The organism is Pseudomonas sp. GW460-LB5 (assembly GCF_059423245.1).
Genome location: NZ_JBWKXT010000035.1, coordinates 1 through 55,778 on the forward strand (window position 1 = coordinate 1; position 55,778 = coordinate 55,778).

General features: G+C 62.4%; 57 protein-coding genes (1 of these 57 running past the window's edge). 37 read left to right on the forward strand and 20 right to left on the reverse strand.

Going from position 1 to position 55,778, the window contains the following annotated elements; genetic code table 11:
- A partial coding sequence (locus AC07XM_RS19920) for a sensor histidine kinase (RefSeq protein ID WP_146026075.1) occupies window positions 1-144 on the forward strand: 144 nt, incomplete at its 5' end.
- A 164-nt stretch (window positions 145-308) separates the two neighbouring features.
- Here the strand turns inward: AC07XM_RS19920 and AC07XM_RS19925 are convergent.
- From AC07XM_RS19925 to AC07XM_RS19935, 3 genes are all read right to left on the reverse strand, one after another.
- A complete protein-coding gene (locus tag AC07XM_RS19925; protein WP_023047148.1) occupies window positions 309-668 on the reverse strand; it encodes a cupin domain-containing protein in 360 nt (119 codons plus the stop codon).
- Entirely contained in the window at window positions 665-1,258 is a 594-nt protein-coding gene (locus AC07XM_RS19930) for a GNAT family N-acetyltransferase (RefSeq protein ID WP_023047147.1), read from the reverse strand. Before AC07XM_RS19930 ends, AC07XM_RS19925 begins: the two co-directional genes overlap by 4 nt.
- 481 nt (window positions 1,259-1,739) lie before the next feature.
- Window positions 1,740-3,329: an NCS1 family nucleobase:cation symporter-1 gene (locus AC07XM_RS19935; protein ID WP_371262310.1), complete on the reverse strand. Its 1,590-nt coding sequence runs from the start codon at window positions 3,327-3,329 to the stop codon at window positions 1,740-1,742.
- 226 nt (window positions 3,330-3,555) lie between these two features.
- Between AC07XM_RS19935 and AC07XM_RS19940 the strand changes: the two genes are divergently transcribed.
- The 7 genes from AC07XM_RS19940 (at window position 3,556) to AC07XM_RS19970 (ending at window position 8,132) form a co-directional block, all read left to right on the forward strand.
- Complete coding sequence (locus AC07XM_RS19940) at window positions 3,556-4,590, forward strand: L,D-transpeptidase (protein WP_016485764.1); 1,035 nt, start codon at window positions 3,556-3,558, stop codon at window positions 4,588-4,590.
- A gap of 84 nt (window positions 4,591-4,674) precedes the next feature.
- Entirely contained in the window at window positions 4,675-5,391 is a 717-nt protein-coding gene (locus AC07XM_RS19945) for a murein L,D-transpeptidase catalytic domain family protein (protein WP_016485765.1), read from the forward strand.
- A 138-nt stretch (window positions 5,392-5,529) separates the two neighbouring features.
- Window positions 5,530-6,360, forward strand: coding sequence for a winged helix-turn-helix domain-containing protein (locus AC07XM_RS19950; RefSeq protein WP_016485766.1), 831 nt, complete (start codon window positions 5,530-5,532; stop codon window positions 6,358-6,360).
- On the forward strand, window positions 6,327-6,818 hold the full coding sequence (locus AC07XM_RS19955; RefSeq protein ID WP_024717329.1) for a hypothetical protein: 492 nt from the start codon (window positions 6,327-6,329) through the stop codon (window positions 6,816-6,818). The genes AC07XM_RS19950 and AC07XM_RS19955 overlap by 34 nt, the downstream gene beginning before the upstream one ends.
- Before the next feature lie 229 nt (window positions 6,819-7,047).
- On the forward strand, window positions 7,048-7,500 hold the full coding sequence (locus AC07XM_RS19960) for a DUF1090 family protein (protein WP_060518344.1): 453 nt from the start codon (window positions 7,048-7,050) through the stop codon (window positions 7,498-7,500).
- 39 nt (window positions 7,501-7,539) lie between these two features.
- Window positions 7,540-7,734 (forward strand): hypothetical protein, encoded by a 195-nt coding sequence (locus tag AC07XM_RS19965; protein ID WP_033731210.1) that lies wholly within the window; start codon window positions 7,540-7,542, stop codon window positions 7,732-7,734.
- Window positions 7,735-7,823: 89 nt separating this feature from the next.
- Entirely contained in the window at window positions 7,824-8,132 is a 309-nt protein-coding gene (locus tag AC07XM_RS19970) for a DUF2388 domain-containing protein (protein WP_016485770.1), read from the forward strand.
- 115 nt (window positions 8,133-8,247) lie between these two features.
- Here the strand turns inward: AC07XM_RS19970 and AC07XM_RS19975 are convergent, their stop codons facing one another.
- Entirely contained in the window at window positions 8,248-8,952 is a 705-nt protein-coding gene (locus AC07XM_RS19975; protein ID WP_016485771.1) for an SDR family oxidoreductase, read from the reverse strand.
- A gap of 97 nt (window positions 8,953-9,049) precedes the next feature.
- The gene (gene gcvA / locus AC07XM_RS19980; protein WP_033734083.1) at window positions 9,050-9,943 is read right to left on the reverse strand and encodes a transcriptional regulator GcvA; all 894 of its coding nucleotides are present in this window, start codon (window positions 9,941-9,943) and stop codon (window positions 9,050-9,052) included.
- A 213-nt stretch (window positions 9,944-10,156) separates the two neighbouring features.
- On the opposite strand from gcvA, the gene AC07XM_RS19985 reads away from it, so the two are divergent.
- The 6 genes from AC07XM_RS19985 to AC07XM_RS20010 all read left to right on the forward strand — a co-directional run bounded on the left by AC07XM_RS19985 (window position 10,157) and on the right by AC07XM_RS20010 (window position 15,761).
- Complete coding sequence (locus AC07XM_RS19985; protein ID WP_016485773.1) at window positions 10,157-10,711, forward strand: helix-turn-helix domain-containing protein; 555 nt, start codon at window positions 10,157-10,159, stop codon at window positions 10,709-10,711.
- Between the two features lie 27 nt (window positions 10,712-10,738).
- Window positions 10,739-12,085 (forward strand): glutamine synthetase family protein, encoded by a 1,347-nt coding sequence (locus AC07XM_RS19990; RefSeq protein WP_016485774.1) that lies wholly within the window; start codon window positions 10,739-10,741, stop codon window positions 12,083-12,085.
- A 75-nt stretch (window positions 12,086-12,160) separates the two neighbouring features.
- On the forward strand, window positions 12,161-12,934 hold the full coding sequence (locus AC07XM_RS19995; protein ID WP_016485775.1) for a gamma-glutamyl-gamma-aminobutyrate hydrolase family protein: 774 nt from the start codon (window positions 12,161-12,163) through the stop codon (window positions 12,932-12,934).
- Between the two features lie 69 nt (window positions 12,935-13,003).
- Window positions 13,004-14,362, forward strand: coding sequence for an aspartate aminotransferase family protein (locus tag AC07XM_RS20000; RefSeq protein WP_016485776.1), 1,359 nt, complete (start codon window positions 13,004-13,006; stop codon window positions 14,360-14,362).
- 178 nt (window positions 14,363-14,540) lie between these two features.
- A complete protein-coding gene (locus AC07XM_RS20005; protein ID WP_102689645.1) occupies window positions 14,541-15,095 on the forward strand; it encodes a helix-turn-helix domain-containing protein in 555 nt (184 codons plus the stop codon).
- A 108-nt stretch (window positions 15,096-15,203) separates the two neighbouring features.
- The gene (locus tag AC07XM_RS20010; RefSeq protein WP_016485778.1) at window positions 15,204-15,761 is read left to right on the forward strand and encodes a GNAT family N-acetyltransferase; all 558 of its coding nucleotides are present in this window, start codon (window positions 15,204-15,206) and stop codon (window positions 15,759-15,761) included.
- 14 nt (window positions 15,762-15,775) lie between these two features.
- Here AC07XM_RS20010 and AC07XM_RS20015 read toward each other — a convergent pair whose 3' ends face one another.
- A complete protein-coding gene (locus AC07XM_RS20015) occupies window positions 15,776-16,336 on the reverse strand; it encodes a nucleotidyltransferase family protein (RefSeq protein ID WP_016485779.1) in 561 nt (186 codons plus the stop codon).
- Between the two features lie 105 nt (window positions 16,337-16,441).
- Entirely contained in the window at window positions 16,442-18,502 is a 2,061-nt protein-coding gene (locus tag AC07XM_RS20020; protein WP_256596960.1) for a TonB-dependent siderophore receptor, read from the reverse strand.
- Between the two features lie 414 nt (window positions 18,503-18,916).
- Here AC07XM_RS20020 and AC07XM_RS20025 point away from each other — a divergent pair, with 414 nt between their 5' ends.
- The 9 genes from AC07XM_RS20025 (at window position 18,917) to AC07XM_RS20065 (ending at window position 27,709) form a co-directional block, all read left to right on the forward strand.
- A complete protein-coding gene (locus AC07XM_RS20025; RefSeq protein ID WP_016485782.1) occupies window positions 18,917-19,207 on the forward strand; it encodes a hypothetical protein in 291 nt (96 codons plus the stop codon).
- A gap of 11 nt (window positions 19,208-19,218) precedes the next feature.
- Complete coding sequence (locus AC07XM_RS20030) at window positions 19,219-19,851, forward strand: hypothetical protein (RefSeq protein WP_024717325.1); 633 nt, start codon at window positions 19,219-19,221, stop codon at window positions 19,849-19,851.
- Window positions 19,852-20,274: 423 nt separating this feature from the next.
- On the forward strand, window positions 20,275-20,532 hold the full coding sequence (locus AC07XM_RS20035) for a hypothetical protein (RefSeq protein ID WP_102689643.1): 258 nt from the start codon (window positions 20,275-20,277) through the stop codon (window positions 20,530-20,532).
- Between the two features lie 125 nt (window positions 20,533-20,657).
- Entirely contained in the window at window positions 20,658-20,945 is a 288-nt protein-coding gene (locus AC07XM_RS20040; protein ID WP_102689646.1) for a DUF3077 domain-containing protein, read from the forward strand.
- A 176-nt stretch (window positions 20,946-21,121) separates the two neighbouring features.
- A complete protein-coding gene (gene sfnG / locus AC07XM_RS20045; RefSeq protein WP_016485786.1) occupies window positions 21,122-22,216 on the forward strand; it encodes a dimethylsulfone monooxygenase SfnG in 1,095 nt (364 codons plus the stop codon).
- 378 nt (window positions 22,217-22,594) lie between these two features.
- On the forward strand, window positions 22,595-23,077 hold the full coding sequence (locus tag AC07XM_RS20050; RefSeq protein WP_016485787.1) for a formate dehydrogenase subunit gamma: 483 nt from the start codon (window positions 22,595-22,597) through the stop codon (window positions 23,075-23,077).
- Window positions 23,071-24,630, forward strand: a complete 1,560-nt coding sequence (locus tag AC07XM_RS20055) for a formate dehydrogenase beta subunit (protein ID WP_102689642.1) — start codon at window positions 23,071-23,073, stop codon at window positions 24,628-24,630. Before AC07XM_RS20050 ends, AC07XM_RS20055 begins: the two co-directional genes overlap by 7 nt.
- Window positions 24,627-27,509, forward strand: a complete 2,883-nt coding sequence (gene fdhF / locus AC07XM_RS20060; RefSeq protein WP_102689641.1) for a formate dehydrogenase subunit alpha — start codon at window positions 24,627-24,629, stop codon at window positions 27,507-27,509. The genes AC07XM_RS20055 and fdhF overlap by 4 nt, the downstream gene beginning before the upstream one ends.
- Window positions 27,506-27,709 (forward strand): formate dehydrogenase subunit delta, encoded by a 204-nt coding sequence (locus tag AC07XM_RS20065; RefSeq protein ID WP_016485790.1) that lies wholly within the window; start codon window positions 27,506-27,508, stop codon window positions 27,707-27,709. Before fdhF ends, AC07XM_RS20065 begins: the two co-directional genes overlap by 4 nt.
- An 83-nt stretch (window positions 27,710-27,792) precedes the next feature.
- Here the strand turns inward: AC07XM_RS20065 and AC07XM_RS20070 are convergent, their stop codons facing one another.
- Entirely contained in the window at window positions 27,793-28,656 is an 864-nt protein-coding gene (locus AC07XM_RS20070; protein WP_016485791.1) for a universal stress protein, read from the reverse strand.
- A 157-nt stretch (window positions 28,657-28,813) separates the two neighbouring features.
- On the opposite strand from AC07XM_RS20070, the gene AC07XM_RS20075 reads away from it, so the two are divergent.
- Window positions 28,814-29,431 carry a MiaE family protein gene (locus AC07XM_RS20075; RefSeq protein WP_016485792.1) on the forward strand — a complete coding sequence of 206 codons (618 nt, stop codon included), beginning with the start codon at window positions 28,814-28,816 and terminating at the stop codon, window positions 29,429-29,431.
- A 22-nt stretch (window positions 29,432-29,453) separates the two neighbouring features.
- Here AC07XM_RS20075 and AC07XM_RS20080 read toward each other — a convergent pair whose 3' ends face one another.
- On the reverse strand, window positions 29,454-29,774 hold the full coding sequence (locus AC07XM_RS20080; RefSeq protein WP_016485793.1) for an ElaB/YgaM/YqjD family protein: 321 nt from the start codon (window positions 29,772-29,774) through the stop codon (window positions 29,454-29,456).
- A gap of 128 nt (window positions 29,775-29,902) precedes the next feature.
- On the opposite strand from AC07XM_RS20080, the gene AC07XM_RS20085 reads away from it, so the two are divergent.
- Window positions 29,903-30,166 (forward strand): hypothetical protein, encoded by a 264-nt coding sequence (locus AC07XM_RS20085; protein WP_023047141.1) that lies wholly within the window; start codon window positions 29,903-29,905, stop codon window positions 30,164-30,166.
- An 18-nt stretch (window positions 30,167-30,184) separates the two neighbouring features.
- On the opposite strand, the gene AC07XM_RS20090 is transcribed toward AC07XM_RS20085, so the two are convergent.
- Window positions 30,185-30,667 carry an LEA/WHy family protein gene (locus AC07XM_RS20090; RefSeq protein ID WP_102689640.1) on the reverse strand — a complete coding sequence of 161 codons (483 nt, stop codon included), beginning with the start codon at window positions 30,665-30,667 and terminating at the stop codon, window positions 30,185-30,187.
- A 135-nt stretch (window positions 30,668-30,802) separates the two neighbouring features.
- Between AC07XM_RS20090 and AC07XM_RS20095 the strand changes: the two genes are divergently transcribed.
- Window positions 30,803-31,927 (forward strand): sigma-70 family RNA polymerase sigma factor, encoded by a 1,125-nt coding sequence (locus tag AC07XM_RS20095; protein WP_016485796.1) that lies wholly within the window; start codon window positions 30,803-30,805, stop codon window positions 31,925-31,927.
- A 147-nt stretch (window positions 31,928-32,074) separates the two neighbouring features.
- Window positions 32,075-34,501, forward strand: a complete 2,427-nt coding sequence (locus AC07XM_RS20100; RefSeq protein WP_102689639.1) for a TonB-dependent receptor — start codon at window positions 32,075-32,077, stop codon at window positions 34,499-34,501.
- Window positions 34,502-34,664: 163 nt separating this feature from the next.
- Here AC07XM_RS20100 and AC07XM_RS20105 read toward each other — a convergent pair whose 3' ends face one another.
- Window positions 34,665-35,555, reverse strand: coding sequence for a LysR family transcriptional regulator (locus tag AC07XM_RS20105; RefSeq protein WP_060518330.1), 891 nt, complete (start codon window positions 35,553-35,555; stop codon window positions 34,665-34,667).
- Between the two features lie 102 nt (window positions 35,556-35,657).
- Here AC07XM_RS20105 and AC07XM_RS20110 point away from each other — a divergent pair, with 102 nt between their 5' ends.
- From AC07XM_RS20110 to zapE, 5 genes are all read left to right on the forward strand, one after another.
- On the forward strand, window positions 35,658-36,737 hold the full coding sequence (locus AC07XM_RS20110) for a polyamine ABC transporter substrate-binding protein (protein ID WP_060518328.1): 1,080 nt from the start codon (window positions 35,658-35,660) through the stop codon (window positions 36,735-36,737).
- 25 nt (window positions 36,738-36,762) lie between these two features.
- Complete coding sequence (speB, locus tag AC07XM_RS20115; RefSeq protein WP_023047137.1) at window positions 36,763-37,728, forward strand: agmatinase; 966 nt, start codon at window positions 36,763-36,765, stop codon at window positions 37,726-37,728.
- A gap of 233 nt (window positions 37,729-37,961) precedes the next feature.
- The gene (locus tag AC07XM_RS20120) at window positions 37,962-38,279 is read left to right on the forward strand and encodes a hypothetical protein (protein WP_102689638.1); all 318 of its coding nucleotides are present in this window, start codon (window positions 37,962-37,964) and stop codon (window positions 38,277-38,279) included.
- Between the two features lie 22 nt (window positions 38,280-38,301).
- A complete protein-coding gene (locus AC07XM_RS20125; protein WP_102689637.1) occupies window positions 38,302-39,447 on the forward strand; it encodes a PQQ-dependent sugar dehydrogenase in 1,146 nt (381 codons plus the stop codon).
- A 146-nt stretch (window positions 39,448-39,593) separates the two neighbouring features.
- The gene (gene zapE / locus AC07XM_RS20130; RefSeq protein ID WP_102689636.1) at window positions 39,594-40,700 is read left to right on the forward strand and encodes a cell division protein ZapE; all 1,107 of its coding nucleotides are present in this window, start codon (window positions 39,594-39,596) and stop codon (window positions 40,698-40,700) included.
- A gap of 134 nt (window positions 40,701-40,834) precedes the next feature.
- Here the strand turns inward: zapE and AC07XM_RS20135 are convergent, their stop codons facing one another.
- The 6 genes from AC07XM_RS20135 to trhP form a co-directional block, all read right to left on the reverse strand.
- On the reverse strand, window positions 40,835-41,833 hold the full coding sequence (locus AC07XM_RS20135) for an alpha/beta fold hydrolase (protein ID WP_102689635.1): 999 nt from the start codon (window positions 41,831-41,833) through the stop codon (window positions 40,835-40,837).
- 75 nt (window positions 41,834-41,908) lie between these two features.
- Entirely contained in the window at window positions 41,909-42,346 is a 438-nt protein-coding gene (locus AC07XM_RS20140) for a YqaA family protein (RefSeq protein WP_016485805.1), read from the reverse strand.
- Window positions 42,346-42,774 (reverse strand): DUF411 domain-containing protein, encoded by a 429-nt coding sequence (locus AC07XM_RS20145; protein ID WP_102689634.1) that lies wholly within the window; start codon window positions 42,772-42,774, stop codon window positions 42,346-42,348. Before AC07XM_RS20145 ends, AC07XM_RS20140 begins: the two co-directional genes overlap by 1 nt.
- Before the next feature lie 14 nt (window positions 42,775-42,788).
- Window positions 42,789-43,652, reverse strand: coding sequence for a copper resistance protein B (locus tag AC07XM_RS20150; RefSeq protein ID WP_096425843.1), 864 nt, complete (start codon window positions 43,650-43,652; stop codon window positions 42,789-42,791).
- Window positions 43,645-45,342, reverse strand: a complete 1,698-nt coding sequence (locus AC07XM_RS20155) for a copper resistance system multicopper oxidase (RefSeq protein WP_371919281.1) — start codon at window positions 45,340-45,342, stop codon at window positions 43,645-43,647. Before AC07XM_RS20155 ends, AC07XM_RS20150 begins: the two co-directional genes overlap by 8 nt.
- 81 nt (window positions 45,343-45,423) lie before the next feature.
- Window positions 45,424-46,758, reverse strand: a complete 1,335-nt coding sequence (gene trhP / locus AC07XM_RS20160) for a prephenate-dependent tRNA uridine(34) hydroxylase TrhP (RefSeq protein ID WP_102689632.1) — start codon at window positions 46,756-46,758, stop codon at window positions 45,424-45,426.
- 133 nt (window positions 46,759-46,891) lie between these two features.
- Here trhP and AC07XM_RS20165 point away from each other — a divergent pair, with 133 nt between their 5' ends.
- Together AC07XM_RS20165 and AC07XM_RS20170 are read left to right on the forward strand one after the other, a co-directional pair.
- Entirely contained in the window at window positions 46,892-47,956 is a 1,065-nt protein-coding gene (locus tag AC07XM_RS20165) for an AI-2E family transporter (protein WP_016485810.1), read from the forward strand.
- Window positions 47,957-48,063: 107 nt separating this feature from the next.
- Window positions 48,064-49,416 carry an aminotransferase-like domain-containing protein gene (locus AC07XM_RS20170; protein WP_219735841.1) on the forward strand — a complete coding sequence of 451 codons (1,353 nt, stop codon included), beginning with the start codon at window positions 48,064-48,066 and terminating at the stop codon, window positions 49,414-49,416.
- Here AC07XM_RS20170 and panB read toward each other — a convergent pair.
- From panB to AC07XM_RS20185, 3 genes are all read right to left on the reverse strand, one after another.
- Entirely contained in the window at window positions 49,404-50,219 is an 816-nt protein-coding gene (panB, locus tag AC07XM_RS20175; RefSeq protein WP_070086434.1) for a 3-methyl-2-oxobutanoate hydroxymethyltransferase, read from the reverse strand. The two genes, AC07XM_RS20170 and panB, sit on opposite strands and share 13 nt — an antisense overlap.
- 260 nt (window positions 50,220-50,479) lie before the next feature.
- On the reverse strand, window positions 50,480-51,307 hold the full coding sequence (phnX, locus tag AC07XM_RS20180) for a phosphonoacetaldehyde hydrolase (protein ID WP_016485813.1): 828 nt from the start codon (window positions 51,305-51,307) through the stop codon (window positions 50,480-50,482).
- 34 nt (window positions 51,308-51,341) lie between these two features.
- A complete protein-coding gene (locus AC07XM_RS20185; protein WP_016485814.1) occupies window positions 51,342-52,448 on the reverse strand; it encodes a 2-aminoethylphosphonate--pyruvate transaminase in 1,107 nt (368 codons plus the stop codon).
- 112 nt (window positions 52,449-52,560) lie between these two features.
- On the opposite strand from AC07XM_RS20185, the gene AC07XM_RS20190 reads away from it, so the two are divergent.
- The 3 genes from AC07XM_RS20190 to AC07XM_RS20200 form a co-directional block, all read left to right on the forward strand.
- Window positions 52,561-53,424: a LysR substrate-binding domain-containing protein gene (locus tag AC07XM_RS20190; RefSeq protein WP_016485815.1), complete on the forward strand. Its 864-nt coding sequence runs from the start codon at window positions 52,561-52,563 to the stop codon at window positions 53,422-53,424.
- Between the two features lie 37 nt (window positions 53,425-53,461).
- Window positions 53,462-54,517, forward strand: coding sequence for an AraC family transcriptional regulator (locus AC07XM_RS20195; RefSeq protein ID WP_102689631.1), 1,056 nt, complete (start codon window positions 53,462-53,464; stop codon window positions 54,515-54,517).
- A gap of 142 nt (window positions 54,518-54,659) precedes the next feature.
- A protein-coding gene (locus AC07XM_RS20200; RefSeq protein WP_102689630.1) for an NEL-type E3 ubiquitin ligase domain-containing protein crosses the window boundary here: on the forward strand, window positions 54,660-55,778 show its beginning. The gene runs 3,375 nt beyond the window's last position; 1,119 of the gene's 4,494 nt are visible here — the first part of the coding sequence; its start codon is at window positions 54,660-54,662; its stop codon lies beyond the right edge, outside the window.

Consider the following 55,778-nt stretch of genomic DNA (forward strand, 5'->3'; position numbering starts at 1 on the left):
GAGGGGCTGGGGCTCGGTTTGTATATCGCATCTCAGATCGTAGCGGGTCACAACGGGACGCTATCGGTAACCTCTACGCCTGAGGACGGCACGCGCTTCATAGCGAGGTTCCCTGGCACTTTGGAGTGGACGGAAGAGGGCTAGATGTAAGTCTCGGTTGATAGGTTGCTTCGCCGAACGCCTGGTTGTATGCGCGACAGCGCAGCCATGAGGTAGAGGGCTGCTGTGGCCTGCCGAAGAACATTCGAGCGCGGCCAGCAGGCAAGCATGCAAAGCGGCCTTGCGCTCGATGAACCGCCACCCCATGCCTAGTTCGCGGGCAAGAGGATCACAAAGTTCTTTTTCATGTCTTCCAGTACGGTCCATTTGCCCTTGGCGCCCGGTTCGATAATGAACGTGTCGCCAGCGGCCAGTGTGATGGGGGCGCAACCCTCAAGCTCGATGACGCAGCATCCACTCAGGACATGGCAGAACTCCCAGACTTTATAGTCGATGCGCCACGCGCCGGTGCTGGCTTCCCATTCTCCGGAAATGCGACCTTGTTGTTCATCGTGATAATACTTGGACGTCAGCGTATGAGGCGTGCCTTCCACGACCGCTTCGAAAAAGGGAAGGTCGCGCACCGGTTGGATATCCAGTTCGCGGAATACGGTCAGCTTCTTGTTCATGGTTTTTTCTCGAGCACGTTGTGGGTAGGGCGATACATCAAATAGGCTTCACCGGTTACGTTCAGCATCGGGTGCGGAACGATCTGGCAGGTTTTAACAATTTGAAAGCCGTGACGTTCGTAGAAGCGGCGTGCACCGTGGTTTTCGGCATAATCAATCAGGCATAGCCCATCAAGGCCAGCGTCCTCAGCGCGTTGCTGAGCGTGGCGAAGAAACTGGACGCCCAGCCCTTGGCTGCGCCAGGCTTCATCCAGGGCCAAGCTGGATATGTATAAGGTGTCGGGTATCTCCATGTCGGAATACGGCGCGAGGACCGGGTCGGTCTCGACAGGCCTGTCAGGGGTCTCGCGCAAAGCATAGCTATGCATCATGCCGATGACGCGCCCTTCGAAAATGGCCATCAGGCAGTTCTTGTAGGAAAAGTCGCCCTGTTCCCTGGCATAGCGAGACGTGCCGACACTCAGCAATGCTTCTCCAGGTGTTGCAAGCTTGCTCCATATGTAATCGGCCATGCCCTCCGATGTCAGTTGAAAGAAGCGCGCAATATCTTGCGCATCCGAGGCATGAGCGGGTCTGAAGTCGATAAGCATGTGCGGTGCTCCCATGGGATCGGGTACTTGATTTTCAAGGATTACCCCTTTGGCCAGGTGGCAGGTTAGGTGGATTCAACGGTACCCATCATGCTCTGGGCGAACACCGTCAGCACGGCATGCGACGCTGCTTCAGCTCGGTAAAGTGAAACCCTGCGCACTGGCGCTGGGATTGGGAGATCTGCGCGGGTGAGCCGTTCACGCGGCTCGATGAGGCGTTGCAAGCCTGCGCCAATCGGCTGGGCGACGCTTGCTGGTTACTGTCAGCCGTGCCGCCAGGTCGCTGGCCGGCCTGGCTGATGAGCTCATCATCCAGGCCTTGCGCCGACAGGCGATAAAGGCCCGTGAACGGCCGACCCGCAACACAGGATACCCATGAGAAGGGGCGGCATGCCGCTGGCCTTGGTTTCAGGACTATTCAGCGGAGCTGAGGGCTGGTCCATCGTGACCGGCGAAATGCGCCGATTCAAAAATGCGCCGGTCAGTGCTGCGCGCTCTCTACCGCAATGCTTTCGCCGCAAACTTCCAGGTGCTTGATGCTGCGATTGGCGATGGCGTAGTGGATCAACGCGCCCAGGCCTGCACCGAAGAACCAGGAGAACTGCGACAGCGTCTCGAACGCCGGCACAAGCGCCAGCACGATGGCGATCAGCGAAGCCGGGATAAAGGCGGCCACGGCGCGCAGGTTGACCCCGCCGCTGTAGTGATAGGCGGCTTCTGTGCTTTCGCTATACAACTGCGGCAGGTTCACCCGGCTGCGACGTACCAGGTAATAGTCGGTGACGATGATGCCGTACAGTGGGCCGAGCAGGGCGCCCAGGCCGCCGAGGAAATACACGATCACGGATGGGCTGTTGTACAGGTGCCAGGGCAGGATCACTACCGCGATTGCGGCACTGAGCAAGCCAGCGCGGCGGAAGTTCAGCAGGTTCGGCGCCAGGTTGGCGAGCACGTAGGCCGGCGCGACGAAGTTGGCCATGATGTTCACCGCCACGGTGACGATCAGGAAGGCCAGGCAGGCCAGCACCAGGCCGGCAGTGTTCGGGATGGCGGCGACAATGTCGGTCGGGCCCTGCACCAGCTTGCCGTCAATGCTGAACTGCGCACCGGCCAGCACCACGGCGATCAGCGCGAAGCCGAGCATGTTCACCGGCAGGCCCCAGAAGTTGCCCACGCTGATGGTGCGCCGATCCGGGCAGTTACGGGTAAAGTCGCAGAAGTTGAGAATCATGGTGCCATACAGCGAAACCCACAACGCAGCGGCGCCGAGCACCTTCAGCCACTGGCTGGAGCCGGTTGGCGCGTTGCCGCTGGACCAGGCTATCGACAGGCCACTGCGCCAGTACATCCACCCCGCCAGGCAGGCGAACGCGACCAGAATGATCGGCCCGGTGATCGACTCGAAGCGGCGCACCATCTCCATGCCGTAGGCGAAGATCGCCACCTGCACACACCAGATACCAAGGAAGGTGAGCCAGCCCAGGGTCGACAGGCCGAGGATCGAATTCTGGTCGTAGGCCTTAAGGTCCGGAGCGATGGCGGTCAGCAGCACGCGCAGCACGACCGAGGCGAGGTAGGTCTGGATGCCGAACCAGGCGATGGCGATCACCGCACGGATCAGTGCCGGAATCTGCGCCCCATGAATGCCGAAGCTGATCCGGCACAACACGGGGTAGGGCAGGCCGGTCTTCTGGCCCATGTAGCCGGACAGGTTCATCAGGCCGTAGATCACCATCGCGCCGAGCGCGAAGGCGGCGAGGATCTGAGCGCCGCTCATGCCCAAGGCAAAGAGGCCGATGGCGAAGGAATAGTTGGCGATGTTATGCACATCGTTGGTCCACAGCGCAAACAGGCTGTAGCGCCCCCAAGTGCGATTTGCCGCGCGTGTCGGGGCAAGGTCGGCACTGTACAGGCGCGGGCTCAACGCCAGCTGACTGGGCCCAGCCGTATCGGCCGGGAGAGCATCGAGCTGGTCAACATCGGAACGTGAAATCGACGCCATCGGAACTCCATGATGGTTGTGTACTTTTATTTTTGGTCTTGTATACAAACAAGATTCGTACCAACCCATGCGTTCGGTGGCTCCCACTGCTTTATAGCCTTCATCCGGCATAGTCAGCAGGTGATCCAAGGCTGTAATTGGGAATTTTGTGCACATTTTTTGGGTAAGGTTGTTACCACTCGCACCACGGCTGGCCGTGCGCCGGGCCGGCAGCTTTTACCCGGTGTATTGAGCGGGTGGCTTTGCGGATGATGTTCCGACTAAGCTGGGGGCAGGGATATATGGGGGCTATTGGATGTTGCGTGTACCGCTTGGGCTGAGTCTGTTGCTCGCCGCCGCCATGGTCGAAGCGGCTCCCTTTCAGGTGCCCACGCCGGCCGCACTCAGGAGCCAGCTTGAAAGCCTCAAGCCTGGCCAGTTTCTCTGGTACCCGCAGGTCTCGCCGGTGGGGCCGGTGACCGTTGTGGTCAGCCTTACCGAGCAACGAGCCTACGTCTATCGCAATGGCATCGCCATTGGCGTCAGCACCGTCAGCAGCGGCAAGGCCGGCCGGGAAACCCCCACCGGGGTATTCAGCATTTTGCAGAAGAAGGTCGAGCACAAGTCCAGCCTCTACAACAGCGCACCGATGCCCTACATGGAGCGCCTGACGTGGGATGGCATCGCCCTGCACGCTGGCCATCTACCGGGGTACCCTGCCTCGCATGGATGTGTTCGACTGCCGATGGATTTTGCAAAGAAGCTGTATGAAGTCACCGGTTTCAGCTCAACCACAGTCATCGTTTCCGATACCAACAGTGCCCCGGTGGAGGTTTACCACCCCGGCGTGCTGGCGCCGACGGTCAGTGATGGCAAGGCCCAGGGCCCGCTGGTGCTGAGCAACCAGCAATTCTGGGACGACCCAGACCCGACGGCAGGGCCACTGTCGATCCTGATCAGCCGCGCCGATATGCGCGCCTACGTGTATCGCGGTGGGCAACTGATCGGTTCGGCACCTGCGCTTTCGCTTGAAAGCCGTCAGCATCGTAGCGGCATGGCGGTGTATTCCCTGCTGCAAAAGCCATCCACCCTTGCCCTCGATGACGGGCTGCCCCTGCGTTGGTCAGTGGTGGGCCTGAGCAACCCGGAGTACGGGAATACGCCCTATGAACAACTGGGGCAATTGAACATCAACCCGGCGTTCCGCCGCCATTTACGTGCGGCGATGGACGTTGGCACGATGCTGGTGATTACGGACTGGGCATCGACCCGGGATACCCGCAGCGACGGAAAATTCACGGTGATCAGCACCGAAGGCAGTGAAGCATCCAAACCATTGGTCAAGAAGTGATCGGCATTGCTGAGATAATCAAGCAAAGTAGCCAATTTTGGCTGCAATCAAGGCAAGAAAAGCCAGTTTTTCACAGGGTATTCCATGTCGATTTTCCAATTATTGCGGGGGGCCTTACGGCTTTCGGTGGCCGGTATTGGCCTGTGTTTTCTCAGCACCGGGCATGCCGCCGATGCGCAACCCCTGCCGAGTGCGGCCGAGCTGCAGCAGTTGGCGCCAAACGCCAGTCTCTCGACCTTGGCACTGGCACTCAGCGCCTATACCTGCGCGAGTCATAGCAACGCGGACAAGCTGCTGACGGTGATCGATTATTCCAAAGCCTCGCGTGACAAACGCCTGTGGGTGTTCGACCTGCGCGCCAGGAAACTATTGTTTGAGGAGTGGGTGGCCCATGGCAAGAACAGCGGCGCGGATGTGCCGACCACGTTCTCCAATGCGCCTAACAGCTTCCAGTCCTCCATCGGCCTGTATGAGACCGGGCAGACCTACAGTGGCAAGCACGGCCGCTCGCTGCGCCTGCAGGGGCTGGAACCGGGGTTCAACGACAACAGCATGTCGCGGGCGATCGTTATGCATGCTGCTGCGTATGCCGACCCCAAGGTAGTACCGGGTCTCGGGCGCCTGGGGCGCAGCCAGGGCTGCCCGGCCGTTCGTCCAGCAATTGCCGGCAAGCTGATCGAGACGCTGCAACGCGGCAGTTACGTATTTGCCTATTATCCTCAGCAAGACTGGCTGAAGAAATCGCGCTTTCTTAACGCCCAGAGCTGTGCGCTGCCCAATCAATCGGTCGCCAGCAAGTAAGCCTTCGCTCCCTTGGGGCAGGTCAAGCCCCGCAAAATGATAGTATGCGTGACGCAGCGGCACTGTGCTGAAGCAGCAGTTGGCTAGCCGGAAAGTTGTCATCGTGCTGGCGCAAGTCATTGGCAGTGGAGGGGATTGATGGAGGTTTGTTACGACGCTGAACGGATGACACTGAGTCGTGCTAACTTATCGACAACGTTAGGCAGTAACGAAAGCGATCTGTTGCTTGCCCTGATAGCAGGCATTACTGATAAAGAGGCGATAATCTCTCAAGTATGGGGTGCTCGGGGCTTGGTTGTCTCTGACAGTAGTTATTATAAAACAGTGCATGCGCTTCGTTCGAAGCTGGTTGATGTTGGTGTGCCTCGAGACAGTTTGAAAACATTGCCTAAGCGAGGGTTGATACTGCTGTGTGAAATCACCATGGTTTCCGCGGACGTTGCAGTTGAACGTGACATGCCATTGCACCTCGAGCAAGACAGGCCTCGGGCATCATCGGGCGCCAATGAGCAACCCGTCGGCAATGACAGCAAGCAGAGCGGCTCGAGTGAGACTGTAGCTGGCAAGGCGGAGCTCGCTGAAGAAAGGCAAAACGCTGTCATGGCCCCCCTTCCATTGCGTGACGGATGGATAAGAAGAAATAGCCACTTGTTTTTACCGGCTCTCGCTTTTCTAGGCGCGTCGCTCCCCGTTATTTATGCCTACCTGATGTTTCACAAGCCGCCGGACCTGGAAGCGTGGAAACGTGTCTGGGAGCGTGATGGGGCAACGCTGTACGCCGAACAGAGTGAAAATATGTCTAAGGATGATGTATTGGCGGCGATGGCCGGGTTCGAGCCGGCGTTGGTCTTGAAAGACAGCAACTATTATGTGCGCAAGCCTCTCAGTCAGTTGCTGGTAAGTTGTGTAAAGCCAGAAAGCCACGGGGAGGCATTGTGCGTAAATTATCTTCGCGTTGGAAAAAAGTGATTGGGTTTACGTCACTTCTCTCGGTTTTTATTTTTGCGGGCTTGATAAGCAATTACCTGATATCGGTCTACCGAGATAGTCCTCGGGCCCCGTGCAGCGCCTCCATTGACTTTGTTCATGTGGAGGAGGGAGAGGGGCTTTGGCGCGGCGTCGGAGATATGACGATCGACCCCAATGAGGGTGCGATCTATGCCTATTATCATGTGATAAGCCCGCGCGGTGTAAAATATGTGTATGACAGACGCTTCGAGTTGTCGCTGACGCACCTGGACACCTCGCGATATCTCTTCAAGACACGTTCTATTTCAACATTCGATGGCGATACGGCGGGAAGTCATATTCCATTCATGGCCCGTGGTTTTCAGGGCGGCATCATGACCTTCAATGCTTTCTCGGATTTTGAGTACTATTTCAATGTGAATAACCTGGTGGTAGGGGTGTGCCACGTGCCGCGTTAGTGAATATTGCGCTGTTTGAGTAGGCGCTCGTCCGCTGCCCGGGGGATGCGGTTATCAGGGCAGGGTAGGCGGTGTACAGGCGTTTGGTAAGAAAAAGTAAGGGTCAGGCGCCTGTTGAGGTGGTTAAGTAAGGCCAAGTAAGGTCGACGTAAAGCCGGTCGCGTCATCGCGAGGTACTGTGCTGCCCAGGTTGAGCATGGTGCTCGATGGTTTTACAAGGCTTTCAGGTATGCAGGGTCGACGTGTTGTGGGTAAGCAGTTAGCAGGGTATCCGTACAGGAAGCACGCGCTCGGTATTCGTAGCGTGGGGGCAGCGCCTTTTTTACTGGTTGTATTCGCTGTGTTTGCAGTGTGTGACCTGTCTTTGGCAGGAGATGTTAAGCGCTGTGAACAGCGCAGAGACGAGATTGCTCACGAAAGGGATCAGGCAATACGGTATGGGAATATATACCAGCAGAGAGGATTGGAAGCTGCGTTGTCTCGGGTTCAGCGGTATTGCCGTGATGATGAACCGAGCGAACCAGGCGAACAAGTGTCTCGCGCACTGAAAGACGTTCACCGGAGGGAGGACCAGCTGGAAGCTGCGATAGCGTCCGGGTCTTCCAGAATGGTTGAAAGATACAAGGGGAAACTGGAGCAAGCGCAGGAGCGGCTGCGCAGGGTTTCAGGGGAAGAAAGGTAGTTACATTGTTATATTGATCGGTGGTCAACGGGGCGTTTAATGAAGTCATTGATGTGTATGTGTCCGCTTTTATTTTCCTTTCTGGTTTCCGGTTGTACCGCGAGTGATTGGGTTGAAGTGGCGGGCGGTGTCATGCAGGGGCGTGACGATTATAATAAAGCCCAGCGCACTGCGCGCTTGAAGCGCGCGAATAAGGCGGCGATGCGGATGAAGCGGAGCCATTTTGTTGAGTGATGCCAGTAAAGGGCTCGCTGACGGGTCTGCTGAAGTGATGGTATAACGGCTTTAACGCTGCTTCGGGTGTTCTTTATTCAGGTTTATTAATGCGCTTTATATTTTCCTTGTCCACTTATTGTTTTTTGGTTTTTTCCAGCCCTGCGATGGCGATGAATGATTTCTGGGCCGAAACCCTCATCTCCAGCACGAGCACTGCAACCACCTACTTGACCTCGCGGGATAAAAAGCTGATAGCCGCAACGCGAGATGATGCCAGCAGCTATGTTGCGAGCGATGGCAACATCAAGGGGGTCTACCTTGAAGCTGCGATGGATAAATTTCGGCACTCCCATCCAGACATAGCTATCAGTGACATGGCCTTGGCTCAATTCATATTGGCTTACGAGAACTATTAACCTTGAAGGTCAAACGGCCACGACTGGCTGGCTTGCGGGGGAGCGCGTCGAGCACGCGAGCACCCCTGTTGCAGAAACCGAAGGCCGCAGCAGCGCAGACTGCGGCCATACCCAATCACACGCTGCGGGTCAGGCCGCCGTCAACCTTGATGTTTTGCCCGGTGATGTAGGCAGCGCCTTCGCTGGCGAGAAACGCGATGGTGGCTGCGATTTCCTCGCGGGTGCCATAGCGTTTGAGCGGCACGCTGTCGCGGCGTTGTTCGGTGGCCGGCAGGCTGTCGATCCAGCCGGGGAGAACGTTGTTGATGCGCACGTTATCCCCGGCAAAATTGTCGGCGAAGATCTTGGTGAAGGCGGCCAGGCCCGAGCGGAAAACAGCAGAGGTCGGGAACAACTCACTCGGCTCGAACGCCCACGCCGTGGAAATGTTGATGATCACCCCCCCTTTCTGGCGTTGCATGTAAGGCGTTACCAGGCGCGTAGGGCGGATGACATTGAGCAGGTAGGTGTCCATGCCCTTGTGCCAGTCCTCGTCGCTGATCTCCAGGATCGGCGCGCGCGGGCCATGGCCAGCGCTATTGACCAGCACGTCGATGCGGCCCCACTTTTCTACCACGGCATCTACCAGGCGTTTCAGGTCTTCAACCGACTGGTTGCTGCCGGTTACGCCAATGCCGCCAAGTTCGGCAGCCAGTGCTTCGCCCTTGCCCGAAGAGGAAAGGATGCCCACCTTGAAGCCGTCAGCGGCCAGGCGTCGTGCTGCTGCCGCGCCCATGCCGCTGCCACCGGCTGTGATAATCGCAACTTTTTCTACTGACATGCTGCCTCCAACGTGAACGGCTGATTGCTTAGGTGCAATCACCTTAGCAGTAGCCCCAGCGGGGAGGGAGGCAGCCAAACTTTACCGTGGCAGTAGATTAACTATTGTCAGCCTGTTGCTTGAGCCAGCGCCGCACAACGCCTAGCGATTCAGGCTGCTGCAGCTTGCGTGGCCACACCAGATAGAACGACTTGTCGAGCCCTAGCTGCTGAGCGAAGACCTGGACCAGCCTGCCCGCAACGATTTCATCGCTGACGAACGCCAGGCTGGCCAACGCAATGCCCTGACCACTGATGGCCGCATCAATAGCCAACGAGGTCTGATTGAACCGCAGGTTCTTGGCCGTCGGTTGCGCGTGTTGCGGGAACACTGCGGCCAGGTATTGAGGCCAGAAATCATGGGCATCGTGAAGCATGATGAAATCTTGAAGCTGCGCAAAGCTGGCGGGCACACGGGTGCCCTCAAAAAGCGTTGGGCTGGCCACGGCGACAATGCGCTGATCCATCAGCAGTTCGCTGTTCAAGCCCGCGCCGATTTCAGGCTTGCCGTAGCGCACTGCGATATCCACGCCATCGGTGCTGAAGTGCGACAGCCGGTCCGTGGCCAGCACACGCAGATCGATATCCGGGTGTTTTTGCGCAAAGTTGCCCAGCCTGGGGATAAGCCACTTTGAGGCAAACGTCGGGGTAACGCTGACGGTCAAGTGAGCCGCCTGTGGCCGGAGCAGCCGGGTTGCTTCATCAATCATTGCCAAGGCGCTGCGGATGCTGGCGCTGTAGCCCAGGCCCGCATCGGTCAGCGCCAGGCCCCGCGGGAGGCGCTCGAACAAACGAAGCTTCAGGTGCGCTTCCAGCCCACGTATCTGTTGAGCAACTGCCGCCTGGGTCACACCCAGTTCCTCGGCAGCCAGGCGGAAGTTCAGGTGGCGGGCAACCACTTCAAACACGCGTAGCGCGTTAAGCGGGGGCAGTTCAGGGAAACCGTTTGGCATGACGATGGCAATGGCCGGGCTGGGAAGATTCACCGCGCAGGCTACTCCCTGAGCACCGTTAAAGAAACCCGGCCCACCTTTATCAACCCAGATCCCTGGGCCGCAGGGCATCGGTTCGCTGCTGCGCATTTCCATCGTCCTGCTTGACTCGTGAAAAATTTACTGTATTTTTTCATGAAAAATAACTCTAAAAATTTCACGGCAGCCCAATCGATGAAGATGCACGAAGAGGTTGAAGCCCTCGCGATCCTTATTCACGACCTGCGCAAATTCAAGAACCTGACCCTGGGCGAGCTGGCCGAGCGCATCAACCGCTCGGTCGGCTTCCTCTCTCAGGTCGAACGCGGTGTTTCGCGCCCTACCGTGGCGGACCTCACCGCCATCAGCGAAGCGCTCGGCGTGTCGACCGCGTACTTCTACAACCTCAGCAAGCCCCGCAGCATTGGTTGGGTCACGCGCCCCCACGAGCGGCGCACGCTGTACCTGGAGTCGGGCATTACCGATGTGCTGGCTTCGCCCACCATCGCCGGTGCCTTCGCCATGCTCGACAGCCACCTCGAACCAGGCGCCACCAGTGGCGAGGCGTACCTGAGTGACCGTTCCGAGCAGGGCTGTTTCGTACTGGAAGGCGAACTCACGGTATGGCTGGACCACGGCGAGCCCGTGACCCTGCAGGCCAACGACTGCTTCCAGGTGCAACCCCACGCGCAGTTCCGCTACGCCAACCTCACGGCAAAACCCACCCGCGTGCTCTGGGTCTTCAATTGAATTCGTTCACCTCACAAGGATAAGAAGATGAGTGTCATCTTTCCGGATCTGCTGGCTGAAGTGCGCTCGTTCCGAGCGGAGCACCCAGAAATTCGTTATGTCGACCTGATTGCGCTGGATATCCCCGGGCACTTCTACGGCAAGCGCTACCCCATGGACATGCTGGAAAAGGTTGCAGCCGGTGCACCTCTGAAGCTGCCGCAGAACTGCGTGTTGTTGGGTACCCAGGGTGGCCTTTACCCGATTGGCGATTACTGCTTTGCCGACGGCGACCCGGATGCTGCCCGGCGCCTGGTGCCGGGTACCCTGAAGCCAGTGCGCTGGGAAAAAGAAGTGATTGCCCAGATGCTCATCACCTCCGACGGCACCGACAAGCCTATCGAGTTCGAGCCCCGTGAAGTGCTGGCCCGCGTGATTCAGCGCCTGGCCAAACGCGGCATCCGCCCGGTGGTGGCTTTCGAGCTGGAGTTCTACTTGTTCGACCGCAAGCTCGACAACGGCCTGCCACAGTACCCACGGGACACCGCGACCGGGGACGAGGACGACCAGCCGAACATGCACATCGAGCGGCTTTCACGCTTCTCGTCGGTGCTGCACGAGATGGTCGATGGCGCCAACGAGCAGGGTGTGCCGGCGAACGTCATCACCGCAGAGCTGGGCCCTGGCCAGTTCGAGATCAATTTTTCCCACAGCGACGATGCGCTGAGCGCGGCGGACTGGTCGGCGCTGTTCTGCCGCAGTACCCGCGGTATCGCCATGAAGCACGGCTACCGTGCCAGCTTCATGAGCAAGCCATACCTGGACGCGCCGGGCAGCGGCATGCATGTGCACGTCAGCCTGTATGACGCTGCCGGCAACAACATCCTGGCCGGCGCGCAGCAGCGCAAGCTGCGCCATGCGGTGGCGGGGTGCCTGGAGCTGCTGCCGCACTGCATGCCGATCTTCGCCCCCAACCACAATGCTTACCGCCGTTACGGCGCCATGGTGAACGCGGCGAGCAAGGCCAGCTGGGGCTTCGAAGACCGTGATGCGTGCATTCGCATCCCCGAGTCCGACCCGCGCAACCTGCGCATCGAACACCGCATCGCCGGTGCCGATGCCAACCCGTACCTGGTGTTGGCGGCCATTCTGACCGGCATGGAGCATGGCCTGGACCGTGGCGTCGAGCCCATCGCCCCGCTGAACGAAAACCGTCAGAGCGGTATCGACTTCCCCAAAGATGCCCTCGGTGCCCTGGCCGCCATGCGTCACCACCCGGTGGTCAACGAAGGCTTGGGCAGTGAGTTCGTGATGGTGTACTGCGAGAACAAATACCAGGAACAACTGGACTTCATGCGCCACATCGATGCCCGCGAATACCGCTGGTTCCTGTAGGTGGCGAAGTCCAGACAGCGACGCTGCACCCTCCCTTTCACTACAACACGCAATATGGATTTGCCGGAGGAAGATATGCCCCGTGTGCCCGTTATCGGCATTACCGCATGCACCAGCATGATCGAGCTACATGCAACCCAGACCATCAGCGAGAAATACGCGCGTGCGGCGGCCAAGGCAGCGTGTGGGTTGCCCATCGTGATTCCCAGCCTAGGTGAGCTGATGGACAGCGCCGATATTCTCGACGTGGTGGACGGGCTGATTTTCACCGGTTCACCGTCCAACATCGAGCCGTTCCACTACAACGGCGCGGCCAGTGCAGAGGGCACGCTGCACGACCCGCTGCGTGATGCCACCACGTTGCCGCTGATGCGTGCGGCCATCGCCGCCGGCGTGCCGGTGCTCGGCATTTGCCGGGGCTTCCAGGAAATGAACGTGGCACTGGGCGGCACGCTGCACCAGAAAGTCCACGAGACCGGCGTGTTCATGGACCACCGCGAAGGCAAGGACGAGCCCCTGGACAAGCAATATGGGCCGCGCCACACCCTGCATGTAAAGCCCGGCGGCATGCTCGATCGCATGGGCTTGCCGGCGATCTTCGACGTCAATTCCATCCATGGCCAGGGCATCGATGTACTGGCCCCGGGGCTACGGGTGGAAGCGCTGGCACCCGATGGCCTGGTGGAAGCGATTTCGGTCGAGAACGGCAAGGGGTTTGCCCTGGCCGTGCAATGGCACCCCGAGTTCCAGGTCATGGACAACCCGCATTACCTGACCATCTTCCAGGCCTTTGGCAAGGCCTGCCGACAGCGCTCTGTACTGCGCCAAAGGCTGTTGCTGTCGGCCTGAACACCGACCGTTCCCAACTATAAAAGTACCCGCGCAGCCTGGCCGCGCAACTTGATGGAGTAGAAGTCAATGAGTGAAAAGAATTCGCAGACCCTTGCCTGGCAATCGATGAGCCGCGACCATCACCTGGCCCCGTTCAGCGATGTCAAACAACTGGCTGAGAAAGGCCCGCGCATCATCACCTCGGCCAAGGGCGTGTACCTTTGGGACAGCGAGGGCAACAAGATTCTCGATGGCATGGCCGGCCTGTGGTGCGTGGCGGTCGGCTACGGTCGCGATGAGCTGGCCGAAGTTGCCAGCCAGCAGATGAAGCAGCTGCCTTACTACAACCTGTTCTTCCAGACCGCGCACCCCCCTGCGCTGGAGCTGGCCAAGGCAATCGCCGATGTGGCGCCGCAAGGCATGAACCATGTGTTCTTCACCGGCTCCGGCTCTGAAGGCAACGACACCGTGCTGCGCATGGTGCGCCATTACTGGGCGCTGAAGGGCAAGAAGAGCAAGCAGGTCATCATTGGCCGCATCAACGGCTACCACGGTTCTACCGTGGCGGGCGCAGCCTTGGGTGGCATGAGCGGCATGCACCAGCAGGGCGGGGTGATCCCGGATATCGTGCACATCCCGCAGCCGTACTGGTTCGGCGAAGGCGGCGACATGACCGAGGCCGACTTCGGCGTGTGGGCGGCCGAGCAGTTGGAAAAGAAGATTCTTGAAGTTGGCGTAGACAACGTTGCCGCCTTCATCGCCGAACCGATCCAGGGCGCCGGTGGCGTGATTATTCCGCCGCAAACCTACTGGCCGAAGGTGAAGGAAATTCTCGCCAGGTACGACATCCTGTTCGTTGCCGATGAAGTGATTTGCGGCTTCGGCCGCACCGGTGAATGGTTCGGTACCGACTACTACGACCTCAAGCCCGACCTGATGACCATTGCCAAGGGACTGACCTCTGGTTACATCCCCATGGGCGGGGTAATCGTGCGTGACGAAGTGGCCAAGGTCATCAGCGAAGGCGGTGACTTCAACCATGGCTTTACCTATTCCGGCCACCCGGTGGCAGCTGCGGTAGGCCTGGAGAACCTGCGCATCCTGCGTGACGAGCAGATCATCCAGCAGGTGCACGATAAAACCGCGCCGTACCTGCAACAACGCCTGCGCGAACTGGCCGACCACCCGTTGGTGGGCGAAGTGCGCGGCCTGGGCATGCTCGGCGCAATCGAGCTGGTGAAAGACAAGGCCACCCGCGCCCGTTACGAAGGCAAAGGTGTCGGCATGATCTGCCGCCAGCACTGTTTCGACAACGGCCTGATCATGCGCGCCGTGGGCGACACCATGATCATCGCGCCGCCGCTGGTGATCAGCATCGAGGAGATCGACGAGCTGGTGGAAAAAGCCCGCAAGTGCCTGGACCTGACCTATGAGGCTGTGCGGTAAGGGCAGAGGTTTTGCCTGTAGATTTTCAGCACCTGTGATATCGAGCGCCGCCCACGCGGCGCTCGATCTACGCCCCAACCGCAAAACCCACGTCAGGCCCCCAAAGCAATTTGCTTTGTGAGATGAATCCTGTACTTTTCAAGGCATTATTTTCCCGTCTGAAAGTCGCGATTCAACTATGAAAGTGCACGAAGAAATCGAAGGCCTGGCAGTACAGATTCGCGACCTGCGCAAGTTCAAAGGCCTCACGCTGGGCGAGCTGGCTCAGCGTATCGGCCGTTCGGTGGGCTTTCTGTCCCAGGTCGAACGGGGCGTGTCGCGCCCGACCGTGGCCGACCTCACAGCCATCAGTGAAGAGCTCGGCGTCTCGACCGCCTACTTTTACAAGCTGGACAAGCCCCGCGAGCTCGACTGGGTCACCCGCCCTCACGAGCGGCGTACCCTTCACCTGGCGGGTGGCATCACCGATGTGCTGGCATCCCCCACGATAACGGGCGCGTTCTCCATGCTCGATAGCCACCTGGAGCCAGGGGCCAGCAGTGGCGAGGAATACCTGGACGACAGCTCGGAGCAGGGCTGCTTCGTGCTCGAAGGCGAGCTGACGGTGTGGCTGGGTGGTGGCGAGCCGGTCACGCTGCGGGCCAGTGACAGTTTTCAGTTGCAACCCCACGCCAGTTTTCGCTATGCCAACCTCACCGACAAGCCCACCCGCGTGCTCTGGGTGTTCAGCTGAGAGGCGTTTGGGTGCAGGTCACATAGGTAAGCTGTAGTCCCGCTCGACAAGAAACGACCCATCGCAGACCATCTGAAGCTTCCACAAGGATGCCCAGGAACGAATGCCATGGCTTGCCTGCCGACGCTGCATACCGATCGCCTTGTACTCACACCCCTGCGACTGGAGGATGCACCTGCAATCCAGAAACTGTTCCCGCAATGGGAAGTTGTCCGCTACCTCGATCGTCGCGTCCCATGGCCATATCCGGAAGACGGTGCGCTGGTCTATGTACGGGATATCGCCCTGCCTGCCATGGCTGCGGGCCGTGAATGGCACTGGATGATCCGCCTGCGCAACGAGGCTGACTGCACCATTGGCAGCATCAGTTTGTATGAGCAGCCTGGAAACAACAGAGGCTTCTGGCTTGCGCCGCAGTGGTGGGGCATGGGCTACATGCGCGAAGCCTGCAGGGTCATCAACGCCTATTGGTTCGAGGCGTTGTCACGCCCGCTCATGCAGGTTCCCAAAGCCGTTGCCAACCACGCCTCGCGCAAGGTTTCAGAGCATGAGGGAATGCGCAGGGTGAGTACCCGCGATGGATATTTTGTTTCTGGGCCAATGCAGGTCGAGGTATGGGAGCTGACACGCAGTGACTGGTTCAGCGCGTCGAAAACCGGACACTAGCTTGAGCATTCTGATCACTCGACCAAGACAAGCCATGGCCAACGCTCCCGGTAGCTGGCGGCTTTTTCCCTGAACAAGCCTGGCCGTGGGTTCAGCTCGTTCATATTCAGCAGATCGTGCTGCAGGTCATCCAGGCCATGGGTGCTGTACAACGTGCCCGTGCACACATCAACCCCAAGGCAGGTCGAGCGGATCAGGTAGCGGTCGATGCCATCCGTGACCTTGAGCAATGGCGAATAAGCACCGCCGAATTTCCCCTGGTACCACAGGTGGACGCGGGCCTGGTTGCGCACTTCCACGTTGACGCCCAAGTGCGCGCAGGCCTGCTGCACCCTGGTGATTACCCGGTCCTCTGCCTCCCAGGACACATCGGCGTCAAAGTAGGCGATGTCATAGTCCTTGATGCCCCAGCCGGCAGGCAGCCCTGCGCGGTGGTTCCAGAAGGTCTGGAACAGGGCGCCTGCCACCAGCATGCAGTGGGGGATATCCAGCGTTGCCAGCACCGCCAGGAGTGCCCGGTTTACCGGGTTCTCGCGGATGATCGCCAGTAACTGCTCGTCAGTCAGTGAATGCACGGATACCGTCCTTGATAGTCGCATTGCAAGGGCTGAGCTTACCTGAATGGCGCCAAAGCCATCACTGGATGCCGTTCAGTGCGCCGCTACACAGGACGGGCGGGGTCAGTACTTCCAGGTCACCGAAGCCGTCAGGTTGCGCGGTGCACCGTAGCTGGCGGTTGTCGCGTTGTTGTACAGCGACAGCAGGTATTTGCGGTCGGTGACATTGTTCAGGTTCAGCGACGTGCTCCAGTTGCTGTCAATGTCGTAGCTGGTCATCAGGTCAACCAGGCCGTAGGCGTTCTGGTGGATGGCGCTGTTGGTGTCGTTCTCGACGCCGGTCTGCCAGCTAACACGGGCGCCAACCTTCATCTGTGGCAGGGTCGGCAAGCGGTAAGTGACCATGCCGCGCAAGCTGTGGGCCGGCACATATTTGCGCGCACGCTCGCCGTTGTCATCGTCAATGCGTACATAGGTGTAGCCGGCGAGCAGGTCGAGGCCTGGCGCCACTTCGCCGGATGCCTGCAACTCTACGCCGTGGCTCTTGAAGTCGCCCGGTGTGTAAACCTCTTGAACCCCGTCGAACCCGGCATCCACGGCCACGTTGCGCTGCTCGGTCTTGAACAGCGCAGCGGTCAGGTGCAGGCGCTCGTCCATCACGCTGCCTTTTACCCCCACTTCCATGCTCTTGCCTTCCAGTGGGTCGAGCAGCTTGCCGTCGGTACCGACCACGTTGTACTGCGGGTTGTAGATTTTGGTCCAGCTGCCGTAAATGCTCCATGCCTCGTTCAGGTCGTAGACCAGGCCGGTGTAGGGCGTGACCTTGCCATGGGCGCGCGTGGAGTGTTCTGAACCGTAGCTCTCACCCTTGCCGTCGGCGCTGAGCATGCGTGCACCGGCTATCCAGTGTAGGTTATCGGCCAGGCTGAATCGCGCACCGGCGAATACGCTTTTTTGCGTGTCCTGGAAGTTCTGCGCCAGGTCGTCAATGGTGACGCCAAACGAGGGCATAGGCGTATTGCCCGCGAGGATGCCCGAGAACGAAGTGTTGAAGAAACTGCCATGCTCCAGGTCTTCATCGTACTCCTGGCCTTTTTGGTGCGTGCGCCCGTACGCGGCCCCGAAGGTCAACTGGTGCTCGCGACCGAACAGGCTGAACGGGCCTTGCACCTTGGCCTCGCCCAGCAGCTGGTGAGCCTCGCTGCGGGTGTGGTTGGCATACGCGTCGGCTACATCACCAGAGACGCCACCTACATAAAGCATGTTGGTGTTCTGCTTTTCCTGCTGCCCGGTGGCCGTGAGCGTGGCGTTCCAGTCATTGCCGAAATCATGCTTCAGCTCGACGAAGGCCCGCTGGGTGTGCAGGTTCCAGTAGGTCCACGGCTGGCCGATGCTGTTGCTGCGCCCGCTGTAGTGGATGGCATTGCCGTCATTGTCCACCAGTGGCAGGTTGCCCCAGGTGCTGCCGTTGGAGTCACTGTTGTGCTGGGAGAAGCCCACGGTCACGGTGTCGGCGTCGGACACATCGAACGCCAGCAGGCCGGCAGCAACGTTGCGCTCGTGGCTGTAGCGGTCCATCCATGAGTTGCCCTTGTCGTGGGAGTAGATGAAACGCCCGCGCACATTGCCGCTGTCGGTCAGCGGGCCGGCAACATCGACGTCGATACGGCGGCTGTCCCACGAGCCGACGCTGGTGTCGACCTGCGCCTGGAAGGTATCTGTCGGGCGTTTACGCACGAAGTTGACCGTGGCCGACGGGTTGCCGGCACCACTCATCAAGCCATTGGCGCCGTGCAACACGTCGATCTGCTCGTACTCGGCCAGGTCCTGGTCCCCTACCAGCGTGCTGCTTACGAAGGGCATGCCCATGCCGTCGTACTCGAAGGTGTCGATGTCGAAACCGCGCGAAGTGAATTCGGTACGGTCGGTTTCAGTTTGCTCGACGGTTACCGACGGTGCTGCGCGCAGTGCGTCCTTGATACCGGTGATCTTGAAATCGTCCAGCGCCTGGCGGGTGATGGTTGTCACGCCCTGCGGGGTCTGCTTGTCGGTCAGGCCCAGTTTGGTGGTGCTGGATGAGGCCCTGCCTTCGTAGCCCTGGCTCACGGCATCCATCACTTCGCTCGTGCTGTCGATCTGGGTCGCGGGCAGGGTGAGGTTGTCGGCGGCATGAACGACAGGCATGGCGCTGCATGCGCCGACCAGCAAGAGGCGGGCAGGGAGATGACGTTTCACGGGGAATTCCTGAGGCGGGGGCTGGTAAAAGGGTTACAGATTTCGTGCGAATGAGAATCTACGTCAAATGAGAAGATATATTGATAAATAATGTTTCATGCTTCTTCACCTCTCGCGAAACACGGCCTAGGTGGATGGCAGCAGCTAGCCGGTGCTCACGGAGGTTTCAAGCGGCTGCCGCGAGCAGCCTTGAACGCGTTGGTTACATTGCCCTGCGCCGTCTTGCGGCTGGCAGGGCCATAGTTCATGCGTGTTCCGGGTCATCGCTCGAATCGGGGGGGAACCGCTGGTCGCTTTGGCTTCGCAAGCGCTAGATTTGATCCGGATTTTGTACGATGATTTTCGTAATGGCAGGGATGAGCTATGAAAACCGGTTTCAGGGAGGCCCAGCGCGCAGTGATAGCGGCGCTTGAATCAGGGGAGTACCAACACGTTTCGCGCGGGGATATCGATATAAAGAACCTGTTGGCTACAGGGGAGGTGTCAGCCCGAGAGGTTGTCGAAGTCGTGCGCTCCTGCCGGGGCATTCACCACGCAAGCAGCCCTCACCACGCTGTCGCTGCCGTAGAGGTGCATGTACTCAAACGGGATGGCTGGTACATCAAGTTCTTTTTTATCGAACCGGATACCTGGTTCATAAGCGTTCACCAGTGAGTACCCAGATCATGAAGATTCTGTTTGAAGGGGATAGCGGAAAAGCACTGTGCGAGCACTGCCAGGCAGTGGTGCCCACTCGTTATGCCCGCCGGGATGTACCGTTCAGCGATGGCAAGGGTGTGGCCAGGGACATATTGGTGGGCGTGTGTACCCGTTGCGATGGCGTGGTCGCACTTCCACCGCAATCCACACCAGCCATTCACGAGGCGCGCAAGCAGCAGCTCAAGTCGATCGAGGCGCGCTTGCCGGCCGTGTACGTGGACGTGCTGGATGCGGCCATGCATGCAGTCAGCAGCGACGCCGGGGCCCATTTACGCAAGTTGTTTCTGGCCCACTATGTTCAGCGGTTGGCGCAGGTTCAGCAGGGGGGGCGATTGCAGGCTGCGCATCTGGCGTTCATCCAGGCGCTGGATGCACAGCGGGAGCAGCGCGGGCTTGCAAGGTCCAACGCTACCCGGCGGTTGTCGATGAAGGTTAATCCGCACATGGCAGAGGACCTGCTTGCGCTGCAACAACAAACCGAGATGAACCAGACCGAGTTGCTGAAGGCCGTGATCGCCCTGATCCAGGCGGATGTGCTCGAAGAGCGGGACGAGGAAGTGATTGTGGCGCTGCAGCGGCTGGCGCGGTTGGCGGTATAGTCAGCACTGAACATTGTCGCTTGTGCGTGGGGCAACCACGCACAGGGCTCTTCGTTGGCCCGCCACATTCTTTGTCGTTCCTACACGATAGAGCCAGATTTTTCCCCTTCCATGTAGTCCGTTTCTGAATCATCCTTTTCAAGCCGTTTCACCATTGCGATGGAAACCTGATCTCCCTAGTCTCGACCTGTCGTTGCAAATTCAACGACCGGGTCTGCAAGCCTGCGAGTCAACTAGAAGAGCTCACCATCAGCTAACGGCGCTTTGCGCTCAGCTGCGTTTTATGGTGGCTGCGTACGGGTGGTCTTCGGACCAACCGGGCTTTCTAGTTGCCTCGGTCTTGCAGGCCCTTACGTAGCCGCCACCCAATCATCTGCAAGTGAGCAGGTGGCGATCTTGGTAGTGCAACTAGAGAGATTCGCCATGCTCAAAATTGTTCCCGATCCACCTTTCTCCGCTGACCCTTCGCACCACCTGGAAGACACCCTGATCCAGGCCACCGAATGCGTCCTCTGCGCCTTGTCCGTAGGCCATCACGCCCTCTCCACGCTGCCCAAGTCTCCCGCCACCGTCATGACCTTGGCGGTGATGCATGAAGTGGAGGCCGTGCGCTCGTTGCTGGAGTCGGCGATTGCGCAGGTTCAGTTCAAAGGCAAGCCGCAAATGCATACCTTGCATTGATGGGCTGAAATCAAGTTTTGCCAGCGGTGGATGGCACCGGCTGCGCCCGTGTTCGCGGGTGAACCCGCTCCCACAGGAGAGTGGAGGGCAGTACCACTGGCTGGCAAATTCAGAAGAGGTTCAAGATGGATAAAAAATTGGATGATGACACCGGCACCCTGGGGCTGACCGTAGGCTCGGCCACTTGCCTGGACGGTATCATCGACGGCAAGAAGCTGTTCCGTGTCGAGCCCGGCAACTGCTGTGACCATGCTGTCGAGCAGGCCTCTGTGTTGATGGACTGCTCTCGGCGGGCATCGTTTATCGGGGTAATGGACAACGAGCCGGTGCTGGTCTGGGCCTCGCACTTTCTGTGCGACATGGCCAAAGCCTTGATGGATGACGCTCACATGGGCATGCGCAAGAACCGGTGAGCCAGCAGCAAGCGGCGATGTTGCGCAGGCAACAGTGATCCGACAGCGTGTTTGACCACATGCAGTCAACATCGCCGACTAGTTCCATTAACCCGTTGAAAGTAAAGCAATCCAGCCGTTGGCACGCTTGCTGCTCCTGCCTCCTTGAACCCCAAAGATTCTCAAGGAGCTTCCCCATGAGCCACGCCCCACTCAAGTTCGCCTACTGGGTCCCCAACGTCAGCGGTGGCCTGGTGGTCAGCACCATCGAGCAGCGCACCAGCTGGGACATCGACTACAACCGCAAGCTTGCGCAAATCGCTGAAAAAGCGGGCTTCGACTACGCCCTGTCGCAAATCCGCTTCACCGCCGGCTACGGCGCCGACAACCAGCATGAGTCGGTCACCATCAGCCATGCGCTGCTGGCGGCCACGGAAAAGCTCAAGGTCATCGCCGCCATCCTGCCAGGGCCGTGGAACCCGGCGCTGGCGGCCAAGCAGTTGGCCAGTATCGACCAGTTCACCCATGGCCGCATCGCCATCAACGTGGTGTCGGGCTGGTTCAAGGGCGAGTTCCACGCCATCGGTGAGCCGTGGCTGGACCACGACGAGCGCTATCGCCGTTCCGAGGAGTTCATCCGCGCGCTCAAGGGCATCTGGACGCAGGACAACTTCACCTTCAACGGCGACTTCTATCGCTTCCGTGACTACAACCTCAAACCCAAGCCACTGCAGCAACCGCACCCCGAGATCTTCCAGGGCGGCAGTTCGCGTGCGGCGCGGGATATGGCCGCGCGGGTGTCGGACTGGTACTTCACCAACGGCAACAGCGTGGAAGGGATCAAGGCCCAGGTCGATGATATCCGCGCCAAGGCCGCAGCCAACGGCCACTCGGTCAAGGTTGGGGTGAATGCCTTCATCATTGCCCGCGACACCGAGGAACAGGCGCGTGCGGTGTTGCAGGAGATCATCGACAAGGCCAACCCCGAGGCGGTGCGGGCGTTCGGCAACGAGGTGAAGCACGCCGGGGCAGCCAGCCCGGAAGGCGAGGGCAACTGGGCCAAGTCCAGCTTCGAGGACCTGGTGCAGTACAACGATGGCTTCAAGACCAACCTGATCGGCACGCCGCAGCAAATTGCCGAGCGCATCGTTGCGCTGAAGGCAGTGGGGGTGGATTTGATCCTGTCCGGCTTTCTGCATTTTCAGGAGGAAGTGGCGTACTTTGGTGAGCACGTGTTGCCGCTGGTGCGTGAGCTGGAAGCCGGTCGCAGCGTAGACAAGGCAGTGGCCTGAGGCCTGTGCCGAATTGCCGGGGGCGCTTTGCGCGCCTTTGCGGCCGGGGGCGCCAAGGCAAGGCTGCTCGCGCCGGGCATTAGCCTGGGGTAGTCATCGACGCACCTGTACTGCTGTGAAACCCCGCATACCGTGCAGGGGCCGTAACGCTTGGCGTCGGTTTCAGGATGCGCCTGGTCGTTCGCACGCAACCCCCTGGCGCCACAAGTGCCATGCTTGCAGGATGCCTTCGGACCAGCGTGCGCAGATGCGCGGCCGTGGGCAAGGAGGCCGTCGGCGCCGCGCAACCGTGACGCGGCCGACGCGCCGCAGCAGAACACGCTGGATACCTGCCCTCACAATAATTCAGGCGGGGTCCGTGATGCCGAGGTCCGCTGTATGCCTGATGAACTGCTCCACCTGCCCGTGATCCACCGTATTCTGGCCCGTGACAAGGCAACCCCCGGTGCCCTGTTGCCGATCCTGCATGCCATCCAGCACGACATCGGTTTCATCCCCGATGCCGCTGTCCCTGAAATTGCCCATGCCCTGAACCTCAGCCTGGCCGAGGTGCGTGGAGTGATCAGCTTTTACCACGACTTCCGTACTGCGCCGCCGGCGCGCCACACCCTGCGCCTGTGCCGCGCCGAATCGTGCCAAAGCCGTGGCGCCGAGGCCCTGGCCGCGCAACTGCGTGATCAGCTGGCACTGGATGACCATGGCACCAGCGCCGACGGTACCATCAGCCTGCGCCCGGTGTACTGCCTGGGTGCCTGCGCCTGCTCGCCGGCGCTGGAGCTGGACGGCCAGGTGCATGCGCGGCTTACCCCTGAGCGCCTGCGTGCATTGGTAAACGCTTGCCGGGAGGACGCAGCATGCTGAAGCTCTACATTCCCTGCGACTCGGTGGCCCGTGCCGTGGGGGCCGACCAGGTTGCCGATGCCTTGCAGCGCGAGGCCGAGCGCCGCCAGCTGCCGCTGGACATCCAGCGCACCAGCTCACGCGGGCTGTACTGGCTGGAGCCGCTGATCGAATGCGACAGCGGGCAAGGGCGTCAGGGCTTCGGCCCGGTGACCCCACAAGACGTGCCGGCGTTGCTCGATGCCCTGGCCGGTGAGCCCGGTGGCCACTCGCTGGCGTTGGGGCTGGTCGAACAAATGCCTTACCTGAAGACCCAGCAACGCCTGCTGTTCGCCCGCGCCGGCATCACCCGCCCATTGTCGCTGGATGACTATCGCGCCCATGGCGGTTTCGCCGGCCTTGAAGCGGCCGTGGCCCTGAACGCTGCCGAGGTGGTCGCCGCCGTGCTTGACTCCGGCTTGCGTGGCCGTGGCGGTGCGGCGTTTCCTGCCGGCATCAAGTGGCGCACCGTGCGCGACGCCGGGGCTGGGCAGAAGTACGTGGTATGCAACGCCGACGAGGGCGACTCTGGCACCTTCGCCGACCGTATGCTGATGGAAGGCGACCCTTTCCTGCTGATCGAGGGCATGATCATTGCCGGCCTGGCCGTGGGGGCCGACAAGGGCTACATCTATGTGCGCTCGGAATACCCGGATGCCATTCGCGTGCTGAACCAGGCCTTTGCCATCGCGCGTGAAGCCGGCTACCTCGGCACTGACGTTGCCGGCAGCGGCCAGGCTTTCGACCTGGAAGTGCGGGTGGGGGCCGGCGCCTATATCTGCGGCGAAGAAACCGCGCTGCTCGAGTCCATCGAAGGCAAGCGCGGCATCGTCCGTGCCAAGCCACCACTGCCTGCGCTGCAAGGCCTGTTCGGCCTGCCCACGCTGGTGCACAACGTGCTCACCCTGGCTTCAGTGCCCATCATTCTCGCCAAGGGGGCAGCGTTCTATCGCGATTTCGGTATGGGCCGCTCGCTGGGCACCATGCCGTTCCAGCTGGCCGGCAATATCCGCCAGGGCGGCCTGGTGGAGCGTGCGTTCGGCCTGACCCTGCGCGAGCTGTTGGAGGGTTACGGCGGCGGTACGGCCAGTGGCCGGCCGCTGAAGGCTGCGCAGGTGGGCGGCCCGCTTGGCGCCTGGGTACCCCCCAGCCACTTCGACACCCCGCTGGACTATGAAGCCTTCGCCGCCATGGGCGCAATGCTCGGCCACGGCGGTGTGGTGGTGGCCGACGACACCCTGAACATGGCCAGCATGGCGCGCTTCGCCCTGCAGTTCTGCGCCGAAGAATCCTGCGGCAAATGCACCCCGTGCCGCATCGGCTCCACCCGGGGCATGGAAGTGGTCGACCGGTTGATCACATCGACTGATTTCACCGAACGCCACGACCAGGCCCTGTTGCTGCGCGATCTCTGCGACACCATGCAGTACGGCTCGCTATGCGCCATGGGCGGCATGACTGCCTACCCGGTGGCCAGTGCCCTCAAGTACTTCCCCGCTGATTTTGGGCTGACCACCACGGAGGCCGCGCAATGATCAACTTCTTCGACCCCGCTTCTGATAAAAGCAGCGACCTCGGCACCCCGGCCCGTGACAGCGACGTGCAGATCAGCCTGAGCATCGACGGGCGTGCTGTCAGCGTGCCCGCCGGCACCTCGGTGATGCGCGCCGCGGCCATGCTGGGCACCAGCATCCCCAAACTGTGTGCCACCGACAGCCTCGAAGCCTTCGGCTCATGCCGCATGTGCATGGTGGAAATCGAAGGCATGCGCGGCTACCCGGCGTCCTGTACCACGCCGGTCAGCGAAGGCATGGTGGTGCGTACCGAAACGCCACGCCTGGCCGGCCTGCGCCGCAACGTGATGGAGTTGTACATTTCCGACCACCCACTGGACTGCCTGACCTGCTCGGCCAACGGCAACTGCGAGCTACAGACCGTGGCCGGCCAGGTGGGCCTGCGCGAGGTGCGCTACGGTTACGACGGCGCCAACCATTTGGCCGAAAAGAAGGACGTTTCCAACCCGTATTTTGACTACGAGCCCAGCAAGTGCATCGTTTGCAGCCGCTGCGTGCGCGCCTGCGAAGACATCCAGGGCACATTCGCCCTGACCATCACCGGCCGCGGTTTCGAGTCGCGGGTCGCGGCGGCGGGCGGCGACAACTTCCTTGCCTCCGAGTGCGTGTCGTGCGGCGCCTGCGTACAGGCCTGCCCGACCGCGACGCTGACAGAAAAGAGCCTGGTGCAGCTTGGCCAGCCCGAACGTTCGGTGATCACCACCTGCGCCTATTGCGGCGTCGGGTGCTCGTTCCGCGCCGAAATGAAAGGCGATCAGCTGGTGCGCATGGTCCCGGACAAGAACGGCGGGGCCAACCACGGCCACGCCTGCGTGAAGGGGCGCTTCGCCTGGGGCTACGCCACCCACCCGGACCGCATAACCAAACCGATGATCCGCAAGCGCCTGGAAGACCCGTGGCAGGAAGTGAGCTGGGACGAGGCGGTGACCTACGCTGCCAGCGAGTTCCGCCGCATCCAGCTCAAGTACGGGCGCGATTCCATCGGTGGCATTACCTCCAGCCGCTGCACCAACGAAGAAGCCTATCTGGTGCAAAAACTGGTGCGCACGGCGTTTGGCAACAACAACGTCGATACCTGCGCGCGGGTGTGCCACTCGCCCACCGGCTATGGGCTCAAGCAGACCCTGGGTGAGTCGGCTGGCACGCAAAGCTTTGATTCGGTGATGCAGGCTGACGTGGTGCTGGTGATCGGCGCCAACCCCACCGACGCCCACCCGGTGTTCGGCTCGCAGCTCAAGCGCCGCCTGCGCCAGGGCGCGCGGCTGATCGTGATCGACCCACGGCGCATCGACCTGGTCGACTCGCCGCACGCCCGCGCCGAGTTGCACCTGCAACTGCGCCCGGGCACCAACGTGGCCATGCTCAACGCCCTGGCCCACGTGATCGTCAGCGAGGGCCTGCTGGCCCAGCGCTTTATCGATGCCCGCTGCGAAACCGAAGACTTTGCCCGCTGGCGCGACTTCGTCAGCCTGGCAGAAAACGCCCCTGAAGTACTCGGCCCGGTCTGTGGCGTGCCGGCCGAGCAGATCCGCGCGGCTGCGCGGCTGTATGCCACCGGTGGCAACGCGGCCATCTACTACGGCCTGGGCGTGACCGAGCACAGCCAGGGCAGCACTGCGGTGATGGGCATCGCCAACCTGGCCATGGCCACCGGCAATATCGGCCGTGAAGGGGTAGGGGTGAACCCGCTGCGTGGGCAGAACAACGTGCAGGGTTCGTGCGACATGGGCTCGTTCCCGCACGAGCTGCCTGGCTACCGGCATATCTCCAACGAGCACGTGCGCGCCGAGTTCGAACGCGCCTGGGGTGTGACCCTGCAGCCCGACCCGGGCCTGCGCATCCCCAACATGTTCGAGGCAGCGCTGGACGGCAGCTTCAAGGCCTTGTACTGCCAGGGCGAGGACATCGCCCAGAGCGACCCTAACACCCAGCATGTCACCGCGGCCTTGCTCGCCATGGAGTGCGTGGTGGTGCAGGACATCTTCCTCAACGAAACTGCCAAGTTCGCCCATGTGTTCCTGCCGGGCAGCTCGTTCCTGGAAAAGGATGGCACCTTCACCAATGCCGAGCGGCGCATTTCGCGGGTGCGCAAGGTCATGGAGCCGCTGGCCGGCAAGGCCGACTGGGAAGCGACCATCGCCTTGGCCAACGCTCTGGGCTACCCGATGAACTACCGTCACCCGTCCGAGATCATGGACGAGATCGCCCGCCTGACGCCGACCTTCCGCCGTGTCAGCTATGCCGACATCGACCGCCATGGCAGCCTGCAGTGGCCATGCAACGACACCGCGCCAGACGGCACGCCAACCATGCACATCGACCAGTTCGTGCGTGGCAAGGGCCGCTTCATGCTCACCGGTTATGTGCCTACCGACGAAAAGGTCAACAACCGCTACCCGTTGTTGCTGACTACCGGGCGCATCCTCAGCCAGTACAACGTCGGCGCGCAGACCCGGCGTACTGCCAACGTCGCCTGGCATGATGCCGACCGCCTGGAGATTCACCCCACCGATGCAGAAAGCCGCGGTATCCAGGACGGTGACTGGGTCGGCATTGGCAGCCGCGCGGGGCAGACTGTGCTGCGCGCCAAGGTCAGTGCGCGGGTAGCGCCGGGGGTGGTGTACACCACGTTCCACTTCCCCGAGTCGGGGGCCAACGTGATTACCACCGACAACTCCGACTGGGCCACCAACTGTCCCGAGTACAAGGTAACGGCAGTGGAAGTGGTGAAGGTGTTCCAGCCATCGCAGTGGCAAAAGCGCTATCAGGACTTCAGTGACGAACAGCGGCGCCTGCTGCAAGAGCGCCGCACAGCGGAGCAAGCCGAGGTGCGCCGATGAGCAGCGACAACCTGGTCAAGATGGCCAACCAGATTGCCCATTACTTCGACAGCGAACCAGACCGGGCGCTGGCGGTACAGGGGGTGCGCCAGCATATGCAAAGCTTCTGGACGCCGGCCATGCGCCGACAGCTGGCGCAATGGATCGAGGCCAATGCAGGGGAAGGGCTGGACCCGAAGGTGCTGGAGGCGATGCCGTAGCGGGTCTGCGCGGTCCCTGTAGGTGCGGCCTTTCGCGACGCAAGGCCGCTCCTACAAGGGGCGCACCCATCGTGCCAATTGCATCAGCCGCGGGCTAATTCGGCCAGGTGAGCGATGGCTTCCTCGCTCTTGAGCACCAGCACATCCCCCTCGAGCGCATCCAGTACCACCTCCGAAGTATTACCAATCAACGCCCCGGAAATCCCCGTGCGGCACACCGTGCCAATCACCGTCACCACCGCGTTCAGCAGTTTCTCGGTGTGCGGAATCAACACATCTGCCGGCCCTTCAGCTACATGCAGGCATTCCTCGCTGATGCCGTACTCAGCCTGGAACGCCTTGCACGCATCGCGGTAGCGCTGCTCGATGGTCTCGCTCAGCTGGTAGGTCGGGTCAGAGGCCGACAGCATCGGCGACGGATGGGCACTGATGACATGCAGTTCGCCCTTGGCCAGTTTGGCAATCTCGAAGCCATGGTCGATGATGCTGGCATGCAGGCGGCGATGGTCTTCGTCCTGGTTGCCCACGTCGACCGCCGCCAGAATCTTGCCCCCGGTCCACGGCCGTTCACTCTTGACCATCAGCACGGCACATGGGCATTGGCGCAGCAGTTTCCAGTCGCTGGGGGTGAGCAGGGCCTTTCTCAACGAACTGTCCGGGCGGTGGTCCTTGATCACCAGGTCGCAACCTTCGGCCTGCTGGACATAGATGATGGTGTCGTGCAGGTTGTCGCGCCAAGCCTCCTCATGGGTGATGTTGTCGTAGCCGTCATCATGCAACTGGCTGCTGAGCAGGCTCAGTAGCGCACTGTGATCATGCCGTTTGTCGCACATCAGCAGGTGCAGCCGAGCGCCGGTGACGCCGGCGATCAGCTTGGCCCGGGTCAGCGCCCGGCTGTGGGCGTGCTCGGGGTCGAGGACGACGAGGATGCTGCGGACGGCTTGCATGGGCGTAAGCTCCCTTCAAAGGTGGCGACCAATGCCTGACTATAGACGGCGCGCCCCCTGCTGGCGTTTGATGTACATCAACAAGCTTAGTCACTGGCGCCGCCCGCCGCCGCCGGTATAATCGCCGGCCCTGCCTGTTCTGTGTGGTTGCACGCTTATGTCCCTGATCCCCGAAATCGATGCCTTTCTTGGCTGCCCGACGCCAGACGCCTGGATCGAAGCGGCGCTCGCCGACCAGGAAACCCTGCTGATCGACCACAAGAACTGCGAATTCAAGGCCGCGAGCACGGCCTTGAGCCTGATGGCCAAGTACAACACTCACCTCGACCTGATCAACATGATGTCGCGCCTGGCACGTGAGGAACTGGTGCATCACGAACAAGTACTGCGCTTGATGAAGCGCCGTGGCGTGCCACTACGACCGGTGTCGGCGGGGCGCTATGCCTCAGGGCTGCGCCGCCTGGTGCGCGCTCACGAGCCGGTCAAGCTGGTGGACACGCTGGTGGTGGGGGCGTTCATCGAGGCGCGCAGTTGCGAGCGTTTTGCCGCGCTGGTGCCGCACCTGGACGAAGAGCTGGGCCGCTTCTACCACGGCCTGCTGAAAAGCGAAGCGCGCCACTACCAGGGTTACCTGAAACTGGCGCACAACTATGGCGATGAGGCAGACATCGCCCGCCGGGTTGAACTGGTGCGCGCTGCAGAAATGGAGCTGATCCAGTCCCCAGATGTGGAACTGCGCTTCCACAGCGGTATCCCGCAAGCGCTGGCCGCCTGATTCGCACCAGGCGGCCCAGGCGTCAGTTGCGCCGCCCCAGCAGCAGGCCCACCACCACCCCCAGCCCGGCGGAAATGGCTACGGTCTGCCAGGGATGGCCGCCGATATAGTCCTGGGTGGCGTCCACCACCGGCTGCGCCTTGTCCCGTATGTTGCCAGCGGCCTGGCGCGCCTGTTTCAGTTTGAGGCTGACCTGCGCTCGCAGGGTTTCTGCTTCTTCGCCCACCAGGGCGGCACTGTCGTTCAGCAGTTTTTCCGATTCCTCGATCAGCGACTGCAGTTCGCTGAATACCTGGTCCTTGATCTGATCGCTGTCGGGCAGCGTGGCGTTTTTACGGGCCATGAACTCGTCCTCGTTGATGGGTAGTGTGAACAATGGATGCCGCTGCGTCGGGAAAGTTGCGGTGGCTTTCCGATGTTGCATTGCCTGGGTGTAAGATAGCGGCCATTTTCAAACCTGCAGGTACCTTCATGAGTTTCAATCTGGCCAACATGAGCTTCGAGGAACGGGCGCAGATCGAGGCAGAGAAGGCGCGGCTGTTCGAGCTTTGGCAGAGCAACCTGGGCAAGGCCAAGGGTGATGCAGCCCGGCTGATCGCCGAGAAACCGCGGCGCAAAGGTAAATGGGCCGAGTGGGTACGCGCCGAACTGGAGGGCATGTCGCCGCCCGAATACGCCAGCATGGTGCGCAGCGAAGTCAACAAGTTGATGGCCGCCGCCAGCGCCAACCGCTGAACACCCGTCGACGGGCGCTTACCAGTAGGCGCCTTTGGGCAGGTCCAGCTTGCCCTCGTCGGTAAAGCGCACGGTCCCCAGCAACCCGCCCGCCAGCTTGCCGCGCAGCTTGTAGGGCAAACCCTTCAGCGAATCCACCGTGCCCAGCCCATAGGCCTGGCGCAGGAAGGAAAACGCCGTAATGCTCACCGGCACCACGATCACCGCCTCGTCGTAGCGGCCAATGTGCCCTTGCTGGTCGCTGACCCCGGCGGCCAGCGGCTGGCCGTTCACTTCCAGATTCAGGGCGATCCCGTTGTAGTCGATCGGCGACTCGTTGGGGTTTTGCACCCGCATTTTCACCGCCATGCGCAGTTCCAGTTCCTGCCCGGCCAGCGGCTCGATACCGATCACGCTGATGTTGACCGGGTCGCGTGGTTGAAACAGAGCGCAAGCGCCCAGCCCAGAAACCATCAGCAGGACGAGAAACAGGCGGATACAGCGGTACGGGCGGGGAGTCATTGCGGGCGACCTTGCCAGAGTGGGCGAACCCTCAGTGTGGCAAATGCGCGTCGGCGTTGAAAGTGTCCTTGAAGATGAACGATACTGTTTCTCATTAACGCTCGATAACTTTTCCTGCTGGCTGTTACCAAACCCATGCTGATGTCACCCGTGTCGGGCCTGCTGGCGACTTTCCAGGAGCACTACGACGACCTGTTGCTGTTTCTGACCCGGCGCATGAGCGATCGCCAGCGCGCCGCGGACGTGGCGCAGGAAACCTATTTGAAGCTGGTGAAAGTCGATGAACTAGCGGTGCCGGTGCTGCACGCCCGCAGCTTCATCTTCCGCGTGGCCGGTAACCTGGCAATCGATGCCTTGCGCCGCGAGCAGCGCCTCGCTGCCAGCCATGACGACTGTGACGGGGCCGGTGAGCTGGCCTGCCCGGCGCCTGCGCCTGAGGCGTTGTTGCTGGCCCGGGAGCGCCTGCAAATTCTTGACGATGCGCTGCTGAAACTGCCCGACAACGCCCGCCAAGCATTGTTGCTGAACCGTGTCGATGGCCTGACACAGGCGCAGATCGCACAGCGGCTGGGGGTTTCCGAGAGCATGGTGGCCAAATATATCGGCCAAGCCCTGCGCCATTGCCGCGACTGGCTCAAGCAGGCGGGTGTGGCTGCCTCTGTGGCATTGCTGGTCGCCGCTGTGGCGGGTTGGCAGCAGGCGCCGATACTGCTGGCGGACTACCACACCGCAGTGGGTGAGCGGCAGGTCATTATCCTGGCGGACGGCACGCGGGTAACCTTGAACAGCGCCAGTGCGTTGAGTGTGGTGTTCAGTGAGCACGAACGCCGGGTGGTGCTGGATGCCGGTGAGGCCCTGTTCGAGACCACCGATGATCCGCGGCCGTTTGTGGTCGATACGGCAGGTGAGCAGGTGCAGGGTGGTGCCGCCACCTTTAGCGTGCGTCGCGATGGTCGCGTGGTGTTGGCACGCGGTGAAGCCAAGGTTGGCGAAACTGAACTGGCGGTGACGGCCGATGCCGGTGCGCAGATGGCCTGGCAGCGCGGCAAGCTGATCTTCAACGGCAAACCGCTGGGGCAGGTGCTGACCGAGCTTGAGCGTTACCGGCATGGGCGCATCGTGCTGTCCGATAGCAAGCTGGCGGCAATGGAGGTGAGCGGGGTGTTTGACCTTGATGAGCCTGAAGCCCTGCTGCGCACGTTGGAGCAGCGCTATGGGCTCAAGGTTACCTATCTGCCGTGGTTGGCTGTGGTTCACTGACTGGCCTGTACCGGCCTCTTCGCAGCACAGCAATAAAAATATTTTCCGTTTGGCACTGCAAGTTCCTGCAAGCCAGATCGTCGTAGTGGGACTGATCAGCAACCCATTCTCATTTACGACTTGTCAGGAAGCTCATTCGTGCCTCTGATGCTCAAGCCTTTGCACCGCCGTCGCAGTGCTTTTCACCACACCCTGATGTCCTGCAGCGCACTGGCCATGCTGGTCGGACACCCGCATGCCTGGGCCGCGACGGCTGCCGAACAGCCCCGGATGCAGGTTCGCCAGGTTCAGCTAAACCTGCCAGCCCAGCCGCTGGACCAGGCCTTGACCACCTTCGCCGACCAGGCCGGCCTGCACTTGCTGTACACCACAGGCGATGTCGCAGGCGTTGCCAGCCCGTCCCTCCACGGCAGCTACAGCGTCGAGCAGGCCCTGCAGCAGTTGCTGGCCGGCAGCGGCATGAACTGGCACTTCAGCGACGCGCGCACCGTGACCCTGCGCAAGGCCGAGGCCGCGCCGCAGGCCGTCACCCTCAAGCCGATCGAAGTCAGCGTGGCCTCGCGCACCAGCACCTCGATCAGCGAAATCCCCGGCACCGTCTGGGTGGTCGACCAGCAGCAGTTGCGTGAGCAGATCGACAGCGGCGTCAGCCTTAAAGAGGCCATCGGCAAGCTTGTGCCCGGCCTCGACCTGGCGCCAGAAGGGCGCACCAACTATGGCCAGAACATGCGCGGGCGCAATGTGCTGGTGATGATCGACGGGGTCAGCCAGAACAGCTCGCGCGGCCTGTCGCGCCAGTTCGACAGCATTTCGCCGTTCAACGTCGAGCGGGTCGAAGTGCTGTCTGGCGCCAGCGCCATCTACGGCGGCGGCGCCACGGGCGGCATCATCAACATCGTGACCAAGAAGGGCGAGCCCGGCCCTGCGCGCTTCGAAACCCAGCTTGGTGCCAGCAGCGGTTTCAACAACAGCGATGACCTGGCCACTCGCTTTGCCCAGTCGATCAGTGGCGGCAACGAACGCTTCAATGCCCGGCTGGGGATTTCCGGTGAGCAGAACGAAGCCTTCTACGACGGCGCCGGCGACCAGATTTTCATCGACAACACCCAGACCGACCTGCAGTACAACCGCACCATCGACGTGCTCGGCACTCTGGGCTTGCAGTTGAATGACCAGCAGCGTCTCGACCTGTTGGCCCAGTACTACGATTCTGGCAACCACGGCAGCACGGGCATCTACTTCCCCAACCTCAACTACAACGCGCCGTCAGACCTCGAAGACGCCGAACTGCGCAGCGGTTACTCGTCGGACCTGGAGCCGCGTACCCGGCGCCTGTTGCTGAACGCCAATTACCACCACAGCGACGTGCTGGGCCAGGACTTCTACCTGCAGGCCTCGTACCGCAAGGAAGACGACAACTTTTACCCCTTCCCGTACTACAACCGCGCCACGCCCACCGGTTCGCGTGGGGTTTACTTTGCTGCCTCGCAGCAGAATTTCGAGGTCACCAGCCTCAAGGGCCTGTTCGCCAAGCAGTGGGACACGTTGAAGCTGACCTACGGCGTCGACCTTGACCGCGAGCGCTTCAATGCCGAACAGACCACCTTCAATGCCCTGACATCGTCCGAATCGGGCGGCCTTGAGATGGAAAAGGACAGCAAGGCGGCGCGCTATCCCAGCTACCGGGTCGATGGTGTTTCGGTGTATGCCCAGCTGGACTGGCATGCCACTGACAACCTGACGTTCTCCGGCGGTGCCCGTCGCCAGCAGATGGACGTGGACGTCAGCGACTTCAAGGGCGTGCCGGGCGGCAGCAACGATTACCAGGTCAACCTGTTCAACCTGGGTGCCATCTACGACTTCAAGAACGGCCACCAGGTATGGACCAACTATGGCGAAGGTTTCGACCTGCCCGACCCTGCCAAGTACTACGGCAAGCCGGGCCTGAGCGTGGCCGACAACCCGCTGGCCGGCATCAAGAGCCGCCAGGTGGAACTGGGTTGGCGCTATGCCGACCTGGACTGGGATGCCCAGGCAGCGCTGTACTACATCTGGTCGGACAAGATCATCAACGTTGATTCGCAAACGCTGACGATCAACGTGCAAGAGCAGAAGAGCCGCGACTTCGGCTTCGAAGGTGCGCTGACCCGCCACTTCCAGACGGGTTGGGAAGCGGGCGGTACCTTGCACCTGACCCGTTCCGAGGAAGAGGCCGCTGACGGCGGGTGGATCAAGCGTGATGCCCGTTATGCATCCTTGTCCAAGGCCACTGCATTTGTCGGGTGGAAAGACGATGGCCGCAGTGCGCGGCTGCAGGCTAACCATGCCTTCAGCCTGAAGGATGATGCCGACCACGAGATCGACGGTTACACCACCTTCGACCTGCTGGCCAGCCAGGACACCGGCTTCGGCACCTTCAGCGCCGGCATCCAGAACCTGCTGGACAAGCAGTACAGCACGGTCTGGGGCCAACGCGCGACGCTGTTCTATTCGCCGACCTACGGCCCGGCATACCTGTATGACTACCAGGGGCGCGGGCGGACCTACACCCTGACCTGGAGCATGGCCTACTGATGGGTGTTGTTTGCGCCGGCCTCTGTGCGAGCAACTGTCTTGCACGACACCTCAAAGCTGGCGCGATCACTGTGGGAGCGGGCTTGCCCCGCGAACACGGGCGAAGCCCGTGCCATCCACCGCGCAGGCTGCTTCGCGGGACAAGCCCCCCACAGAGGCCGGTTCAGGCAAACGCCGCGAGCAAGTCCTCGGCAAACGCCTGCTGCGCTTCACCCGTCACTTGCGCCCGATGCCTGGCCAGGGTAAACGGCACTACAAAATCCAGCCCTGGGTTCAGCGCCCACAACAACCCCTCCGCCTCCCAGGCGTGCGCGCAATGGCAGGGCAGGTAGCCAATATGCCGCCCTGACAGCATGAACGTCAGCACGCTCTCGATCTGCTCCGCCACAGCCATGCTGTGCCGGCTCTGGAACGGCTCACCGCCTTTGAGAAACCGGTAGGGATGGCGTACCTGGTCCATCTCCAGCAACCGCTCAAGCCCAACACTCGGCTCGCCGAACAGTTCATGCCCCTTGCCGCAATACAGGCGTTGCCGCTCCTGGAACAAGGGTTGGTAATCAAAGGCCGCCTGGATGCCAGAGAAGTAGCTGATGGCGTAATCCAGCCGCTGCTCCAGCAACAACCGCTCCAGTTCCGCCGGCGGTGCACTGATCAGCTCCAGCTGCACCGATTCCTTTCGTGTGCGGAACGCCGCAATGGCCGCCGCCAGCTTCAGGCTCACTGCCTTGTCCTGGTTTTCTGCCATGCCGATGCGCACCGTCCCGAGCAACCGCTCGCCCACGCCGTTGGCCTGCTGGCGAAACTGCTCGATGTTCAGCAGCAGCCCACGTGCTGCATCCAATAGCAATGTGCCTTTCTCCGTCAGGTGGAAACCACCCTTGCCTCGGCTGCACAGGCGGTAGCCAAGGCGCGTTTCCAGCTGCGCCATGCGCTGGCTGATGGTGGGCTGGCTCAAGCCCAGCACGCCTTGCGCGGCGCTGAAACCCCCGGCCTCGACTACAGTGACGAACAGCCGCAGCAGGTGTAGGTCGGGGTCGTGTACTTGTCCGAGCATTACATTGCTCCTGGTGAATGTCAGCTTTGCAAACTTGTCATTCCTGCAATGTAACCCGGCTGGCATGCTTGCGGCATCCACCCATTTGCCGAGGTGTCCGTCATGCGTCGATCGTTGTGCCTGTTGTCCTTGGTCCTGGCCTTGCCGCTGCAGGCCGAAGAAAAGGTCGTCAACCTCTACAGCTGGGCCGACTACGTCGCCCCGCAAACCCTTCAGCGCTTCGAGCAGGAAACCGGCTACAAAGTGCGCTACGACACCTTCGACACCACCGAGGTGCTGGAGACCAAGCTGCTCACCGGTGGCAGTGGTTACGACGTGGTGGTGCCATCGTCGACCGTACTGGCCCGGGCGCTCAAGGCCAATGCCCTGCAACCGCTCGACCCCCAGGGCATGCCCGGCTACAGCAACCTCGACAAGGACTTGCTGGCCAAGCTCGCCGAGGCCGACCCCGGCAACCGCCATGCCGTGCCGTACACCTGGGGCACGCTGGGCCTTGGGGTGAACGTAGAAGCCGTGCGACAGCGCCTGGGCGATGTGCCGCTGGACAGCCTCGACCTGCTGTTCAAACCCGAATACGCCAGCCGCCTGAAGGACTGTGGCATCGCCATGCCCGACTCGCCGCAAGAGGTGATCGGCGTGGCCCTGAACTACCTGGGCAAGGACCCTTACAGCCAGGACAAAGATGATCTGGCCGCCGCGCAGCAGCTGCTTAGCCAGTTGCAACCCTCGATCAGCTACGTCGCCAATGGCCGGCAGATCAGCGACCTGGCCAACGGTAGCGTGTGCCTGGCGCTGACCTATAACGGCGATGCAGCGATGGCTGCCGACCAGGCGCGCCGCGCCGGCAAGCCGTTCGAGCTGATCTACCGCATCCCACGCGAAGGCACGCTGGTGTGGCAGGACAACCTGGTTATCCCCAAGGACGCCCCGCACCCCGAAGCCGCGCGGGCGTTCATCGCCTTCATGCTCAAGCCCGAGTCGGTGGCTGCGCTGACCAACACGCTGTTCTTCGCCAACGCCAACCAGGCAGCCACGCCGTTGGTGGACGAAGCGGTGCGCAACGATCCGGACATCTACCCGCCTGCCGAGGTGCGCCAGCGGCTGTTTGCCGACCGCAGCATGGCCTTGGCCGACCTGCGCCAGCGTAACCGCCTGTGGACGGCCTTTCGCAGCCGCCAGTAACTGATAACAACCAAGGAGCCCGACCGTGGAGCAAGCCGCAAGCAACGACCAGGCGATGACCCGCGACAGCCTGTACGGCACTGCCGCAGAAAGTACCTATGCCGGCATTACCAGTTTCTCCCGCCGCCGCTACAGCCGCGACTTGCGCGGTGTGGATGTGGTGGTCAGCGGAGTGCCGTTCGATACCGCCACCAGCAACCGCCCAGGGGCGCGTTTCGGCCCACGGGCGATTCGCGCCGCCTCGGTGCAGCAGGCGTGGGTACGGCACTGGCCGTGGGCGTTCGACCCGTTCGACCACCTGGCCGTGATCGACTTTGGCGACTGCGCGTTCGACAGTGGCACGCCGCAGTCGGTGCCGGATAGCATCGAGGCCCACGCCGCCCATATTCTGGACGCGGGCTGCGCCATGCTTACCCTCGGCGGCGACCACTTCATCAGCTACCCGCTGCTCAAGGCCCACGCCCGCCGGCATGGCCCGCTGGCGCTGATCCACTTCGATGCCCACAGCGACACCTGGCCGGACGAGGAGGGCAAGCGTATCGACCATGGCACCATGTTCTGGCATGCCGCCCGCGAGGGCCTGGTAGACCCGGCCTGCTCGGTGCAGATTGGCCTGCGCACCACCAACGACGACAGCCAGGGCTTTGCCGTCCTCGATGCCCGTCAGGTGCACCGGCAGGGCACCGAGGCGGTGATTGCGGCGATTCGCCAGCGCGTGGGTGAGCGGCCGGTGTACCTGACCTTCGATATCGACTGCCTCGACCCGGCCTATGCGCCGGGCACAGGTACACCGGTGTGTGGTGGTTTGACCACGGTGCAGGCGCTGGAGATTCTGGGTGGGCTGCGCGGTATCAACCTTGTGGGCATGGACCTGGTGGAGGTGGCACCGGCTTATGACCATGCCGATATCACGGCGCTGGCGGGGGCGACCCTGGCGATGGAGATGCTGTGCCTGTATGCGGCGCGGCACAAGGTAGACAAAAGCCAGTAAGCAGGGGCGCTGTGGGAGCGGGCTTGGCCCGCGAACACCGGCAAGGCCGGTGCCATGCACCGCGTGGCTGCCTTCGCGGGACAAGCCCGCTCCCACAATGATCAATGCTCGAAAGGGCGCATACTGAAACATCAGGAATCATCTCCGCCCCAATTCACACTTTTGTCTCGAACCCCTCGCGCCTTAGGCTATCAAACCCACCAGGCGCGGCATTTTCGTACAGGAGGTGAAGCATGAACCCGACACTGCCCATCCTGGCCCTCAGCCTGGCCTTGTGCCTGCCTGCGCACGCTGCCCCGCAACAGCCTTTGCAGCTTGCCGCTGGCAACAATAACCCCTACAACAGCCCGATTCAGCGTGCCAATCCCAACAGCCGCCAGGGCAGCATGCCGGCCATGCCCCCTGTGCGCGGCCCGTCCACCGACCCGTACCAGCGCACGCCCAGCCTGGACAACCGCGGCATCGGCAACGGCGACAACCTGCGTCGTCAGCAACAAACCCCGAACCTGGAACCGACCCGGCCACCCCGCGACAGCACCCGTGCGCCGTGAGCCCATATGAAAGGAATCCTGCATGCCCAAAGCAACCTGGCTAGTCACCTTGACTGCTGCTGCACTCATGCCGTTGTTGGCTCAGGCGGCCGCAGAGCAACAGTTTCACAGCGAAGAAGGCACGTTGACCGTCAGCACCCTGGCCGACGGCCTGCGCAACCCCTGGGCTCTGGCGTTTCTGCCAGGCGGCAAGGACATGCTGGTCACCGAACGCGCCGGCAACCTGCGGGTGGTCAACACTGAAGGCAAGGTCGGCCCGCCGATCAGCGGTGTGCCCAAGGTCTGGGCCGAGGGCCAGGGCGGCCTGCTGGATGTCGTGCTGTCGCCGGCGTTCGACAAGGACCGTACCGTGTACCTGTCTTACGCCGAAGAGGGCAGTGACGGCAAGGCCGGCACCGCCGTCGGCCGTGGCCAGCTGTCCGAAGACCGCGCCCGGCTGGAGAACTTTAGCGTGATCTTCCGCCAGCAGCCCAAGCTGTCGGTGGGCAACCACTTCGGCTCGCGCCTGGTCTTCGACCGTGACGGCTATCTGTTCATCGCCCTGGGTGAGAACAACCAGCGCGCCACTGCCCAGGACCTGGACAAGCTGCAAGGCAAGATCGTGCGCATTTTGCCGGATGGCGAAGTGCCCAAGGACAACCCCTTCGTTGGCAAGGACAGCGTGCGGCCGGAGATCTGGTCGTTCGGCCACCGCAACCAGCAGGGCGCCGCGCTGAACCCCTGGACCGGCAAGCTGTGGACCCACGAGCACGGCCCGCGCGGTGGCGACGAAATCAACATCCCCGAACCCGGCAAGAACTACGGCTGGCCGATTGCGACCCATGGCATCAACTATTCGCTGCTGCCGATCCCCGAGGCCAAGGGCAAGCATGTGCAAGGCATGGTCGACCCACACCATGTGTGGGAGAAGTCGCCAGGTATCAGCGGCATGGCGTTCTACGACAGCCCGACATTCAAGGCCTGGGACCATAACTTGTTCATTGGTGCGCTGGCGACACAGGAGCTGATCCGCTTGCAGCTGAAGGGGGACAAGGTCGTGCATGAGGAACGTTTGCTCGGTGACTTGAAGGCGCGTATCCGCGATGTGCGGCTGGGGCCGGATGGCTATATTTATGTGCTGACCGATGACAAGGACGGCGCACTACTCAAGGTGGGCCTGGCCGACTGACGCGGTCCCTGTAGGAGCGGCCTTGCGCCGCGATGGGCCGCAGAGCGGCCCCAACAATCTATGCTGCAATGCTGAAGTCCAGGGGCCGCTGCGCGGCCCATCGCGGCGCAAGGCCGCTTCTACAGGGACCTGTGTAGAATGCGGCCATGGCCATCACTCCCCAATCCCTTTACCAGCAAGCCCTGAGCACTCAGGGCTACGCTGACGACCCTGCCCAGGCCCGCGCCGTCGATGCCTTGCAGGCCTGTTTCCTGGCTGTCGAGCAGGGCCGCCCCACCCAGGGCATCTACCTCTGGGGCCCGGTCGGGCGGGGCAAGACATGGCTGATGGACCAGTTTCACCGCTGCCTGCGGGTACCCAGCCGGCGCCAGCACTTCCATCACTTCATGGCCTGGGTCCACCAGCGCCTGTTTCAGCTCAATGGAACCGCCGACCCATTGCTGGCGTTGGCCCGGGAACTGGCCGGGCAGATCCGTGTGCTGTGTTTTGACGAACTGTTCGTCAACGACATTGGTGACGCGATTATCCTGGGGCGTCTTTTCCAGGTGCTGTTCGACCAAGGCGTGGTGATTGTCGCCACGTCCAATCAGCCACCCGAGCAGCTCTACCGCGACGGCTTCAACCGCGAGCGGTTCGTGCCGGCCATCGCCGCGATCCAGCGGCACATGCAGGTACTGCCAGTGGCCGGCGAGCAGGACCACCGCCTGCACCCCGGTGCAGAGCGGCAGCGCTACTGGGTGGCAGCGACAGGGCAGGCCAGCCCGCTGGGCGAGGTGTTCTGCCAGCTCAGCCCGGATCACACGGGTACTGATCAACCCTTGGTTATCGGCTCCAGGCAGGTGCAGGTTGTGCGGCGCAGCGAGCAGGCTATCTGGTGCCGCTTCACCGACCTGTGCGAGCAACCGCTGGCGGCCATGGAATTCATGGCGCTTTGCGACCGTTTTCCGGCCATCCTGGTGTCGGGTATTCCGGCGCTGGGCGGTAAACAGCAGGCTGGTCGCATTGCCCGTGGCACTGAAGACGGCGCGGCGCGGGTGGTGGCAGGCGACCGCGAACTGCCGGCGCTGTCGCCCAAGGACGATGCGGTACGCCGTTTCATCGCCCTGGTCGATGAGTGCTACGACCGCCGTGTGGCACTGTACCTCGAGGCCGAGGTGCCGCTGGAAGAGCTGTATACGCAGGGGTATCTGGCATTCCCGTACCAGCGAACCTTGAGCCGGTTGCGGGAGATGCAACTACAGCGGTTTGGCTGAAGTGTGCTGGGGGCCGCTTTGCGGCCCATCGCGACGCAAGGCCGCTCCCACAGGTACGGCGCCGACGCTTAAACCTACGAATTACCTGTGAGAGCGGCCTTGTGCCGCGATAGGGGCGTAAAGCGCCCCCCGTTTCACTTGGCCAGCCACTCGACCAGCGTGCGGTTGAACCGCACGGGTTCTTCGATCTGTGGCGCATGCCCCATGCCTTCAAAAGTGATGAGTTCACCCTTGGGGATCAGCTTGGCCACCTGTGGCCCCAGCACGTCATACTTGCCCAGCTTCGCCTTTACCTCCGGCGGTGCGATGTCGCTGCCAATGGCTGTGGTGTCCTTGTCGCCGATCAGCAGCAAGGTCGGCATCTGCAGATCCTTGAACTCGTGGTACACCGGCTGGGTGAAAATCATGTCGTAGATCAGCGCCGAGTTCCATGCCACCGCTTCATGCCCCGGCCCCTTGTTCAGGCCTACCAGCATCTGTACCCAGCGCTCATACTCCGGCTTCCAGCGCCCGGCGTAGTAGGTCTTGCGTTCATACTCGCGCACCCCTTCGGCACTCAGCTTGAGCTCACGGGCATACCATTGGTCCACCGTACGATAGGGCACGCCCAGGGCTTTCCAGTCTTCCAGGCCAATCGGGTTGACCATGGCCAGGCGCTCGACCTGCTGCGGGTACATCAGCGCATAGCGGGTGGCGAGCATGCCACCTGTGGAATGGCCGAGCACGATGGATTGCCTGATACCCAGCTGTTCGAGCAAGGCATGGGTGTTTTCAGCCAGCTGCTGGAAGCTGTACTGGTAATGCGCTGGTTTGCTGGACGTGCAGAAGCCAACCTGGTCGGGGGCGATGACCCGGTAACCGGCCTTGCTCAGTGCGTCGATGGTGGTTTCCCAGGTGGCGGCGCAGAAGTTCTTGCCGTGCATCAGCACCACGCTGTGGCCGTTGGCCTGGCCTTGTGCGGGGACGTCCATGTAGCCCATCTGCAGGGGCTGGCCCTGGGATTTGAAGTCAAAATGCTTGAGTGGGTGCGGGTAGCTGAAACCTTCGAGCTGGGCGCCATAGGTAGGCGGCTCGGCGGCGATGGCCGGGCTGCCGACAAGGCAGGCCAGGGCCAGGGCGGTTGCGCGCAGCATGGGGGCACTCCGTGTAGGGCCATGTAGGAATAGGCGACTTTAGCAGCCAGGCGTGCGACGGGAACGTGAAAGGTGTTACCAGGCGTGAAACCAGCCCAGGGTAATCATCGTCAGCACCGCATAGCGGCCAGCCTTGGCCAGGGTCACCAGCAGCAGGAAGCGCCAGAACGGCTCTCGCATGATGCCGGCGATCAATGTCAGCGGGTCACCGATCACCGGCATCCAGCTGAGCAGCAACGACCATTGCCCCCAGCGCTGGTACCGCTGCTGCGCGCGCGCCAGTTGGGCAGCGTTGAAGGGGAACCAGCGCTTGTCGCGCAGGTGCTCGACGGCGCGGCCCAGTAGCCAGTTCACGACCGAACCCAGCACATTGCCCAGGGTGGCCACCAGCAGCAGGATTGCCCAAGCCTCGGGCTGGCGCAGCAACAGGCCGACCAGCACGGCCTCCGATTGCAACGGCAGCAGGGTGGCGGCGCCGAAGGCGCTGAGGAACAGCGCCCACAGGCTGAGCATCAGTAACTGGCGACGACGGTGTCCTGGCCATCCTGGGTGACCCCGATGACCTGGTAGGCATCCTTGTGGTCACCCATTTCCATACCGGGCGAGCCCATGGGCATGCCCGGCACGGCCAGGCCCTTGAGGTCGCTGCGCTTGGCCAGCAGGCGCACCTGTTCGGCCGGCACATGGCCTTCGACGAACTTGCCGTCGATCACCCCGGTGTGGCATGAGGCCAGGCGCGGCGCCACGCCCAGGCGCTGCTTGACCGCGCTCATGTTGGGCTCGACATGGTCGTTGACGCTGAAACCGTTGTCACGCAGGTGGCTGATCCAGGCCTTGCAGCAGCCGCAGTTGGGGTCGCGGTTGACGTCGATGGTCTCGGCGGCCTGGGCCAGGCCGGTGATGGCCAGCAGGCCCAGGGTCAGCAAGTGTTTGCGCAGCATGGTGAAGCACTCCTTTAAAAACGCAGGCGGATACCGGCAACCAGGCGGGTCTGGCCCAGGTCTTCGCCGTCTTCGCGGGCCTGGTCGGCACGCGTGCCGTGCAGTCGATTGAAACTGACCCCGACATAGGGGGCGAAGCCACGGGTGATCTCGTAGTGCAGGCGTAGGCCGACCTCGCTGTCGGCCAACCCTGCGCCTTGCTCGCGCCCGGCATCGTCGCGGCCGTAGAGGTTGGCTTCCAGGGTCGGTTCCAGTATCCAGAGGTTGGTCAGCAGCATAGCGTAAGCGGCCTCCAGGCGCAGCGCCGTCTGTTGCCGCTCGCCGGCGTAGGCGGTGGCTTGCAGCTCCAGGCCATACAACGGCGTGCCCTGGATGCCGAAAGCGGCCCAGGCCTGGCCGCTGGCGGGCTTGAAGTCCTGGCGTACGCCAGCCACCAGCTCCCACCACGGGCTCACGGCATGGCCCCACAGCGCTTGCAGTTCGGCCTTGTGCGTCTTGCCCTGCTCGCGCTCGCCTTCCGTGCGAAGCCACAGCCGGTCGATATCGCCGCCGACCCAGGCCGTAGCGTTCCAGTTCAGGGCGTTGCTGCTCTCGAAGTTCTGATATTCGAGCTTGTCGACGATCACGGCCCAGTTCAGCGCCCGGTCGTGCACTTGGTGCCCGGGCAGTGGCGGGAAGGCAGCCCGGCGGTCGGCGTCGGTGATTGCAGCCAAGGGCGTGCGCGGCGGGCTGGGCGTAGCCGGGCCATGGCCCATGCTTGCATGGTTCATTTGGCCATGGTTCATGTGCTCCATGCCGGCGGCCAGCGCGCGTTCACTGGCGAGCAGGGTCAGCAGGGTCACGCCGGCCACAATGCTGCGGTTGCGGGTGTCATTCATCGACGCGTACCTCGCGGAACATGCCGGTCTCCATGTGATAGAGCAGGTGGCAGTGGTAGGCCCAGCGGCCAAGGGCGTCGGCAGTCACCCGGTAGGAGCGTCGGCTGCCGGGCGGGATGTCGACGGTGTGCTTGCGCACCAGAAACTGGCCGTGCTCGTCTTCCAGGTCGCTCCACATGCCATGCAGGTGGATGGGGTGGGTCATCATGGTGTCGTTGACCAGGGTGATGCGCACCCGCTCGCCGTAGGTCAGGCGCAACGGCTCGGCATCGCTGAACTTGACGCCGTCGAACGACCAGGCGAAACGCTCCATGTGGCCGGTCAGGTGCAGCTCGATGTCGCGCGATGGCGCGCGGCCGTCCGGGTCGGGGTAGGGGCTGCGCAGGTCGGCGTAGGTCAGCACGCGCCGGCCGTTGTTGCGCAAGCCTATGCCGGGGTCTGCCAGGTTGGCGCGCGGTGCCATGGTTTGCATGTCCACCAACGGGTTACCGGTTTCGCTGGCCGAGTGTTGCTGCATCGCCGACATGGCAGCGTGGTTCATACCAGGCAGGTTGCTGTGGTCCATGCCCGCCATGTCGGCCATACCGCCGTGGCCCATGTCGTCCATGCTCAGCACCGGGCGCGGATCGGGTGCAGGCACCGGTGCCTGCAGCCCGGCGGCTCGGGCCAGGGTGCCGCGGGCGAAGCCGGTACGGTCCATGCTCTGGGCGAACAGGGTGTAGGCAGGTTGGTCGCCCACGGTCACCAGTACGTCGTAGGTCTCTGCCACGGCAATGCGCAGTTCATCCACGCTCACTGGCGTTACCGGCAAGCCGTCGGCGGCGATCACCGTCAGCGCAAGCCCGGGGATGCGGAAGTCGAAATAGGTCATGGCCGAGGCGTTGATCAGCCGCAGGCGCACGGTGTCGCCCGGCTGGAACAGGCAGGTGAAGTTACCCTCCGGCGGCTGGCCGTTGAGCAGGTAGGTGTAGGTGGCGGCGCTGATATCGGCGAGGTCGGTAGGGCTCATGCGCATGCGCGCCCAGGCCGTGCGCTCGGCAACGGTTGGGCCCCAGCCGTTGTCGGCGACGTCATCGATGAAATCGCCGACCGTGCGCTTGTGATAATTGTACGCGTCGGACTGTTTCTTCAGGGTGGCCATCAGCTTTTCCGGCGCCTGGTCCGACCAGTCGCTGAACAGCAGCACATGGTCGCGCTGGTAGCGGTGCGGTTCGGGTTCGCGTGGCTCGATCACGATGGCCCCGTACACCCCGGCCTGTTCCTGCAGTCCGGAGTGGCTGTGGTACCAGTAGGTACCGCTCTGGCGCAGGGTGAACTGGTACAAGTAGTCGCCGCCGGGTTCGATGCCGGCGAAGCTCAGGCCTGGTACGCCGTCCATGTTGGCGGGCAGGATGATGCCGTGCCAGTGGATCGAGGTGTCCTGCGCCAGGCGGTTGCGCACGCGCAGGGTCACGGTGTCGCCTTCGCGCCAGCGCAGTAACGGGCCGGGCAGGCTGTTGTTGAGGGTGAGCGCAGTGCGCGGGCGGCCGGTGATATTGACCGGGGTCTGGCCGATGAACAGCTCGAAGTGCTGGCCGGCCAGGTCTTGGCCTTCGGCCGCCTGAGCCAACGGGCGCCAAAGCCCCAGGCCCGCCAGCGTGGTGGCGGCGCCCAGGCCTTTGACGAAGGTACGGCGGGTGGGGGTGCGCAACATGGCGTGGCCTCATGCGGGGGAGCCACGATGTTCGCTGCAGGCGCCTGTCAGGTAGCTGAGGCGCACATTACAGCGTTGTCAGCTTGCCGCCTCGTCAGCGCGCAGGTCGCGCATCAGCAGGCCGTAGTCAAGGGCGACCTGCTCCGGGATGGGCAAGTACACCACATGGCCGTCGCCTGGCGCGACGTCGATGGCCTGCTGCTGGCGGTTGCGCAGGCGGTGCAGGTCGAAGTGATAGTTGCCACGCGGCGTCATCAGTTCCAAATGGTCACCCACGGCAAAGCGGTTCTTCACCTTGACCTCGGCCAAGCCATCGACACGTACGCCGGTCAGTTCGCCGACGAACTGCTGGCGCTCCGAGGCCGAGTTGCCGCGCTGGTAGTTCTGGTATTCGTCGTGCACGTGGCGGCGCAGAAAGCCTTCGGTGTAGCCGCGTTGCGCGAGGGATTCGAGGTTGCCCATCAAGGCACGGTCGAATGGCCGCCCGGCCACGGCGTCGTCGATCGCCTGGCGGTACGACTGTACTGCACGGGCACAGTAGAAGTGCGACTTGGTGCGGCCTTCAATCTTCAGCGAATGCACGCCCATGGCGGCCAGGCGCTCGACGTGCTGGATGGCGCGCAGGTCCTTGGCATTCATGATGTAGGTACCGTGCTCATCTTCGAAGGCCGGCATTTCGGTGTCGGGGCGGTTGCTTTCCTGCAGCAGGAAAACCTGTTCGGTAGGGGCGCCCAGGCCGAGGGTAGGCTGCACTTCGCGCACGATATCGCCGGTGGCATTCTCGGTGGCCGGGGTGGCGTCGTACTTCCAGCGGCAGGCGTTGGTGCAGGTGCCCTGATTGGCGTCACGCTTGTTGAGGTAGCCCGAGAGCAGGCAACGGCCGGAATAGGCCATGCACAGCGCGCCGTGGACGAACACCTCCAGCTCCATGCCCGGCACCCGCTGACGAATTTCCTCGATCTCTTCCAGGGACAGCTCGCGCGACAGGATCACCCGGCTCAGGCCCAGCTGCTGCCAGAACAGCACGCTGGCCCAGTTGACGGTGTTGGCCTGCACCGACAAATGCACCGGCATCTGCGGGAAGTGCTGGCGCACCAGCATGATCAGGCCTGGATCAGACATGATCAGTGCATCCGGCGCCATGTCGATGACCGGTGCCAGGTCCTTGAGGAAGGTCTTGAGCTTGGCGTTGTGCGGGGCAATGTTGACCACCACGTAGAAGCGCTTGCCCAGGGCATGCGCCTCCTGGATGCCCAGCGCCAGGTTGGCGTGGTCGAATTCGTTGTTGCGCACCCGCAAGCTGTAGCGCGGCTGGCCGGCGTAGACCGCGTCGGCGCCGTAGGCAAAGGCATAGCGCATGGTCTTGAGGGTGCCGGCAGGGGCCAGCAGTTCGGGCTTGGCGGTAGGGTTCATGTGCGTACCGGGGTAAAAAGGCCGGGATGCTAGGAGCGATGAACACGGTGCGTATTGATTTGCGTCAAGTGAGCGCGGCACTTTTGCCTGGGTGCCGTGCACTAATCACTCACAAGCCATGAGAGGAACTGCAATGAACGAAACCGCGCTACAGAACAAAGCCCTGGCAGTACTCCTGGCGTTGGTGACCATTGCCTTCTTCTGGATCCTGCTGCCGTACTACGGCGCAATCTTCTGGGCGGTGATCCTCGGCATCCTGTTCGCCCCTTTGCAGCGCCACCTGCTGATCCGCTTCGGGCGCCGACGCAACCTGGCGGCCGCCACGACCTTGCTGGTGTGCCTGCTGGTGGCTGTTCTGCCAGTGATCATCACCAGCGCGCTGCTGGTGCAGGAGGGGGCGTCGCTGTACCAGCGCATAGAGAGCGGGCAACTGGACATTGCCGGCTTTGTCGAGCATGGCAAGAACATGCTGCCGGCCTGGGCCCAGCATGGCCTGGACAGCGTGGGCATGGGCAACCTCGACGCGCTGCGTGACAAGATCACCAAGTGGGCCACCCAAGGCAGCCAGGTGCTGGCCACTCAGGCATTCAGCTTTGGTCAGGGCACGTTCGAGTTCGTGGTCAGCTTCGGCATCATGCTGTACCTGCTGTTCTTTTTCCTGCGCGAAGGCGCAGATGTGGCTCGCCGGGTGCGGCTGGCCGTGCCTCTGCCCGAGCACCAGAAACGTCGTTTGCAACTGAAGTTCAACCGTGTGGTGCGGGCGACGGTGAAAGGCAACGTATTGGTGGCCATTACCCAAGGGGCGCTGGGCGGGTTCATTTTCTGGGTGCTGGATATCCCCAGTGCACTGGTGTGGGCGGTGCTGATGGCGTTTCTGTCGCTGCTGCCGGCGGTGGGTGCGGGCATCGTCTGGGCACCGGTGGCCGCGTATTTCCTGCTGACCGGAGCGATACTGCCGGGAATTATCCTGACCGCGTTCGGAGTGCTGGTGATTGGGCTGGTGGATAACGTGCTGCGGCCGATCCTGGTGGGCAAGGACACGCGCATGCCGGACTACCTGATTCTGGTATCGACGCTGGGTGGGCTGGCAGTCTTCGGGCTCAACGGCTTCGTGATCGGGCCCTTGATCGCGGCGCTGTTCGTGTCCAGCTGGGCGATTTTTGCCGCAACCAAGCCGCAGGTGCAATTGCCACAGTAGGGGTTTACCGCAGCACCCAAGGTTGGGTTCAATGCCGTCACACCCGCCGCGATGGAAACAGCCAGATCGACAAGCCCAGCTACACCTACCAGGCAGTCTACCGCTACTTGCTCGACAGGATCGAAGCAGCGCCCTGCGATGTGGAGCAGCGCTTGCCGTCACTGCGCGAGCTGGCCCAGCGCTTGGGCGTTTCGGTATCCAGTACCAAGTACGCCTATGCACTGCTGGAGGACGAAGGGCGGGTGTATGCGCGCCCCAAGCTGGGCTACTTCAGCCGGCCCCGCGCCCCCGCCATGCGCGGGCAGCATTCACCGAGCCTGCTCGACACGGTGTTCGCCAGCGCCCGTCAGCCGGGCATGCTGGCCCTGGGCAGCGATGCGCCGGCCATGTTGCTGTCGCTGCAGCAGCCGCTACTGATGATTGAGCGCGAACTGGCGCGCCAATACCCGCACGCGTTGGTACCGCTGTTCCAGCCGTTCGGTGAGCCCGAGTTGCGCAGCGTGCTGGCCGACCGCTACACCCGCTCGGCGCAGCATTACTGGAGCGCCGATCAGGTGTTCATTGGCGCGGACCTGCGCAGCATTCTTGAATTGGCGTTACGCGCCCTCGACCTGGAAGGCCAGGTTGCGCTGGTGGAGTCACCCTGCAACTGGGCGGTGCTGAGGCAGTTGCAGGCTGCGCGCATGACCATCATCGAAGTGCCATTGGGTGAGGATGGGCGTTTCAATTTACAGCAGTTGCACCGGCTGCTATGCGATCAGCCGGTGCGCCTGGCAGTGCTGTCGTCAGCGGCCAATGTGCCGCAAGGTGGCGTGATGCCCGCGTCGGACAAGCAGCAGATTTGCCGCTGGCTGGCTGAGCACGCTGTGTGGTTGTTCGAAAACGATGGCTACGGCGATTTGTGTTTCGACGCTTCAGCGCCGCGCTACCGGGACTTCGCCGACCCTGACCGGGTGCTGGTGTTTTCGACCTTCGACAAGCTGATCGGCGCGGAGGCGCCCTTTGGCTACCTGCTTTGCCGGCAGCATAATGAGCGTTTGCAGCAGTTGTGCCTTGAACGCGCCTTTCGTTTGTCGCCGATTCGCCAAAAGGCCATCGCCAGGCTGTTCGTCTCGCGCCGGGTCGAGCGGCACGTACAGCGCTTGCGGCCCTTGCTGCGTGAACGCCTGCAGCAGATGAAGGCGCTGCTGGACGTGTACGGCCAGGGCTGCCTGCGCATCACTGAGCCTCAAGGCGGGGCCTGCCTGTGGTTTCAGGCGGCCCGGCCGGTGGATATGCGCCGGGTCTTCGAGCGGCTGCTGGCACAACGCATCGTCATCGCCCCCGGGGAGCTCTTCAGCCAGTGCGGCCTATGGCGCAGCCACCTGCGGTTGTGCTGCACAGTGGACTGGAGCAAGGACATTGCCCTGGCACTGCAATGCCTGGTCAGGGCTATTCAGGACGAAGCTCAAGCCCCGTAGCAGTGGTGCAAGGCCGGGAACGCCCCATCGCGCACTTCGTCTGCATAGCGGGCGCAGGCCTCGCGGATCACCTGGCCGACGTCGGCATACTGCTTGACGAAGCGTGGCACGTGGTCACCCCCTAGCCCCAGCAGGTCCTCGGTGACCAGCACCTGCCCATCGCAGGCGGGTGAGGCGCCAATGCCAATGGTCGGTTTGTGGCTGGCCTGGGTGATGGCGCGCGCCACGGGCTCGGCCACGCCTTCGAGCAGCAGGCTGAAAGCACCGGCGTGCAGGTTGGCCTGCGCATCGGCCCGCAGCGCTGCAGCGCTGTCAGGGCTAAGCCCTTGGGCCTTGTAGCCGCCCATGGCATTGACGAACTGCGGCATCAGGCCGATGTGCGCCATGATCGGGATACCCCGGGCGACCAGGAATTCGACGGTGCTCGCCAACGCCTGGTTGGCCTCCAGCTTGAGCGCGTCGCAGCCAGTGCTGGCCAATACCTGGGCGCAGTTGCGAAAAGCTTGCTCGTGGGATTCCTGATAGCTGCCAAACGGCATGTCGGCGATTACGCAGGCCAGGCGGGTGCTGTCGACCACGGCGCGAGTATGGGCGATGGTTTCGTCCAGGCGCATGCCCAGGGTGGACGGGCGGCCGTAGCCGACCATGGCCGTGGAATCGCCGACCAGTATGAAGTCGACCAGCGGGTCGATCACCTGGGCGATGGCGCTTGAGTAGGCGGTGAGCGAAACGATCTTCTGCCGGCCTTTCATGGCGACCAGTTGCGGGACGGTAAGGCGGCTGGTGCGGGTGTGTGTGCTCATTGGGGGCTGGGCATCTCAGGACAGGGATGGCCCATTGTCGGGAGCTTGCAGCGGCAACTCAATGTACAGATCCAGGCTGAAAAGCGACCCAGATTACCTGCTTGATTCGGCCGGCTTTGCAGTATTTTGTGGGAGCGGCACTGTGTGGCGATCGGGCCGCAGCGCGGCCCCTCGGATTCAGCAAAAAGGCCTGGATTGCTGGGGCTGCTGCGCAGCCCGATCGCGACACAAGGCCGCTCCTGCAGGCCTTTCGCACGGCCTCAGAAGGCCTGTGGCATCTCGCCTTTGGCCAGGCGCCGGTTGATGTCGGCGATCACTTCGGGCAGGTCGTTGATGGTGTCGATGAGGTAGTGCGGGCGCGAGCCGGCAAACAGCGCATGGATACGCTGGCGCTCGCTTTCCAGCTGCTCGGCACTCAGTGCCTGGAAGCCTTCCCAGGTCAGCCCCAGCGCGTTGCCCGAGCACACCAGTGCCACGGTCCACATGCCGGCACGGCGGCCTTCGAGAATGCCTGGCACGGTATCGTCGACTTTCACGCAGGCCGCCACATCGTCGATGCCCAGTGCAATCACGTTGGCCAGGGCCTGGGCCGGCCAAGGTCGGCCGTTAGGCGTCTCGTCGGTGGCCACCACGTGGTCGGCCACGTAGCCGTTCTGCGCCGCCAGTTCCACCACCTTGTCCATCACTACCTTCGGATAGCCCGAGCACGAGCCGATCTTCAGGCCGTCCTGGCGCAGCCCGGTGAGGGTGTCCAGCGCACCGGGGATTAGCGCCGAGTGCACGGCGATCTTCTCGATCTGCAGCGGCATGAAGCGGTTGTAGATGGCGGTCACGTCATCGTCGGTCGGCGTGCGGCCGAACACCTTGCGGTAGCGCTCGGCAATTTCCGGCACGTCGCACAAGGTGCGGATGTGGTCCCACTTGCCCATGCCCATCGGCCCTCGGGCCTCTTCGATGGACACCTGCACGTCGAATTCGGCAAAGGCCTCGACAAAAATCTGGGTAGGGGCGAACGAGCCGAAATCGACCACGGTGCCAGCCCAGTCGAGGATGGCAGCTTGCAGTTGTGTAGGGTTGCTGTAGTTCATGTGCGCAAATTCCTGAATTCAGGTGGGCAAAGGGTCAGATGTCCAGTACTTCCATTTCCCGCAGCACTTCGGCCACGGCATTTACGGCGGCCTGCATGCCATCGGCACCGACCACGCCGATGCAGCCGACGCGGAAGGTTTCGACCTGGGTCAGCTTGCCCGGGTAGAGAATGAAGCCCTTGGCCTTGACCCGTTCGTAAAAGTCCTTGAACTGGTAGCGGGCGTCGTTCGGTGCGTGGAAAGTGACGATGATCGGCGCCTGGATATCGGCCGGCAGGAAGCTGCGCAGGCCAATGGCGGCCATGCCGTCGAGCAGGGTCTTGCAGTTGTCGGCATAGCGTTGGTGGCGCGCAGGCAGGCCGCCTTCTTCGTTGTATTGCTGCAGCGCCTCGTGCAGGGCCGCGACCACGTGCGTGGGCGGGGTGAAGCGCCACTGGCCGGTCTTGGCCATGTAGGCGTGCTGGTCGTAAAGGTCCATGGCCAGCGAGTGGGCATTGCCTTCGGCGGCAGCCAGGGCGGCTTTTTCGGCGAAGACGAAGCCCATGCCAGGTACGCCTTCCAGGCACTTGCCGGAGGCGGCGATCAGCGCTTCGAAGGGGATTTCGCGGGCATCGATCGGCAGCGCGCCGAATGAACTCATGGCATCGATGATCAGGCGCTTGCCGTGGCGTTTGATCACCTGGGCGATCTCGGGCAGCGGGTTGAGGATACCGGTACTGGTTTCGCAGTGGATCAATGCCACGTGGGTGACGGCGGGGTCGGCAGCCAGCAGGCGGTCGACATCGGCAGCCGTGGTCGGCTGGTCTTCGGCGGTTTCGAAGGTGCTGTAGCTGCGGCCCACCACTTTGCAGATCTTCGCCAGGCGCTGGCCATAAGCGCCATTGATCAGCACCAGGACCTTGCCATCGCGTGGCACCAGGGTGCCGATGGCCGCTTCCACGGCGAAGGTGCCGCTGCCTTGCAGGGGCACGCAGTGGTGGCTGGCGCTGCCGTCGATGATCGCCAGCAGTTGCTCGCAGACGCTGGCAGTCAGCTGGTTGAAGTCGCGGTCCCAGGAGCCCCAGTCCACCAGCATGGCTTGGCGGGTGCGGATTGATGTGGTCAAGGGACCTGGGGTCAGCAGAATCGGGGCGTTGCTCATTCCGTTATTCCTCGCAAGCGGTGGGTTGAAACTACGAGGCCTAGGTTGCAATTCGCGCTGCCATCAATCAAATTGTTTGTTGTTATCCCAGCTATAAGTCAGGCCGATAAATATGAACCTGTTTCAGCTACGTGCGTTCGATGCAGTGGCCCGTGAGGGCAGCTTTACGCGAGCCGCCGAGCGCCTGTTCATCAGCCAGCCGGCAGTGACCGGGCACGTCAAGGCGCTGGAGGAGCACTACCAGATCACCTTGTTGAGGCGCACCGCACGGCGCGTTGAGTTGACCGAAGAGGGTACGCGACTGGCGGCCATCACCCGGGCCATGTTCGGCTTGGCGGAAGAGGCGCAGGCCATGCTGGAAGCCAACCGGCAGTTGCTGACCGGGCGCTTGGAGGTGGCCGCCGATGGCCCGCACCGGGTCATGCCCATGCTGGCGCAGTTACGTCAGCGCTACCCCGGTATCACGGTCAATTTGCGGCTGGGTAACGCTCAAGAGACGCTGGCGGCCCTGTTGTCCGAGCATGCCGACGTGGCGGTACTGACTGAGATCGAGCCACGCAAGGGCCTGTATCTTCAGAACCTGTGCGAATCCCGTTTGTGCGCGCTGTTGCCGGCAGGGCACGCCTGGGCGGGCGGCGAAGGTGACCTGGCCCTGACCGGGCTGCACCAGCAAATCATGGTGCTGCGCGAACCCAGCTCCACTACCCGGCGCACCTTCGACAAGGCCTGCGCTACAGCCGGCGTGCAGCCGAGGGTGCAGCTGGAGCTGGACAGCCGTGAGGCGGTCACCGAGGCAGTGGCATCGCAGCTGGGCATCGGGGTGGTGTCGTCTACGGAAGTGGCGAACGACCCCCGGGTGGTGGCGCGACCGCTAGGCGGGCAGGGTCTGGTCAACCAGCACATGGTTGGCTGCCTGGAGCGGCGCCGTGAGTTACGCTTGATCCAGGCATTCCTGGGCCTGGCGGCCAGCCTTTGAGCCGGGCCGAGATGGCGGTATGACTGATGGACTGCAGATGAGCGAGAAAGACACCATTTCCATGCAACTGGTGCGTGAGGCCTTGTTGCAGACCTGCCCGGCGGGTGAGCCGGATGCCGCGTTGCTGGCCCGTGCCGGTATCGACGCCGGGCAGTTGCAGGCCCCGGATGCACGGGTCAGCGCCGAGACCTATGCCCGGCTCTGGCGGTTGCTGGCACGGCGTTGCAACGACGAGTTCTTTGCCATGGACCCGCGTGGCCTGCGCAGCGGCAGCCTGGCGTTTCTGTGCCGGGCGAGCATGGCCCAGCCAACCTTGGGCGAGGGCCTGGAAACCGCGCTGGCGTTTCTTTCGCTGATGCTCGAGGACCTGCAGCCGAGCCTGGTGCGTCAGCAGGGCCTGGCCGAGATTGTCATCAATGAGCCGCGTGACCTGCCACGGCGCCCGTTCACCTACTTCACCTTCTGGATGATCGTGCATGGCGTGGCCTGCTGGCTGGCCGGGCGACGCATCGCCATCCTGGCCATTGAGCTGCGCTGTGCCGAGCCGCCGTACTGTGACGATTACCGGGTGATGTTTTCGCAGAACCTGCAGTTCGAGCGGCCGCGCACCCGCATGATCATCAGTGCCGATTGCCTTGACGTGCCACTGCGTCGCAGCCCCGAGGACCTGCAGCGTTTTCTGGCCGAGGCGCCCGGCAACATCCTGGTCAAGTACCGTGATCCGGCCAGCCTGGCGCGGCGTATCCGCGCCGACTTGCTGCAACTGGACCCGTCCCGTTGGCCGGATGCCGACGCCCTGGCACGACATTTGTGCCTGTCTCCGTCAACCTTGCGTCGTCGGTTGGCGGAGGAAGGGCAGAGCTACCAGGTACTCAAGGACAGTGTCCGGCGCGAACTTGCCATTGCCTGGTTGAGCCGGGAAGAGGTGGCCATGGGTGAGATTGTCGAGCGTCTGGGGTTTGCCGACAGCAGTTCGTTCTACAAGGCATTTCGCAAGTGGTTCGGCTGCAACCCTGGGCATTACCGTGCGCTGATCCAGGCCCGGGGAGCGGCAGGCTGTATTGAGGCTCCCGCTGCCACTGGCGGTGGGTGAAGGCAGGGAGTCGATCGTTGCCCATCAAGGGCATCGATGATGCAAGCGGTGGCGGGTCGTGGGCACGGTCGTATTTCCTCGTGCCTTGGGCAGTGCGAGTTGGCGAGCATGCCAGCCCCAACCCTTCGCTCCCGGCACATCCATGACTTCCAGCACTTCGAACGCCATCATCAGCCATGAACAAGCAACTGATGATTTCATCGCAGCCAGGCTTCCCGACTGGCTAAAGCGGGCCAGCCAGGCTCAGATCGGCGCCCTGCGCGCCAGCCTCAACGCCCATCACGCCAGCCAGGCCCGTCTGCGCGGGCTTACGCTGACCCTTGAGCCTCTGCAGGTGTTCGCTGAAAAGCACCTGCTGGGCGTGCTGGTCAAGCCACTGCCCACAGGCATGACCCTCGCAGCACTGGAATGGCTGCAGGTATCACCGCGTTTCGGCACGATGCCCGGCACTCTTCAGCAGACTTACCACTACTCGGCGACCCGCCAGGATGGCTTGCTGAGGCTGATGGGCAACTTCGGCCCTGACGAATCGTTTTACCAGGGCACCGGGCTGGTGTCCCCTGGCCGGGACGCCGTGTTGACCGGCACGCCCGAGCAACTGGTTGCGACATGCCGGGCGCTGGATGTGGGCCAGCTTTACCAGGCCGAGCTGCAGCGCACGTTCAACGCGACCACCGAAGGCATCCTTGCGCAGGACAAACGTTCGGGTCTGGCACTGGCTGCGCAGGTTGCGACGCTCAAGGGCGATATCGACGAGCAGGTGCAGCAGGCCTTGACCAAGATGGTTGAGGGTGGGGGTGCCCATGCCGACACGGGCCTGCATGCCTACCCCGGGTTGCTGGAGGTGTTGGGGCAGCGTGTTGCTGACGGGCTGTTCATTCGTTTGCGAGACAGTGTGGGCCAGGACCGAGGTGTGGTCCTCTACCTGCCCAGCGATCCCGTGCAGGCGCTGCGCCGCTTCGACTCCACACAGGCCATGAACACTGCGATGGTTGCAGCATTGCAAGAGAAGGCCTACCGGGATTACTTCATGCAGCTGATCAGCCTGCGACATCGCGCGAGCATCGCAGGCAGGCTGCATACACGCCTGGAGGATGCCCAGCCCGATCTGGCGTTGGAGGGCGCGACTGAGTCTGGGGACTTGTTCGCCGCGCTGGCCGCGCAACAGTTGCAAAGGGTCAAGGACGACGCCCGGCTGTTACTGGTCCCTACTGCGGACGCTGACGCGGCTGCCGCCCGCGCTCGTCATGCGGCCTGGCAT

Bases quoted from the DNA above. Each gene is read 5' to 3' on its own strand.
- AC07XM_RS19925 (WP_023047148.1), bottom strand. From the start codon at position 668: ATGAACAAGAAGCTGACCGTATTCCGCGAACTGGATATCCAACCGGTG.
- AC07XM_RS19930 (WP_023047147.1), bottom strand. From the start codon at position 1,258: ATGCTTATCGACTTCAGACCCGCTCATGCCTCGGATGCGCAAGATATT.
- AC07XM_RS19935 (WP_371262310.1), bottom strand. From the start codon at position 3,329: ATGGGTTGGTACGAATCTTGTTTGTATACAAGACCAAAAATAAAAGTA.
- AC07XM_RS19940 (WP_016485764.1), top strand. From the start codon at position 3,556: ATGTTGCGTGTACCGCTTGGGCTGAGTCTGTTGCTCGCCGCCGCCATG.
- AC07XM_RS19945 (WP_016485765.1), top strand. From the start codon at position 4,675: ATGTCGATTTTCCAATTATTGCGGGGGGCCTTACGGCTTTCGGTGGCC.
- AC07XM_RS19950 (WP_016485766.1), top strand. From the start codon at position 5,530: ATGGAGGTTTGTTACGACGCTGAACGGATGACACTGAGTCGTGCTAAC.
- AC07XM_RS19960 (WP_060518344.1), top strand. From the start codon at position 7,048: ATGCAGGGTCGACGTGTTGTGGGTAAGCAGTTAGCAGGGTATCCGTAC.
- AC07XM_RS19965 (WP_033731210.1), top strand. From the start codon at position 7,540: ATGAAGTCATTGATGTGTATGTGTCCGCTTTTATTTTCCTTTCTGGTT.
- AC07XM_RS19970 (WP_016485770.1), top strand. From the start codon at position 7,824: ATGCGCTTTATATTTTCCTTGTCCACTTATTGTTTTTTGGTTTTTTCC.
- AC07XM_RS19975 (WP_016485771.1), bottom strand. From the start codon at position 8,952: ATGTCAGTAGAAAAAGTTGCGATTATCACAGCCGGTGGCAGCGGCATG.
- gcvA (WP_033734083.1), bottom strand. From the start codon at position 9,943: ATGCCAAACGGTTTCCCTGAACTGCCCCCGCTTAACGCGCTACGCGTG.
- AC07XM_RS19985 (WP_016485773.1), top strand. From the start codon at position 10,157: ATGAAGATGCACGAAGAGGTTGAAGCCCTCGCGATCCTTATTCACGAC.
- AC07XM_RS19990 (WP_016485774.1), top strand. From the start codon at position 10,739: ATGAGTGTCATCTTTCCGGATCTGCTGGCTGAAGTGCGCTCGTTCCGA.
- AC07XM_RS19995 (WP_016485775.1), top strand. From the start codon at position 12,161: ATGCCCCGTGTGCCCGTTATCGGCATTACCGCATGCACCAGCATGATC.
- AC07XM_RS20000 (WP_016485776.1), top strand. From the start codon at position 13,004: ATGAGTGAAAAGAATTCGCAGACCCTTGCCTGGCAATCGATGAGCCGC.
- AC07XM_RS20005 (WP_102689645.1), top strand. From the start codon at position 14,541: ATGAAAGTGCACGAAGAAATCGAAGGCCTGGCAGTACAGATTCGCGAC.
- AC07XM_RS20010 (WP_016485778.1), top strand. From the start codon at position 15,204: ATGGCTTGCCTGCCGACGCTGCATACCGATCGCCTTGTACTCACACCC.
- AC07XM_RS20020 (WP_256596960.1), bottom strand. From the start codon at position 18,502: ATGCCTGTCGTTCATGCCGCCGACAACCTCACCCTGCCCGCGACCCAG.
- AC07XM_RS20025 (WP_016485782.1), top strand. From the start codon at position 18,917: ATGAAAACCGGTTTCAGGGAGGCCCAGCGCGCAGTGATAGCGGCGCTT.
- AC07XM_RS20030 (WP_024717325.1), top strand. From the start codon at position 19,219: ATGAAGATTCTGTTTGAAGGGGATAGCGGAAAAGCACTGTGCGAGCAC.
- AC07XM_RS20035 (WP_102689643.1), top strand. From the start codon at position 20,275: ATGCTCAAAATTGTTCCCGATCCACCTTTCTCCGCTGACCCTTCGCAC.
- AC07XM_RS20040 (WP_102689646.1), top strand. From the start codon at position 20,658: ATGGATAAAAAATTGGATGATGACACCGGCACCCTGGGGCTGACCGTA.
- sfnG (WP_016485786.1), top strand. From the start codon at position 21,122: ATGAGCCACGCCCCACTCAAGTTCGCCTACTGGGTCCCCAACGTCAGC.
- AC07XM_RS20050 (WP_016485787.1), top strand. From the start codon at position 22,595: ATGCCTGATGAACTGCTCCACCTGCCCGTGATCCACCGTATTCTGGCC.
- AC07XM_RS20055 (WP_102689642.1), top strand. From the start codon at position 23,071: ATGCTGAAGCTCTACATTCCCTGCGACTCGGTGGCCCGTGCCGTGGGG.
- fdhF (WP_102689641.1), top strand. From the start codon at position 24,627: ATGATCAACTTCTTCGACCCCGCTTCTGATAAAAGCAGCGACCTCGGC.
- AC07XM_RS20065 (WP_016485790.1), top strand. From the start codon at position 27,506: ATGAGCAGCGACAACCTGGTCAAGATGGCCAACCAGATTGCCCATTAC.
- AC07XM_RS20070 (WP_016485791.1), bottom strand. From the start codon at position 28,656: ATGCAAGCCGTCCGCAGCATCCTCGTCGTCCTCGACCCCGAGCACGCC.
- AC07XM_RS20075 (WP_016485792.1), top strand. From the start codon at position 28,814: ATGTCCCTGATCCCCGAAATCGATGCCTTTCTTGGCTGCCCGACGCCA.
- AC07XM_RS20080 (WP_016485793.1), bottom strand. From the start codon at position 29,774: ATGGCCCGTAAAAACGCCACGCTGCCCGACAGCGATCAGATCAAGGAC.
- AC07XM_RS20085 (WP_023047141.1), top strand. From the start codon at position 29,903: ATGAGTTTCAATCTGGCCAACATGAGCTTCGAGGAACGGGCGCAGATC.
- AC07XM_RS20090 (WP_102689640.1), bottom strand. From the start codon at position 30,667: ATGACTCCCCGCCCGTACCGCTGTATCCGCCTGTTTCTCGTCCTGCTG.
- AC07XM_RS20095 (WP_016485796.1), top strand. From the start codon at position 30,803: ATGCTGATGTCACCCGTGTCGGGCCTGCTGGCGACTTTCCAGGAGCAC.
- AC07XM_RS20100 (WP_102689639.1), top strand. From the start codon at position 32,075: ATGCTCAAGCCTTTGCACCGCCGTCGCAGTGCTTTTCACCACACCCTG.
- AC07XM_RS20105 (WP_060518330.1), bottom strand. From the start codon at position 35,555: ATGCTCGGACAAGTACACGACCCCGACCTACACCTGCTGCGGCTGTTC.
- AC07XM_RS20110 (WP_060518328.1), top strand. From the start codon at position 35,658: ATGCGTCGATCGTTGTGCCTGTTGTCCTTGGTCCTGGCCTTGCCGCTG.
- AC07XM_RS20120 (WP_102689638.1), top strand. From the start codon at position 37,962: ATGAACCCGACACTGCCCATCCTGGCCCTCAGCCTGGCCTTGTGCCTG.
- AC07XM_RS20125 (WP_102689637.1), top strand. From the start codon at position 38,302: ATGCCCAAAGCAACCTGGCTAGTCACCTTGACTGCTGCTGCACTCATG.
- zapE (WP_102689636.1), top strand. From the start codon at position 39,594: ATGGCCATCACTCCCCAATCCCTTTACCAGCAAGCCCTGAGCACTCAG.
- AC07XM_RS20135 (WP_102689635.1), bottom strand. From the start codon at position 41,833: ATGCTGCGCGCAACCGCCCTGGCCCTGGCCTGCCTTGTCGGCAGCCCG.
- AC07XM_RS20140 (WP_016485805.1), bottom strand. From the start codon at position 42,346: ATGCTCAGCCTGTGGGCGCTGTTCCTCAGCGCCTTCGGCGCCGCCACC.
- AC07XM_RS20145 (WP_102689634.1), bottom strand. From the start codon at position 42,774: ATGCTGCGCAAACACTTGCTGACCCTGGGCCTGCTGGCCATCACCGGC.
- AC07XM_RS20150 (WP_096425843.1), bottom strand. From the start codon at position 43,652: ATGAATGACACCCGCAACCGCAGCATTGTGGCCGGCGTGACCCTGCTG.
- trhP (WP_102689632.1), bottom strand. From the start codon at position 46,758: ATGAACCCTACCGCCAAGCCCGAACTGCTGGCCCCTGCCGGCACCCTC.
- AC07XM_RS20165 (WP_016485810.1), top strand. From the start codon at position 46,892: ATGAACGAAACCGCGCTACAGAACAAAGCCCTGGCAGTACTCCTGGCG.
- panB (WP_070086434.1), bottom strand. From the start codon at position 50,219: ATGAGCACACACACCCGCACCAGCCGCCTTACCGTCCCGCAACTGGTC.
- phnX (WP_016485813.1), bottom strand. From the start codon at position 51,307: ATGAACTACAGCAACCCTACACAACTGCAAGCTGCCATCCTCGACTGG.
- AC07XM_RS20185 (WP_016485814.1), bottom strand. From the start codon at position 52,448: ATGAGCAACGCCCCGATTCTGCTGACCCCAGGTCCCTTGACCACATCA.
- AC07XM_RS20190 (WP_016485815.1), top strand. From the start codon at position 52,561: ATGAACCTGTTTCAGCTACGTGCGTTCGATGCAGTGGCCCGTGAGGGC.
- AC07XM_RS20195 (WP_102689631.1), top strand. From the start codon at position 53,462: ATGAGCGAGAAAGACACCATTTCCATGCAACTGGTGCGTGAGGCCTTG.